Origin of the sequence: Paraburkholderia sp. A1RI_3L (genome assembly GCF_048957895.1) — a bacterium.
Lineage (GTDB): Bacteria > Pseudomonadota > Gammaproteobacteria > Burkholderiales > Burkholderiaceae > Paraburkholderia > Paraburkholderia kururiensis.
Genome location: NZ_JARCHA010000004.1, coordinates 229,484 through 287,154, shown reverse-complemented (window position 1 = coordinate 287,154; position 57,671 = coordinate 229,484). Strand labels below are relative to the sequence as shown.

Here is a 57,671-nt window from a genome sequence, read left to right as displayed (position 1 = left end):
CCGTACATGTTCACGAGCGACGGCAGCACGCCCTTTGCCTTCGCATCTTCGGCCCAGCGCGCAATCGACGCGGGCTCCAGACGTTCTCCACCGAAGATCACCGTGCGCAATGTCGTCAGCGTGTTGTCGCGGTCGGCCTGCGTCAGTTGCACGAACGCAGACGGTGTCTGGTTCAGCACCGTCACGCCTTCGCGCCTGAGCAGAGCGTGGAACGCCGATGGCTCGCGCGCTGTCCAGTGCGGCACGATCACGAGCCGGCCGCCGTGCACGAGTGCGCCGAAGATTTCCCACACGGAGAAGTCGAACGCGTACGAGTGGAACAGCGCCCATACGTCCTGCGCGTTGAAGCCGAAGCGGGACTGCGTGGCATCGAAAAGACGCGCCATGTCCGCGTGCGTGATGCCCACGCCCTTGGGGCGACCGGTCGAGCCCGACGTATAGATCACGTATGCAAGCTGCTGCGCATGCGGCCGAACGAACCGCGCCTCTTCAATACCGGAAACAACGTTGCGCAACGCCCCGGCGTCGATCACCGGGCGCCACGCGAACAGGTCGTGATGCTGCGCGAGGCTTTCGGCATCGGCCACGATGGGACCCAGCCGGGCATCCTCGACGATGTGCGCAAGGCGCTCACGCGGATACGACGGGTCGAGCGGCACATAGGTCGCGCCTGAACGCAGCACGCCCAGCAGCGCAGCAACCAGCGCAGCGGAGCGCTGCATCGCGACCCCGACGCGCGTTTCGGCCTTCACGCCGCGCCGTTTCAGTTCAGCCGCAATCGCGCGAGACCAGGCATCGAGCTGCGCGTACGTCACGCGGTGTTCGCCATCGATCAACGCAATCGCGTCACCGCGCTGCGCCGCGTGCATCGCGACGCGCGAAGCAACGTCGAGCGGTTCGGGCCAGCACGCCTTGGCACGCGGCGTCGGCTCATCACGCAGTTCGGGCAGTTCGAACGAGGCAAGCGGCCGCTCCGGGTCCGTGGCCCATGCGTCGAGCAGTCCCGCGAAATTGTGTGCGAGGCGCTCGATCGTGGATGCATCGAACACATCGGTGGCGTAGGTGAACGCGAGGTCGAGCCCGGCATCCGGCCTCTGCGCGATGTTGAGCATCAAGTCGAATTGCGCCTCGCCGTTGTCCGCCGGTTGCACCGTCACGTTCAACGCATCGCCGAACGACGAGCCGAGATCATGGTGTTGCTGTTGATTGACGAGCACCTGGAAGAGCGGCGTTCGCGCGAGGTCGCGCTCGGGCTGCAATGCCTTGACGACGCGCGCAAACGGCACGTCCTGGTTCCCGTAAGCGCCCAGCAGCCGCTCACGCACTTCGTCGATCAATTGCCCAACATGCATTGCACCGTGCGGTGCCGTGCGCAGCACGACGGTGTTGACGAAAAAGCCGGCGACGTTCGCCGCGCCAGGCAGATCGCGGCCCGCGAGCGGCACACCGATGCGGATGTCGCGCTGACCGGTGTAGCGATAGAGCAGCGCGTCGAACGCTGCGAGCAGGGCCATGAAGAGCGTGGCCTGGCGCTTGTCGGCCAGCGCACGCAGCGCCTCGGTGGTCGCGGCCGGCACGTGTATGCGGAGCCGTGCGCCCGGCGCGCGCCGCGCGTCGGTGCGGATGCGGTCGAATGGCAGCGCGAGCAGGTGCGCCGCTTCGTCGTCGGTGGCAAGTTCGGTCCGCCACCAGTTCAACTGGGTTTTCTCGCGCTCGGGTGTGAGGTGCGCGGCGCGCGCCTGCATTACGTCGCAGTAGGTGACCCATGCGGCAGCGGCAACCGCCGTTGCATCGCCGCGCTCGCCGGCACGATCTGCGGCGAATGCGCGATAGAGCCGCGAAAAGTCGTCGAACAACAGGCCCACCGACCAGTCGTCGCCAACGATGTGATGAAGCACGAGATGCAGCACATGCTGGTTGTCGGCGAGACGAACAAGCGTTGCACGCACGGGCGGCTCGGCCATGAGGTCGAACGGCTCACGCGCGAGTTCGCTCAGACGCGCAGTCAACGTTGCCTCTTCCGCGCTTGCGTCAGGCCGTTGCAGATCGAGCAAACGAATTTGTGCGGCCGACCCGGCATCCACACGTTGATGCGCAACGCCATCTGTTTCGCCGAAGCGCATACGCAGCGCCGGATGACGAACGCTCAACGCGGCGAATGCGGCACGCAGCGCGTCCACATCGAGGCGACCATCGAAACGCAACGCACCGCTCACGTGATAGGCGCTGCTGCGCGGATCCAGCTTCCAGATGAACCACAGGCTTTCCTGCGATGCAGAGAGCGGTATCGGTGCGCCGAGGGCGTAATCCACGGTGAGTTGACGCGCGCCGTCGCTATCGCTTTCGTCGCTATTACCGTCTTTATCGCTGAGTGTCGACGCCCCTGCCTGCGCAGACGATGTGCCGCGCACGATCGCGGCGAAGTCTTCGAGCACGGGGTGTTCGAATAGCGCGCGCAGCGTGGGGGCATCGCCGAACACGGCACGCATGGCCGAGATGACCCGAACGGCGAGCAGCGAATGGCCGCCAAGCCGGAAGAAATCATCGCGCGCGCCAACACGGTCGACGCCCAGCACGTCCTGCCAGATCGCTGCGAGCTTCGCTTCGGTTTCGTCGCGAGGCGCCACGAACGAAAGCGGCGACGTGGACGCGAATTCCGGTACAGGCAACGCCCGGCGATCCAGCTTGCCGTTTGGCGTGAGCGGCAAACGTTCGAGTTCCACGTACGAGCTCGGAACCATATGCGACGGCAGACGCGCACTGAGCCATGTCTGCCAGCGTGCAACGTCGGTTCCGCTCTCGCTGTTTTCGGGCACCACGTACGCCACCAGCCGCTTTTCCGTCCCCTCGCCGCCTGCGACCACCACCGCCGCCTCGCGCACCGCTTCGTGTGCCAGCAGCGCCGCCTCGATCTCCCCCGGCTCGATGCGGAAGCCGCGCAGCTTCACCTGGGCGTCGTTGCGTCCCAGGTACTCCAGGTCGCCATCGGGCAGCCGACGTGCAACGTCGCCCGAGCGGTACAGGCGTGCACCCGGCTCGCCGTACGGATCAGGCACGAAGCGTTCCGCCGTGAGCCCTGGTCTTCCCAGATAGCCGCGCGCGAGACCCGCGCCGCCCACATACAGTTCGCCCACTGCGCCTACCGGCACGCGGTTCAGGTCCGCGTCCAGAACCTGCAGCGTGAGGTCATCCAGCGGCGCGCCGATCACACTGCGCCCCGCCTTCAGTGCCGCGTCATCGAGCAGGCGGTAAGTGACGTGAACCGTGGTCTCGGTGATGCCGTACATGTTCACGAGCGACGGCAGCACGCCTTTCGCTTTTGCGCCTTCGGCCCAGCGCGCAATCGATGCGGGCTCCAGACGTTCCCCGCCGAAGATCACCGTGCGCAGCGCCGTCAGCGTGTTGTCGCGATCGGCCTGCGTCAGTTGCACGAACGCAGACGGTGTCTGGTTCAGCACCGTCACGCCTTCGCGCCTGAGCAGCGCGTGGAAGGCCGATGGCTCGCGCGCTGTCCAGTGCGGCACGATCACGAGCCGGCCGCCATGCACGAGTGCGCCGAAGATCTCCCACACGGAGAAGTCGAACGCGTACGAGTGGAACAGCGTCCATACGTCCTGCGCGTTGAAGCCGAAGCGGGACTGCGTGGCATCGAAGAGACGCGCCACGTCCGCGTGCGTGATGCCCACGCCCTTGGGGCGACCGGTCGAGCCCGACGTATAGATCACGTATGCAAGCTGCTGCGCATGCGGTTGCGCAAACGTGGCGTCTACCTGCGAAGCATCGCCCTGAACACGCAACACGCTTTCATCAAGCAACGCGACGCCCGGCAGCAGCGATGCAAACCTCGGCATGTGTGCGGGCTCGGTGAGCACCGCGTCGAGCCCCGCATCGAGCGCGATCTCGCGCAAGCGGTCGTCGGGATAGGCGGGATCGAGCGGCACATAGGCCGCGCTCGAACGCAGCACGCCGAGTATCGCTGCAACCAGAGCGGGCGAGCGCGTCATTGCTACGCCGATGCGACGCTCGCCGGCTCCTGCGCAAACACGCAGGCCCCCCTGCGCAATGCGCGCCGACCATGCATCGAGTTCGCGATACGTTACCGACGCGTGTACACCATCGTCGCCGGTAAAGCGGATTGCGACAGCATCGGGTCGCACCCTGGCCTGTGTTTCGATGCGCGTGGTCACGGCCTCGAAAGGGAACGTGGACGATGTGCGCACGGCATCCACGGTTACATCGTCGAGCGCGATGTCGCGCAGCCGAGCGTCGTCCGATGCTTCGAGCCGTTGAGCCATTCGATCGAGCACGCGTTCGAAATGCGTTGCAAGCCGCAACACCGCATTCTCCGAAACATGCGCGGCGTGCCAATGCCATTCGATCCGGAGCCCCTCACCCCGTATTTGCGGCGCCGTCCCACGCGGTGCAGCCACGAGCGTAAGGGGCAAATGCGTGCGGCTGTACGCATCCACGCCGCGCAGACCCACGGCCTCGCGCTTCGCATCGATAGCTTCGTCGAGCGGATAGTTCTCGAATACGACGAGGCTGTCGAAGAGCGAACTGCCACGCACCCCCGCCCACTGCTGCAACGAGGCGAGCGGCGTGTGCTCGACCTCGCGCAATTCGGCGTTGCTGCGCTGAAGCGCGGCAAGCCAGGCGGCGATGGGTGCAGCAGGTTCGACATCGACGGCCAGCGGCAGGCTGTTGATGAAGAGCCCGACGATGGATTGCGCCGCGGGCAATTCCGCAGGCCGCCCCGACATGGTGGTGCCGAACACCACCTGGCCGCGCCCCGAAAAATGCGCGAGCACAAGGGCCCACGCCGCTTGTACAAGCGTGTTGAGCGTGACCTGCGCCCGCCGCGCCGCACGTTGGGCACGTGCGTAGTCCATTGCGCCGATTTCGCGCACGATCCGCCGGGTCTCGTTCGCGTCGTTCCCAGCGGCGCCTCGCGGCACGCGGTTTGAATCAAAGAACGCATTGCCGCCGAGCGCATCCGCAAGACCGGCGGACGTCTGGAACGCGGCGAGTCGCGTGCGCCAGAAGGCGCTCACGTCGGGCTGCCGACGCAGCCAGCGCACATAGTCCACGTAGCGTGAACCAGGCGCGTTATCGAACGTGGCATCGGACGTCATGCCGGGCTCGTGTCCATCGACCAGCGCGGCATAGGCGCGCACGACCTCGGACGCCACCTGCGCCGTGCTCCAGCCATCCGTCAACGCATGGTGGTGCGTCCAGAGCACGTCATGCGCACCGTCCGGCCGCACGAAGGCATCGACGCGCATGAGCGGCGCGGCCTGCAGATCGAAACCACGAGCCTCAATCGAAGCGCGTGCGCTCTGGAACACTGCTTCATAGTCATCGGCCGTTTCGGCTTGAAGAGGATGCAGATCGAACGGCAACGCGGCGTGCCGCTCGACGACCTGAAGCGGTTCGCCGCCAGGCGGGCAAACAAAGCGCGTACGCAGCACGGGATGGCGCGCCACGACCATTGCCCACGCGCGGCGCATTGCATCCACGCGCAGGTTCGCAAGGGTCAGGCGCAGTTGCGAAACGTAGAGGCCCGGGTCGCCCGCGAACATGCCGTGAAAGAGCAACCCCTGTTGCATCGGCGTGGCTGGATAGACCGCTTCCACGGCATCGCGCGCAACGCCGGCCTGCGCGAACCACTCGTCTTCCTCTGCTGCGTTGTGCTCACTGGCGACCACCCGTTCATCGATCCCAGCCACTGGAGGCTGCGCGGCACCCGGCGTCGGCACATCGGCGGGCAATGCAATCGCGACGCGCGCCGCCGCTTCTATGGTCGCGTAGTCGAACATCTGTTTCGGCGTGAGCTTGAGCCCTGCGCGGCGCGCCTTCGCGATGATCTGCAGGCTCAGTATCGAATCGCCGCCAATCTCGAAGAAGTTGTCCGAGACGCCAATGTCCTCGCGTTTGAGCACCTGCTTCCATATTGCGGCGAGCGCGCGCTCGGCTTCGTTGCGCGGCTCGATACGTGCGGTGCGTTGCGCCGTTGCGTCGTCGCAGGACGCAGGCAGTGCCGCGCGATCCACCTTGCCGTTGGCCGTCAGCGGCAACGCCGCAAGCACCTGCAGCGACGACGGCACCATGTAGTCGGGCAATTGCGCGGCGAGCCGCGCGCGAATGGCGTCGATGTCGAGCGGTGCGGAGGACGTGAGATACGCCGCGAGCTTCAACGGTCCGTCGCCTTCGTCTGCACGCGCAATGACGATTGCATCGCGCACGCCTTCCTCGCCGCGCAGCCGCGCCGCAATTTCTTCGGGTTCCACACGAAAGCCGCGAATCTTCACCTGATCGTCAAGTCGACCGAGAAACGCGAACTCGCCGCCAGGCAAGCGCCGGCTCTTGTCGCCGGTGCGATAGAGTCGCGCGCCGTGTCCCGCGGAATCGGGCACGAAGCGCTCCGCCGTGAGCGATGGCCGGCCCAGGTAGCCGTAGGCCACGCTCGCCCCACCGATACAAAGCTCCCCCGTCACGCCCTTCGGCACCGCGTTGCCGTCCGCATCGATGATGCGCGCTTCAACGTGCGCGAGCGGCGTGCCGAGCGGCAGCGTCGTCGCGCGCCCGGCGTCGCCCGTGTGCGTGAGCACGCCGACCGCCGTTTCAGTAGGCCCGTAGTGATTGATCAGCACGCAGCCCGAGCGCAGCAAGGCCACCTGCGCAGCAAGCCTGGCCGGCGCCGCTTCGCCGCCCACCACGAGGCAGCGCCGCGGCAACACCGACGCAGGCGCATGGCCCTGCATCAACGCATCGAGATGGCTGGGCACGATCTTCAGCAAATCCACCGCATGCGTGTCCATGTAGGTGCCGAAGGCATCGGGGTCGCCGGCCACGTCGGCGTCGATGGCGTGCAGCGTCCAGCCGTGCCACAGCGCGCCGAAGAGCGCCGTGTGACCGAGGTCCGCAGCAGGCGTCGAAATCCATGCAGCGCTGGCGATGCCATCGGGCAAGCGCTCGGCGAGGCTGCGCAGATACGCCGCAAGCGCCGCATGGCTCAACATGACGCCCTTCGGCTGCCCGGTCGAGCCCGAGGTGTAAATGACGTAGGCGGGCCAGACGAAGACGCTGTCGTCGGCGGGCGGCATCGGCGCGACCTGCGTGTCGGCGTCATGTGGAACACGCAGCGACTGCGCATCGACCAACGGCACACCTTCAGGCCACCACTCGCCCAGCGTCGTGCCGCTGCCCACGATCACGCGCGCGGCGCAGTCCTGCGCCTGCCACCGCAGGCGCGCCGCAGGCAACGCAGGATCGAGCGGCACGTAGCAGCCGCGCAGCCGCCAGACGGCAAGCACGCTCGCGACAAATGCGGCACCACGCGGACACGCAATGGCCACGCGATCGCCCGGCTGAACGTGCGCATGGGCGAGCTTCGACGCGAGACGGCCGGACCACGCCCACAGGTCCTGCCAGTTGAGCGGCCCATCGCGATCCACAACGGCTGTCGCGTGAGGCCGCTCGTTGGCGAATTGCGCAACGCGGGCGGGCAAGAAGTGAAGATCGAATTGATTGGCTTGCATGGGGCCCAGTCCTTAGTGCAGGTACGTGCCGGCAGCGAGCTGCGCCGCGCCGGCCGGTTCGTTGTTCAGTGCCGCGTCGTTCGGCTCGCCTTCGGTCTTGCCTTCGCCAAGCATGAATTGCGCAATCGCGCACGCAGGCGCCGCGGCCACTTCGTCGAGCAGCGCCACGTAGTGCTGCGCGAACTGTGCGACGAACGCCTCGTCGTACAGCGCAGCCGCGTAGGCGAATACGCAGTCGAGCCCTTCGTCGCCGCGGCGCAGTACGTCGAGCGCGAGTTCGAAACGCGCTTCGACGGTGCTTGCGTCGGTCTGCATGAGCGAGCCGCGCACGCCGTCCAGGTCGAGCGACGTAGCGAATTCGTCGTGGAGCACGAACTTGATCTGTGCGAGCGGATGCGCGGCGAGCCCGCTTGCGTGCTCGCGCCGTTCGCCGTGCGCGGCCACGACGCGATCGAACGGCACGCCTGCGTTGGCCTGGGCCTGAGTGCTGTCATCGCGTACGGCACGCAGCAACGTGACGAACGAATCGGAGCCCTTCACCGATGCGCGCATGGCCAGCGTGTTCACGAAGAAGCCGATCAGGCCATCTGTTTCCACGCGGTCGCGGCCTGCAACGGGCACCGCCACGACGATGTCGCGCGCGTGGCTGTAGCGATAGAGCAGCGCATAGAAGGCCGCGAGCAGCACCATGAAGAGGGTGGCGCGCTCGGCGCGTGCAAGCGATTCGAGACGCGCGGTGAGCGCAGGCGGAATGCACACGCGTGTACTTGCAGCGCGCGGGTCGTATGGCGCGCAGCGCTCATGGTCGGTGGGCAAATCGATGGGCTGGTCGTAGCCGCTGAGGCGAGTGCGCCAGTAGTCGAGCTGCGCGTCGAACACCGCTCGCCCCTCGCCCGCGAAGTGTTCGCGCTGCCATGAAGCGTAGTCGGCGTACTGCACGGGCAGCGCCGGCAGCGCGGCGAGCACGTTTGTTTCGCCGCGTCGCGCCGCACGATACGCCGCGGCGAACTCGCGCAGCAGAATGTCGACCGACCAGCCATCGACCACGATGTGATGCATGACGATGTGCAGCACATGTTGCGACGCGCACCGCAGGAACGTGGCACGAACAAGCGGACCGCGCTGGAGATCGAATGGAGTACGCGTGCGTTCGTACAACGCGGCATCGAGCGTGCCCCGCTGCTTCGAATACGCTTCGTCCAGATCGACCACGTCCCACGTCCATGCCGACGCCGACTGCTCTGCCGGCACGATCTGCTGACGCGGCACGTCGCTCACTTCGACGAAGCGCGTACGCAACGCTTCGTGCCGGCGCACGAGTGCGTCGATCGCGGCACGCGTGGCATCGATGTCGGGCGGGCCGTCGAACGAGAGCGTGATGGGCACGTTGTACGCGGCGCTCTGAGGATCGAGACGCCAGAGCACCCATAAACGCTCCTGCGGCAGCGAGAGCGGCGCATCGCCGGCACTGCGTCGTGCCAGAGCCGCGGGCGCCGGCACATCGCCTGTGGGTGAGGACCATCGCGTGTCGAGTGCGAAGCCGAGCGCGGCGGGCGTGGTGTGGGCGAACAGCAAACCGGGCGGCACGTCACGTGCAAATCGTTCGCGCAGCCGCGCGGCCACTTTCAGCGCGAGCAACGACCGGCCACCGAGCAGGAAGAAATCGTCCGATGCACCGGGCAATGGTATGTCGAGCACGTCGCGCCATACCTCGGCAATGACACGCGCGGTTGCCGTTAGTGGCTCGTCTTGCGGCTTCTTTGCCGCTATCGCGTCGCGGCTGCGGTGGCGCGCGTCGTGCACCGCAAACGGCACGATCGCCGCGCTGCGCCAGGCGTCGAAACAGGCGCTACGCTGCAGCTTGCCACTCGACGTGCGCGGCAGGTCGCCGGGTTCGAGCAGCAGGATCAATCCGACCTCATAGCCGAACGCCTCGCCCAGTGCGCTCGAAATCGCCCCGAAAATGCGCTCCGAAGCGATTCGTCTGCCCCGGCCGCGCGGCACTTCCGCGGCCACGCCGATCGCTTCGGTTTCCTCTGCACCCTCAGCGCCTTCGATCGGGAACGCCGCAATGCGCCCACGCCGCAGCGATTCGACACGATCGGCCAACACGGCTTCGAGATCCTGCGGGTACACGTTCTCACCGCGCAACACGATCATGTCTTTGCGGCGACCGCAAACGAAGAGTTCGCCCGCGTCGATGAAGCCCAGGTCGCCAGTGCGCAACCATCGGCCGGGAAAACCTGGTGTGTCGTCGAGAAACGTGTCTGCCGTGGCCTGCGCGTTGTGCCAGTAGCCCTGCGTCACGCTAGGCCCGCTGCACCATATTTCGCCGACGCGCCCCTGCGGCACGCGTGCGCGCGTGTCGGGGTCGACGATCGCGAATGTATGGGCCCATGCCGGCCCACCGCAGCCGACCACGGCCTTGGCGTCAGCATCGCTTGCAGACGGCAATGCGAGCGGCGTGGGCCTGGCGAGCGCGGACGCTGAAAAACGGCGCTCCGCAGCGCCTGTCCCGGCCTTCACGCCCGAAACGAACAGCGTCGCTTCCGCGAGGCCATAGCACGCGTACATGACACGCGGGTCGAGGCCGTGCGATGCGAAGCGGGCCACGAAGCTTTCGAACGTGGCCTGGCGAATCGGCTCAGAGCCGCAGAATGCGACGCGCAGCGAAGACAGATCGAGACCGTCGAGCTGCGCGTCGCGCACACGCTCTGCACAAAGCCTGAACGCGAAGTCGGGGCCGCCTGTGTGCGTGGCCCGCTCGGTCGCCACGCCCGTGAGCCAGCGCGCCGGACGTTCGAGAAAATGCAGCGGCGAGACGAGCGTGACCGGAAAGCCACAGAGCAGCGGCATCAGCACGCCCGCGATCAGCCCCATGTCGTGATAGAGCGGCAGCCACGAGAACATGCGATCGCCGGGACGGCAATCCATGGCGTGCGCCATCACTGCCACGTTGATGCACAGATTCGCATGACCCACCATGACGCCCTTCGGCGACGCCGTGGACCCCGACGTGTACTGCAAAAACGCAATCGCCTGCGGGTCGACGTGCTCGACGCAAAACCCGGCGCTTGGATCGACGTCGCGCGCCGAGGCATCCACGAGCACCGCATCCCCCAGCCCGTTGCCTGCAACAGCCGCCGCAAGACCCGCGCGAGACGATGCGTCGAGCACCGCGATGCGCGCTGCGCAATCCGACGTCATACGGCGCAACCGCTCCACATGCGCGCTGTGCTGCGCTTCAGGCGGATAGGCGGGCACCGCGATCATGCCCGCGTACTGGCACGCGAAGAACGAGACAACATAGTCGAGGCCGCTCGGCAACATGAGCAGCACGCGATCGCCCGCTGCGCCGTGCCTACGCAATACCGCCGCGAGACGACGCGCGCCGGCGTCGAGCGCTGCGTAGTTCAACTCGCGCGCATCCGACTCGCCATCGGCAAGAAACCGCACTGCCACCTGATCGGGACGCTGCCGCACGTGGGCCTGCAACGCCGAGACCAGATCGTCTGCCGGCAGCGTGCTCATCACACCTTCAGCATGGCGCGTACCGTCGCGACTCGCGGCAGGCTTCGCGGGGCGCCGCGTTTCGATCACAGTCATCCTTTCCTCCTGAGTTTCGCCGTGCTTCGCGTCGGGCATGGCAAAAGAGCATGCGAATTGGAACCGCTGCTCGTACCTGCTGGGCACGGGCGGCAGCACAACGTCGTCATTGCGGGGGATTGGCGCGGCGTTTCTGCGGTACGCCTGCGTAGGGACTGCTTGATGCTTGCCGGGGTTGCCCGATACCTGCTTCAGTACGCGAAGCTAATGGGCGCTCCGCCGCGTGGATGCGGCACGATGCCCATCGGTACACCGTAGATCTCGGCAAGCGTCGCTTCTTCGATGAGCGTTTGCGCGGCACCGCTTGCCAGCAGCGTGCCGCGCTTGAGCGCGATGAGCTCGTCGCAGAAACGCGCCGCCATGTTGACGTCGTGCAGCACCACTACGACGCCCAGCCCACGCCGCTGGCTGAGCGTGCGCACGAGATCGAGCACTTCGATCTGATGCGCGATATCGAGCGCCGAGATGGGCTCGTCCAGCAGCAGACATTGGCTGTCCTGCGCAACCAGCATGGCGATCCACGCGCGTTGCCGCTCGCCGCCCGAGAGGTTGTCCACGAGGCGGTCCGCGAAGTGAGCGATGTCCGTCAATTCCATGGCTTCGTCCACCCGGTCACGGTCGGTGCCCGTGAAGCGGCCGAGCGCGCCGTGCCACGGGTAGCGACCGAGCGAGACCAGTTCGCGCACGGTCATGCCGTTGGCGCCGGGCTGCTGTTGCGGCAAATACGCCACGCGTCGCGCAAACGCGCGGTTGTCCCACTCGGGCAGCGCTCGCCCTTCGAACGAGAGCGAGCCGGACGTAGGCGTCTGCTGACGCGCAAGCAGCTTGAGCAGCGTCGATTTACCCGAGCCGTTGTGACCGATGAGGCCGCATACGCGACCGGCCGGCAACGTCAGCGTGAGGGGCTGCAAGAGCACGCGTGGACCCACGGCGAACGACACGTTGTCGAGCACGTACATCGCTTCGCGCTGCGGTTGTCGGGGTTGCCGGGGTTGCCCGATGGAGAGAATCGAAGCGTTGACGTTCATGATGCGGACATTCCAGATTGAGGAGCCACCGCCAGATCGGCGCAATGCACTGCTTCGAGCGGCATGCGCACAAGTGCAGCGCCCGGCCCTTCTTCGACGATGCGGCCGAAATCGAGCTTGATGAAGCGGTCGGCAAGCGAGAAATAGCGGTCGTCATGCGTGATGACGAGCACGGTCTTGCCCTTCGCCTTCAACCCCGGCAGCAGGCGCCGGTAGAAGACGTCTTTGAACAGCGGGTCTTGGTCGGCGGCCCATTCGTCGAACACATAGAACGGCCGGTCCTCCAGGTAAGCGACGAGCAGCGCGAGCCGCTTGCGCTGCCCTTGCGACAACTGGAGCGTGGAGAAAACGCCGTCTTCCACACGCACCTTGTGGGCAAGCTGAAGCTCCTCCAGCAATTGCTGCGCGAGCGCATCCAGACCTTGCTGCGGCAGGCCCAGCAGGTTCTCGAAAAGGAAGAAGTCGCTGAACACCACCGAGAACTGCTGGCGGTAGAGATCGCGTTGCGCTTCCTCCACGGGACTGCCGTCTAGCAGCACGTGGCCACTCTCCGGCACATAAAGGCCGACGAGCATCTTCGCGAGCGTGGTCTTGCCGCTGCCGTTGCCACCAATCAGAAAGACCACTTCGCCGGGACGAAACGCGAGATCGATGGGACCGAGCGTAAAGACCTCGTTCTCCTTCTCGCGGAAATAGCGGTGGGTCGCACCTTGCAGCGCAATCGTGGCGAACGGTTTGACGGCGGCCGGCGCGAGCGATTTTTCGGGCGGCAGTTCCGCGCTGACCTGTTCGATGCGTTCCAGTGCCACGCGTGCCGAACTGAGGTTCGGTATAGCGGACAGCACCGCCTCGATAGGCATGATCATGTAGACGAACACGATCGCGTAGCCCGACATGACGTGCGCGTCCACGTGCATGTGACGCGCAAACACGAAGAGCGTGAGGCCGATGAAGGCGAACAGAATGCAGTTGCCCCAGCTCGATGCCGCCGCGTAGAGCATATAGCCGCGCGTGCGCTGCACGCGCACCGCTTCGACGTTGGTTTCGAGCGTGTCGTCGATAAAGGCGCGCTTGCGCTCGCGGTGCAGCTTCAGTTCCTTCGCGCCGTCGAAGAGCGCGCGAAAGTGTTTGACGAGATCGTCCTCGCGCTTGCGCGAGCTGCGCAGATGAAACATCGCGCGCGTATGTGCATAACGAAAACCCGCCATGCCGAGCACGATGGAAACAACCGCCACGGCCAGAATGAGCCACGACAGATAACCGAGATAGACGAGGCAGCCCACGATCACGGCACTTTGCATCGCGAGCGAAGGCAGACTCACGAAGAACACGACGATCGTATCCAGGTCTTGGGTCAACACGGCGAGCGAGCGCGCCGCGCCCTGCTTTTCCAGATGCGGATACGACGCCTCGCCAATGCGCCGGATGGTACGCATGCGCAGCGTCGCCTTCGCCTTTTGCCCCAGCCACATGAAGAGCGACTGCGCGAGCGTGCGCGTGGCCACGACCACGACGCCGACCGCCAGAAACTGCCAGCCAAGGCGCGTGAGCTGCTCGGGCGCCGCACTGAGCGCCTGATTGACGAGCGCAAGCAGCGCAGCATTGCCGAGGCCGCCCGCGACACTCGCCGCGAGCGCAACGGCCAGCGCCCATCGCGATTTGCTTACCAGATGCAGAAGTAAGGACATGTATTTCCTTTGATGACGAGAGGTGCGCGGACATGCCGTGCCAACGGCTTCTTGCAGGCGCGGGTGTTCATTGCCGGCCCGCGCCCGCGCGGCATGCCCTTACGCGTCCTCTTCGCTACGGCCGCTCGCGGTTGCAGAAGCATGTTCGTGTTTGTGTTCGTGCGCCTGCTGCATGCGTTTGAGAAAGGGGCAACGATCGCCCGCAGGCACGTTCGCGTCTTCGAGAAAATATTGCTTCCACTCGAGATTGCCGGGATCGCCGAAAAAACCCAGATCGGGATGCGCGGGAATCTCGTCCCACGCATCCAGCCGCTTGCGCACTTCGTTGCGCGCCTCGCGGCCAATAACCTTGTTGGTGATCGTGTCGACGAAGACCGAGCGTGGCTGAAACAGCAGGACCATGCCCGGCCCCAGGTTGCGGCTGCGGCGTGCGCGAAACGAAGGGCACGCGCAGACCACGAACATCTGCACACCGGCATATGAAAACTCCCATGCTTCTTCCATCGGGTCCGGCTGTTCGTCGGCCTGCGCGTCGGGGTCGACGTCGTGCAGCTGCTGCAGGATGCGCCAGAACAACTCGCGATAAGCGCTGTGCGAAAGCGGCTGCACGTCGGGCTCGAAGAACACGGCCAGATTGTTCCTGCGGTACTGCGGTTGAGCCGAGAGCGTCGCGAACGTTTGCATCGTCGCGGGCAGTTCGCGCGTGTCTTTGCCGTTGACGAACGAATAGAACATCTCGCCGCGCCGCTCCGCTATCGTGCCGAAAAAGCACGGATACGCCGGGTCCAGCACCTGTGCGCGCAGCGTCGAATACGATGCGGCGAGCCACTCGGGAATCGACGCCGTAGCGCCCGTTGTGCGCCCTGCGATGACACGGCTGCGCCAGTCGCCTGCATCGAACGCCAGGGGACCCGGGCGGCCGCCCGGCATCTGGCCGAACGCGCCTCCATTGCCTGCTTCCATCATTCGCTTCCTGCTCCACGTTTGAGCGCGACATGCGCGCGGGCTTTCCCGGGCCTTGGGGCCGGGAACGTCGTTGCTGCAATCGTGGGGAAGCGACGCCTTTCGTCTCGGTATCTTTCATGCGGCGCCACGGGTGAGGAATATGCCCTGCGAGGGCGTCAAACCGTTGCCGGCTGATCGAGTTCGGCAACGAGTGCATTGACCCACTCGTCGGGAATGATCGGCTGGTGGTACGTGCACTCGTGCGAAGTCACGGTGGAACCATGCAGGCGACCATCAGGAATCAGCACCTTGTCGCCGATGTGCATTTCAAGCTGCATGCCGACGTTGCCCCAGAACAGCATGTCGCCTTCTTCGATCGTCACGAGCCGATGATCGTTGTGCACGTGGGTGGTCGAACACATCTCTATCGGCTCGATGAACGTTTCGCGATCGATGTCGGGATACTCGGCATCGATGCGCGCGCTGATGCGATGCGCGAACGCAACGTAATGGCGAATCGAGGAGAGCCAGCGCAACTGCTCGCCGAGATCCCAGCGCGCGCGCTCGGCCAGCCGCTCGGCCGCGACGATGCCTTGCACGCACTGGCCGTGCGCCTGCTCGCCCATCTCCACGGCCAGACGCCGCAGCGCTTTCGCGCAGCGCTGGACAAGTTCGTTCTTGAGGGTCGTTGCCTCTGCCGGTGCCCTGCCTGCGGGCTGCAAATGGGCACAGGCGCGCTCCAGTGCGAGACCGAACGCGAGCCACTCGGCCTCGGCACCAAAGGCAGCGCCGACGAGCCCGAACGCGCGGTCCGGACGGCGCGCCAGCGCGTAGAGCAGATTGCATTTCGCGGTGCTCGTCGGCAGATAGAACTGCCAGTAGGCGTGCTGACGGCCCGTTACGCCCATTGCAGCCGCTACGCGTTCCAGCAATGCGTCGTCGGGCGTTGCGGCATGCAAGGTGGGACGCTCGGCTCGCGCGAGCAGATCGAAGAAGCCGCTCGCCTGCGCACGTGCCAGCGCGCGGCGCTTCGATACCGCAAGCGCCCAGCGCTGAACCATGATGAAACGCAGCCCTTCTTCCAGATAGTCGTTCGCGACGAGACGCGCGAACGTGTCGCTCCAGAAGGCAAGTTCAGCGTCGACGATGGCCGCGAGCCGTGCGCTTGCCCTCTCCACGGACTCACCCGCGTCGACGTCTTTGCTCAGGTACTCGAACGCGTAGGCCTCCAGAAAAGGCGCGATCTGTGCGCCGAGTACACGCGTGTTCTCATCGTGGAATTCGGTGAAACGCCGCCATGAGTCGGGACCGCTTCCTGCCGGAGCGCGGGCAATGTCGAGCTCGTAGATCGACATCAACGTGCGGCCGGAGGCCAGTGCCGCCAGACGGCTCACGTTGTGCGGCCGCACGGGCTTCATGAACTTGAGGAACGCAAAGTCCTCGGGACGCAGCGGCCGACGATGAAAGTCGTCGTCCAGCACGAGTTCATCCACGGTTGCGCTGCGAAAGGGCGCAGCCGCCGCGAATGCCTTGATGAGCGAGACGTAGTGCTCGCTCTTGCCCTCGAACGGCGAAAAGTCGAAGAGCGGAAGCGGATTGGAATGCGTGGTCATCGGGTCATTCTCCAGTTCTCCAGGTTGCCATCCTCGATTTCGAGCGATACGAGCAGCGCGATTGCGTTCGCGTCTGCGTTTGCATTTGCCGTCCCTGCCCTTATGGCGTGGCTGCGCCCGACTCGCCCGTCATGGCAACGAGCACACGGCGCCTGCCCTCGTATGGCGCGCGGCCATGCGACATGAGCACGTTATCGAGCACCATGAGATCGCCGTCATGCCAGTCGAACGAGAGCATCGTTTCGCGATAGACGGCGCGAATCTCGTCGAGCATGGCGGCTTCGACGGGCGTGCCGTCGCCGAAACAGGTGTTGCGCGGCAAACGGTCTTCGTCGACAACGTCCAGCAGCGCTTCGCGCAGCGCCTGCGGCAGATTCGTGAAATGAAAGAGATGCGCCTGGTTGAACCAGACGCGCTCGCCGGTAACGGGGTGACACAGCTCCGACTGACAGACCTCGCGCGTACGCAGCCCCTCGCCATCGTCCAGCCATTCGTATTCGATGCCACGCTCGCGGCAATAACGATCCACGCCAGATCGTTCAGTAGTGCCAAACACCTGCTGCCATGGCACGTCCAGACCATTGCCATAGTTGCGCACGTACATGACGCCGCGCTCGGCGAAACGCCGGCGCAGCGACGGCGACAGCCGCTCGTACACGCGCCGGCTGTCGGCCACCGGCGTGGCGCCGCCCCGTGCCGACGCCACGTCGCAGTAGAACCAGATGCGCGCGGGCCAATGGCGCGTATAGGACTGCTCGTTGTGCTGATCGATCCACTGATCGGCCGGATATTCCGTGGAGGAGTAGACGCCATTTTCGATGCGGCTTCGCGGCGTGGAACCGAATTCGTAGTCGAGCGCGCGACCGAAATGCGAGACGAAGCGGTCGAAGCCGCCAACTCCCGCCGGATGAAAGCCGCGCAACAACACCCCGCCGTGACTCGACAACGCCGCCTCGATACGCGCGCGCAAGACCGCCAGACTCTCGTCGAGCGGACGACCGTCTTGTGCCTCGATCACCGCGAGACGCGTGCCGTTGCTTTCGAACACCTGCTCCCTGAGCGCAACCGTATGGGTCAATAGCGTCATGAAGGCTCTCCCGCGAAAGATGGCGCAGCGTCCGCGCACTTCGCTCCGCCGGGCGCCAGCGCGGCCTCGAGTGCGGCGGCTATGGCGGCAAGTACCGCGTCTGCGTCTTCGGTGATGAAGAAATGCCCGCCGGGGAAGCGATGAACCGTGCAACGGCCCCGTGTTTCGTGGGACCACGCTTCGACGTCTGCCGCATCGTGCGTTGCCGGATCGTCACGTCCGATGAAGACGTCGATCGCGCAGTCGAGCGGCTGACGGCCCGAGGCCACACGCATGGCGAGATGAGCGGGATGTACCCCGCACAAATGGAAATCGGCACGCAGGGCGGGCAGCATGAAATCGATGAACTCGCGGTCATCGAGTAGCGCCGCGGGCGTCCCACCACGCACGCGCAGGCGCTCGACAAGCACTTCGGATCGAGCCGCGAGCCAGTGCGTTTCGATGCCCCGACGCGCGGGCGAAACGGTTCCCGACGCACCGAACCAGACGGGGCCGGGAAGCCCGCGCTGCCGCAGCGCATGGGTCAGTTCGAGACCCACGAGGGCGCCCATGCTGTGGCCGAAAATCGCGAACGGGGTCTGCGTATCTAAAGCGCCCGCGACCTCGTCAGCCACCGAGCTAATGAGAGACGGCCAGTCGGCCAGAAGCGGGCGGTCGCGCTTCACGCCATGGCCGGGCAGATCGATCGCCATGACGTCGATGAACGAGGGCAACTGGCGAGGCCATGTCCGATAGAGCGCCGCGTTGCCGCCCGCGTGCGCAAGGCAAACGAGCGTGATGGGCGGCATAACCCCAACCTCTTGCGTCGCGGCGCGCATCGCTCAGACAGCCGCCGTCCCGGTGCCGCGCGGTGCCTCTCCTGCTTGTGCCTCGGCTTGCGCCATGGCCTTGCGCAGGCTCAACGGACGCATGTCGGTCCACACCTCGTCTACCCACCGGAGGCATTCGTCCTTCAATCCCGACTTGCCCGCGGCACGCCAACCGGCGGGAATCGCCTTGTATTCCGGCCAGATCGAGTACTGCTCTTCGTGGTTCACCACCACGACAAACTGCGTGTTTTCGTCGCCCCAGCTCATGATTTTTCCGTCCTCCGCACGTTTCAAATGAATGCGAATGCAAGTCATTATCATTTACGTGATGATGGATAGAGCAAGGCACGCTGTCAAGTTACTTTTTGTGGAGCGCTAGCGCTTACGGGCGCGAGCCTGTACCCGCACTCCTCGTGAGGCGGCTTCGGCTCGGAAAGGTCATCGTGATGACGAGTCCGCCATCGGACGCGTTGGAGACCTGAAGCGTGCCGCCGTGATGGCGGACGAGGCGGCGCACGATCGCGAGCCCCAGGCCGCTGTGCGCGGTGCCGCCGCGCGCAGGATCGAGCCTGACGAACGGGCGCAGCACGCGGTCGAGGTCAAGCTCGGGCACGCCGGGACCATGGTCGCGCACCACGAGTTCGTAATGGCCCTCGTGCGCTCGCGTCGAAATCTCGACGGGCGGCTCGCCATAGGTCAGCGCATTTTCGACGAGGTTCGAGAGGATGCGGTCGATATCGACCGTGGGCAGCATGAAGTCCGGCCCCGCGTGCAGATCGAGCGTGACGAGCGCATCCGCGTCGGGTTCGCCGCTGGGACCCAGTGCATCGGTGTAATCGCGGCGGCAATGCGCGTCCACGCTGATCTGCGGCGAACCTTCGGGGCTCTCGCGGGCGAAGTCGAGAAACTGCGTGATGACGCGCGACATGGATTCGGTATCGCGCAGAAAGCCGTCGCGATCGGCGCGGTCGGTCAGCAGGTCCGCACGCACCTGCATGCGCGTGATCGGTGTGCGCAGGTCGTGCGCGATGCTCGCGAGCATCACGGCGCGCTCGCGCTCGGCCTCGGCCAGTTCGCGCGTCATGTCGTTGAAGTCGTCGATCAACTCACGCACCTCACGCGGTCCGCGCTTGCGCACGAGGCTCGCATGAACGCCCATGCGATGCTCGCGCGCCGCGGCGGCGAGGTCGCGTACCGTCCCGTTGAACCGCCACGCGAGCACCACCGCGACCACCACGGCAAACGCCAACGTCAACGCCAGCGCGCCGGTGAAGCGGTAGAGCGGCACGTCTGCCTGCGGCAGCACGATGCCGCGCGTACTGCCTGCCGGGAGCACGCGCAGCGTGCCGTCGTTGTCCATTGCCACGTGGGTGCCCGGCGGCAGCACGTGCCGCAGTTGCCGTTCGATGGGCCCGATCGTGTCGACGCGAAAGCGCTGCGCCTCGGCGGCCGGCAGTTTCTTCAGGTCCACGAACGAAATGCCGAGGATGTTCGCCACCGACCGCTCGCCGCTCTCCTGCCCGCCCATGCTCGCGGCCGCCTCTACGACGCGCGAAATATGGAAGGCGGCGAGGCTCGCGCGGCTTCGCTCGATCAGCAGCAGCGACGTGAGGTGAACCAGCACGAGCAGGCCCACCGTGGAGATGACGAGCCGACCGAACATCGAATCAAACGGATTCTTCATCGGCCGGGCTGTCGGGAATGAACATGTAGCCCACGCCGCGCATGGTCTGAAGCCGGCGCGGATTGGACGGATCGTCTTCGATCAGGCGGCGCAGGCGCCACACCGGCACGTCGATGCCGCGTTCCGTTACTTCGGCGTCCGGACCGTAGAGCAGTTCGATGAGCCGCGTGCGCGAGAGTGTTTCCATGGGATGCGAGGCGAGCACTTCGAGCAGCGCGTACTCGCCGCCGGTGAGCTTCACGGGCGTGCCTTCGCACAACAGCGTGCGCGACGAGAAATCCAGTTCGAAACGGCCGAACCTGCACGGCACGCGCTTCTCCTGCGCCGCCGTGGTTTGCGGCCGCCCCTGGCGGCGCAGCACCGCATGAATGCGCGCGAGCAGTTCCTGCGGCATGAACGGCTTGGCGAGATAGTCGTCCGCGCCGAGTTCAAGACCCAGCACGCGGTCCACGCCTTCCGCACGCGCGGTCAGCATGATGACCGGAATCGTGTCGCCGCTGACGCGCAACTGTTTGAGCGCGGTGAGGCCATCCACGCCCGGCATCATGAGATCCAGCACGATGATGGACGGACGCTCGCGCTCGAGCCGCCGTGCCAGATTCGTGGCGTCGTGCAAGACAGAGAAAGCGATGCCGCGCTGCTGGAAGAACTTGCGCAGCAGGTCGCGCAGCTCGGCGTCGTCGTCGACGAGCAGGACTTGCAGGGCGGAGTCAGAGAGGGCTGGAGCGTGCACTTCGGTCGTTCGGGGCGAGGTGGGGACGGGGTAATCGTAGCCCGGAGAAGGCCCGATTGGCTTTCGGAATATTACTGAGATTTGCGCCCACGCGAGGTAAATGCCGCGCGGCCCGGTGTTTCGCACGCCGAAGCCACCCCCTCGTCAATTTCATCTGTCTTGGCGCGTCACTGAACAGTAAGTTTCCGTAAGCACGAAAAAATGCGCCATCGGTAGCGTTACGCCTTGCCCAGCACCGGTCCCGCTGGGGTGCCGCTGAAGTGCCACTAAAGCGTCCGGTGCCGTCCCGCTCTCGTATTGCGAGGCATCGCGATGTCCAAACAGGTCAAAGATGAAAACGCCAATCCTTCCGAACCACGACGCGCCCCGCCGCACGGCGCCCAGGCCGCGCCGGCTGTTTGCCGCACTCTCGATACTCGCGATACTCGGCACCGCCGGCTGTAGCAAGCAGGCTGGCGGGCCGCCCGCCGGCTTCGCCGCCCAAACCGCCCAGGTGGGGGTGCTCACGCTCGCGCCGCAGCACATCGTCGAAACCACCGAACTCTCCGGCCGCCTTTCCTCGCAGAAAGTCTCCGACGTGCGCCCGCAGGTGAGCGGCATCATCCTCAAGCGCCTGTTCGTGGAAGGCGGCGACGTGAAGGCGGGTCAGGTGCTCTATCAGATCGACCCGGCCACGTACCAGGCCGCCTACGACCAGGCGCGCGGCACGCTCGAAAACGCGCGCGCCACGTTGGCCGATGCGAAGACGAAAGCGGACCGCTACACGGAACTCGTGAAGATCAACGCCGTGAGCAAGCAGGACTACGACGACGCCGTCGCCGCCGTCCACCAGGACGCCGCCACCGTGACAGCCGACGAGGCAGCGCTCGAATCCGCGCGTGTGAACCTCGAATACACGCGGGTGCGGGCGCCTATTTCAGGGCGCATCGGCGCATCGACCGTGACGGAAGGCGCGCTCGTCACCTCCGACCAGACTACGGCGCTCGCCACCATCCAGGCGTTCGACCAGATGTACCTCGACGTCACGCGCCCCAGCACCGAATGGCTGAAGCTGCGCAGGGCGTTCGCCTCCGGTCGACTGAAGAAGACGGGCACCGACAGCGCCGCCGTCACGCTCGTGATGGAAGACGGCACCGAATACGCGCACCCCGGCGCGCTGCAGTTCTCCGGCGTCACGGTGGATGCCACCACCGGTTCCGTCACGCTGCGCAGCACGTTCCCGAACCCCGAGCGCGAATTGCTGCCCGGCATGTTCGTGCGCGCCCGTCTGGAAGAGGGCGAGAACGACAACGCGCTACTCGTGCCGCAGATGGCCGTGACACGCGCCTCGGACGGCAAGGCGAGCGTCTACGTGGTGGACGCGGCCGGCAAGGCGCAGCAGGTGCAGGTGGTGGCCGACAACGCGTTCGGCGACCAGTGGATCGTGACGTCGGGCCTGCACGCAGGCGACCGCGTGATCGTGAGCGGTCTGCAAAGCGTGCATGCGGGCGCGCCGGTCAAGGTCGCCGCCGATACGTCGCAGACGCAGGAGAAAGCGGCATCCGCCGCATCCGATGCGGCCGACGCATCCGCAGCCGACACGGCCTCGGCCGTGTCGGCACAACGCTAGGCGGAGAACGGCATGGCAGAGTTCTTCATCAAGCGTCCCATTCTCGCGTGGGTCATGGCCATCGTCATCATGCTGGTGGGTGCGGCGGCGGTCACGACTCTTCCTGTCGCGCAGTACCCCACCATCGCGCCGCCCTCGGTGCAGATAACGGCCACCTACCCCGGCGCCTCCGCCGACACCGTCGCGGCCACCGTGACCCAGGTGATCGAGCAGAAGCTGAGCGGCATCGACAACGTGCTCTACATGTCGTCCACGAGCAGTTCTGCGGGGCAGGCCACCATCACGCTGACGTTCAATCCCGGCACGAATCCCGACATCGCGCAGGTGCAGGTGCAGAACAAGGTGACGCAGGCCACGCCTACCCTGCCGGAGACCGTGCAGGAGCAAGGCGTGCAGGTGGCGAAGGCATCGACGAACTTCCTCCTGATCGTCGCGCTCTCGTCGCCGGGCGGCACCTGGAATTCGGTGGATCTGGGCAACATCATCGCCACGCAGATCGAAGACCCGCTTTCGCAGTTGAACGGCGTGGGCGACGTGACGCTATTCGGCGCGCAGCACGCCATGCGCATCTGGCTCAACCCCGTGAAGCTGCACAGCTTCGGACTCACGACCTCGGACGTGACCACGGCTATCACGAACCAGAACGTCGAACTTTCCTCGGGGCAGGTAGGCGGGTCGCCGGCAACGGATTCGCAGGCCATCAACGCGACCATCCGCTCGTCGAGCCTTCTGACCACGGCCGATCAGTTCGCCAACATCCTGTTGCGCGTGAACACCGACGGCTCACGCGTGCTGCTGAAGGACGTGGCGCGCGTCGAAGTGGGCGGCGACAGCTACGAGACGTCGTCGCGCCTGAACGGCAAGCCCGCCGCGGCGCTCGCCATCAAGCTCGCCACGGGCGCCAACGCGCTGGATGCAGCCAACGCCGTGCGCGCGAAGCTCGCCGAAATCCAGCCGCAATTGCCGAAAGACGTCGCGATCAGTTACCCGTACGACACCACGCCGTTCGTGCGCATCTCGATCGAAGAAGTCGTGAAGACGCTGTTCGAAGCCGTCGTGCTCGTCTTCCTCGTGATGTACCTGTTCCTGCAGAACGTGCGTGCCACGCTGATTCCGACCATCGTGGTGCCCGTTGCGCTGCTCGGCACGTTCGGCGTGATGTCGATGATCGGTTTTTCGATCAACGTGCTCTCGATGTTCGCGATGGTGCTCGCCATCGGCCTGCTCGTGGACGACGCCATCGTGGTGGTGGAAAACGTCGAGCGCATCATGAGCGAGGAAAAGCTGGGCCCGAAGGAAGCCACGCAGAAAGCGATGGGGCAGATTACCGGCGCGCTGATCGGCGTGACCACGGTGCTCACCGCCGTGTTCATTCCCATGGCGTTCTTCGCGGGCTCCACGGGCGCGATCTACCGGCAGTTCTCCATCACCATCGTCTCGGCGATGCTGCTGTCCGTCATGCTCGCGCTCACGCTTACGCCGGCGCTGTGCGCCACGCTGCTCAAGCGCATCGACGTGGAGCACCACGAAAAGCGCGGCTTTTTCGGCTGGTTCAACCGGTGGTTCGCAAAGAGCAACGCGGGCTATAGTTCCACGCTCGCTCGCGTGGTCGCGCGGCCCGCGCGTTACATGCTGCTCTACGGCGTGATCGCAGGCATCGTGGCGCTGCTCTATGTCACGCTGCCCTCCTCGTTCCTGCCCGACGAAGACCAGGGCTACTTCATCGTGTCGATCAGCGCGCCGGCGGGCACGCCGGCCTCCCGTACGCTGAAGACGGTGGAGGCCGTGGAGCAGTACGTGCTGAAAGACGAGCCGGGCGTCAAGCAGATCATCGCCATCAACGGCTTCAGCTTCAACGGGGAAGGACAAAACAACGCCATTGCGTTCGTGGACCTCAAGGACTGGAGCCAGCGCGGCGCCCATGACAGCGCACAGGCCATCATCGCGCGCGCCAATCAGCATTTCGCCGGCAATCGCGATGCGCGCATCTTCGTGTTGAATCCGCCCGCCATTCAGGAACTGGGTACGCAAAGCGGCCTCGACTTCGAGATAGAAGACCGTGGCGACGCAGGCCACGACAAGCTGCTCGCGGCACGCAACCAGTTCCTCGGCATGGCGTCGCAAGAGCCGACGCTCGCAATGGTGCGCCCGTCCGGCCTTGAAGACACGCCGCAGCTGAAGGTGGACATCGACCGCGAAAAAGCCAACGCGCTGGGGCTTTCCATCTCCGACGTCAACGACACGTTGCAGACTGCGTTCGGTTCGTCCTACGTGAACAACTACATCGACACGGGGCGCGTGCAGAAGGTCTATGTGCAGTCCGACGCGCCGTATCGCATGATGCCCACGGACCTCGGCGACTGGTATGTGAAGGCAAGCAGCAGTTCGTCGAGTTCGTCGTCCTCGTCCTCTTCAGGCAGCACGACGAGCACGAGCACCACAGGCTACGACTCCACGATGGTGCCGTTCTCGTCGTTCGCAAAGAGCCACTGGACGTTCGGGCCGCCGCAGATCGAGCGTTACAACCGGCAGCTCGCCATGGGCATTTCGGCCGCCACGCGGCCTGGCGTGAGCACCGGCGAGGCCATGAACGCGGTCGAGCAGCTCGCGCACAAACTGCCGCCCGGCTTCGCTCTGGAATGGACGGGACAGTCTTACCAGGAGAAGCAGGCCGGCTCGCAGGCTACGACGCTCTACGCGATCTCGCTCGTCGTCGTGTTCCTGTGCCTCGCAGGTCTCTACGAAAGCTGGTCGATTCCGCTCGCCGTGCTGCTCGTCGTGCCGCTCGGCGTGCTGGGCGCGTTGCTTGCCGCTCACGGGCGCGGACTCGCGAACGACATCTACTTCAAGGTGGGGCTGCTGGCCACGATCGGGCTTTCCACGAAGAACGCCATTCTGATCGTCGAGTTCGCGAAGGACCTGCAGGCGCAAGGGCACGGCCTTGTGGATGCCGTGCTCGAAGCGGCCCACATGCGTCTGCGACCTATCCTGATGACCTCGCTCGCGTTCGTGTTCGGCGTGCTGCCGCTCGTCATCAGCACGGGCGCCGGCGCCAGCGCGCGCCACGCCATCGGCACGGGCGTGACGGGCGGCATGATCGCGGCCACGGTGCTCGCCATCTTCTTCGTACCGGTCTTCTTCGTCGTGGTGCGCAGACTGTTCAAGGAACACGGTCACACCACGGACTCCGCTGACATCAACGAGGGCAACGCATGAAACGCACCCTGATCGCCCTTCTCTGTGCGGCCGCACTGGCAGGCTGTACGCTCGACCCGACGTACCAGCGCCCGGCCGCGCCGGTCGACAGCACCTGGTCCACCGTGCCCGCGCCGGCGCAGCAGAAGCCCGCGCAGGGTACGGCTGCGGCACCGCTGGGTGCCGACCTCGGCTGGCGCGACTTCTTCAAAGACCCGCGCCTGCAAAAGCTGATCGAACTCGCGCTCGCCAACAACCGCGACATGCGCGTCGCCGCGCTCAACGTGGCGCAGTACGAAGCGCAGTACCGCATTGCGCGCGCGAACATCGGCCCGACCATCAGCGCATCCGGCTCGGTCACGCGCGAACGCGTGGAAGGCTCCACGAGCGCCTACAGTTCGAGCAGCGCGAGCGTGGGCCTCACGTCGTGGGAAATCGACTTCTTCGGCCGCCTGCGCAGCCTGAAGCGCCAGGCGCTGGAGCAATATCTCTCGACGGACGCCGCGCGCACGAGCACGCAGATCAGTCTGATCGCGACAGTCGCCACGGACTATCTGCAACTGCTTTCCGACGAAGCTTCATTGCAGATCACGCAGAACACCGTGGACGCCGACCAGCACACCTACGACCTCACGGTCAGCATGATGAAGATGGGCAGCGCGTCGCTGCAGGACGTGCGCCAGGCCGAAAACTCGCTTGCCAGCGCGCGGTCGAGCCTCGCCTCGTACACGCGTGCAGTGGCGCAGGATCGCAACAACCTCGTCGCCGAAATCGGCGCGCCGCTGCCCGACGATCTGCCGCAGGGCCCGTCTCTGATGGAAAGCGAGAACACGCTGGCGGACATTGGCGAAGGCGTGCCGTCGGATCTGCTCACGCGCCGCCCCGACATTGTCGAAGCGGAGCACACGCTGAAGGCCGCCAACGCGAACATCGGCGCGGCGCGCGCCGCGTTCTTTCCGAAGATCGAGCTGACGGCTTCCGCGGGCACCACGAGCGGCAGCCTCTCGAACCTCTTCAAGGCCGGCACGGGCGCGTGGACGTTTGCACCGTCCATCTCGGTGCCCATCTTCGACTTCGGCTACAACCGCGCCTCGCTGGACGTGGCGAAAGTCGAAAAGGACATCGACATCGCCAACTACGAAAAGGCCATCCAGACGGCGTTCAAGGAAGTGTCCAACGCGCTCGCGGGACGCACGACCTACGTCACGCAGGTGGCCGCGGACCGCGACTACGTGGGCTCAGCGCAGCAGTATTACGACCTCGCGCAGGCACGCTACCGCAGCGGCACCGACAGCTTCCTGACGCTGCTCGATGCGCAGCGCACGCTTTACACCGCGCAACAGCAACTCGTCACGGACATACTCGCCAAGCAGTCGAACCTCATCACGCTGTACAAGGTGCTGGGCGGCGGCTGGTCGGAGACGAGCGCGGTGGCGGCGCAAGATCCATGACGCGCGAGCGTCGGTTACGCGCCGCCGAACATAAAGCGCCGTAACACGACGCTCTTGATTCGGTCGAGAAGCAGAGCGAACACGGCAACGGCACAGATCAGGGCGCCGACGAGTTCCAGTGGGACTGCTGCCATCAGCGTTCCGGTTACGGCCAGCACACTCACCAGGACGACGTCGATGGCGCTGGCCCACGTCATGAGCGTACCGGGAGCGAACGCCCACATGGGCCCGTCGTTGCGGAGTACGTAGATGTTGGCCTGCGTGGTGAATACCAGCAGCAGGAACACCATGGTTTGCATCTGCCCGGCACTCAGCCCGAACTCTGTGCGCGCCGCGCCATACAGCGATAGCGTGAACGCAAGCGAAACTGCTGCGAGCACGCCCGCGGCGCCGACCAGTTGCCCGACTCGCCAGCGTTGTGGCTGGCTTGCCGGTAGAACGCGGTCGGTTGCGATGCTCATCGTAACGAAGTCATTGGCGAACAGCAGTAACACGATCAGCCGCGGTGAAATCACAAAGCCTTTGGTGAGCCAGAGACCCAGTGTGAGGAAAACGACGATCTCAAGTGTCTTGACTATCTTGTTGAGAATGTACGTGAGCATGCGTCGGTGCACTTCTCGCCCCACACCGACCACCGTCAGGACACCGCTCAGGCCTGGATCGGTCAGCACGACGCCCGCTGCGGCCTTGGCCACATCGGTGGCACTGGCCACGGCGATACCGAGTTCCGCCTGTCGCAGCGCAGGTGCGTCATTGACGCCGTCGCCCGTCATCCCCGTGACGTGTCCTGCCTGTTGCAGCGCGCTGACAATGGCGTGCTTCTCTTCAGGCAGCACGCGAGCGAAGATGTCGCATTTTTCGGGTTGTCGTAAGTCGTCTTCGCGTGCAACGCAGATACGTGTGCCCAGCCCAAGTCGTTGTCCGATTGCCCGTGCTGTTTCCAGTGCGTCGCCGGTGGCCATGCACACTCTCACGCCAAGCTGGCCGAGTTTTGCGATGAGTTCGGCAGCGTCGTCCCGAGGCGGGTCCGAGAGGCCCACCAGGCCGATCGGGCGAATCGCGCCCGCGGGACCCGCCGCAACCGCGAGCACGCGCGCGCCCCCAGCGGCCAACGCCCGCCCCGTGTCTTGCGCGGCTTGACGCTGCGCCACGTCGGCACCGCAATGTTCGAATACTGCGCTGGTCGCGCCTTTCAGCGCATGCCACGCCTGTCCATCGACGACATAGATGCCTTCGCTGAATCGGGTTGCCGGATCGAAGGGCCGAAAATCCGTGCGCGCGGGCAGAAGGGCAGATTGCGCGCCCGTACGATAGGCAGAAAGGATCGCAAGGTCGAGGGGATCCTGAGAGGCATCGTCGCTGGCCATTGCTGCCGCGCGCAAGACGGTGGCCTCGTCGACGTCTGCCAATGCCTTGACCCCGGCGACGGACAGCCTGTTCTGCGTCAATGTACCGGTCTTGTCGGACAGAAGGGTATCCATTGCCGCAGCTTCCTCTACCGCAGGCAGCCTCGTAACGAGAACCCCCTGTTTCGAAAGACGTGTGCTCGCGAGAGCCGTAGCCAAAGTGTAGGTCGCCGGCAAGGCGACCGGAACCGACGCGACGAGCAGCAATAACGCGAACACCGCGGTATCGCCCCACGGCAAACCATGCGTCGCGGCGTAAAAGATAACCAGTACTACAAGCACGAGGTCGAAGGCGACAAGGCGCTTGACGATCGAGAAGATCGTGCGTTGCATATGGCTGGGGGCATTGGACGTGCGCACGAGTTCCGCCGTCCGGCCGAAGTAGGTTCGCGAGCCGGTGGCAGTGACTTCGCCGCTGGCTTCGCCCTGATGCACGATCGACCCGGTGTACGCGGGCTGTCCGGCGCTTGCATCGACAGCGAGAGACTCGCCGGTCAGGGCCGACTGATCCAGCGTCACTGCGCCATCGAACAAAACGAGGTCCGCAGGAACGATGTCGCCTGCTCGCACGTGCACCACATCCCCGGGAACCAGTTGCGCCGCGGGAAGACGGCCCCAGTGCGCGTCGCGCAGCACGCGCGCGTTGACCTGCAATTGCCGTCGCAGCAACGTCAGCGCGTCTTGCGCGCGCCCTTCCTGTATGGAGGCAACAAGGGCATTGAAAGCAAGCAGAAACAGGATGACCAGCGCCTCCTCGCCACGATGAAGCATGACCTGTAGCACGATCACCGCTTCGAGCATCCAGGGCACGGGTCCCCAGAGTTTGCCGAGAAGCTGGCGCCATCGCGGTGTGCGAACCTCTTCGATGGCATTGACGCCGAATGCTTGCAGGCGATGCTGAGCCTCTGCCGACGTAAGTCCTGTTGCGCGGTCGGTGGTCGGCAGCGCTTTTGCGGTGTCGGCGGGAGGTTTAGCGGCGATTGTCATTGTGAGGAGCGGTTCGCGGTTGGGGCGCGCCGGCCACCGTGCTGACGATCGTCGCGTCATTTCTACGAAGAGCGACGTAGCGGCCGGCGTAGTTGCTCTGCTGCTCGCATGCCAATGGTCGGTTCACCGCTTCAACGAATCATGGCTTGCGGGCGGAACCACTACCGGCGTTCACAGAAGTTCGAGTGCCAGCGCGATGCCCTGTCCTCCGCCAATGCACAGCGTCACGATCCCGCGCCGAGCGCCGCCACGCTGCATCTGATGCAACAGCCGCGTAGTCAGCACCGCGCCGCTAGCACCGATCGGATGTCCATGAGCAATCGCGCCACCCTCTGTATTTACAACGTCTTCCGCAAAGCCGAGCTCGCGCAGACACGCCAGCGCGATTGCCGCAAACGCCTCGTTGATTTCCACGCGATCCACGTCCGATATAGACCACCCGGCGCGTGCAATTGCCTGTCGCACCGCGGGAATCGGGCCCAGGCCGAAGAAACCGGGCTCCACGGCTGCCACGCCATAACTGACCAGCCGGGCCATGGGCGTCAGGCCATTGCGTTCGGCCCAGCCTCGCTCGGCAACGACCATTGCAGCCGCGCCGCTGTTCAGGCCAGGCGCGTTGCCTGCGGTAATCGTCCCGTCCTTGCGAAAGGCCGGTTTGAGCCTGGCAAGCGACTCGGCGCTGGTATCCGGCCGATTGTGCTCGTCGCGGACAAACACCGTTGGCCCTTTGCGACCCGGCACCTCCAGCGGCACGATTTCTGCGTCGAAGAGCCCGGCAGCCTGCGCCTGCGCGAAGCGTTGCTGCGAACGCAACGCCCAACGATCCTGGTCCTCGCGAGAGATGCCGCACTTCGCCACAAGGTCTTCTGTGTGCCAGCCTGAATGCTGACCGCTAAAGGCGTCGTTGAGCCCATCGAGCAGCATGCTGTCGAACAACGTCACGTCGCCCATCCTGGCCCCCCAGCGCCCTTGCGGCAGCAGGTAGGGACTGCGATCCATGTTTTCCATACCACCGGCGAGCGCGCATTCGATCATGCCGGCCCAGATTTCGGTGGCCGCGCTGGCGATGGCCTGCGCGCCCGACCCACAGACACGGTTGACCGTCAGCGCCGGAACGCCGACCGGCAATCCCCCGGCGATGCCCGCCTGTCGCCCCGGATTCATTTTCACGCCGGCCTGAATCACATTGCCCATGACGAGCGAATGGACCTTGTCGGCAGCCAATCCAGCGCGCCGGAGACTTTCGCGGATAACGGCAGCGCCAAGCGTTGGCGCCGCCACGTCCTTGAGTGCCCCGCCGTAGGTGCCGATCGCCGTGCGTACAGGGCTGCACAGGACCACTTCAACGTTGCTCATGACCTTGCTCCTCAAAGGAATGCCGCGGAATCAGGTAATACGGAAGATCGTGCCGGCCAATGCAGTTCCGGTGCGAGGGTGTCGAGGACCGTCCCGCATCGCTTCAGGTTCAGGTTCAGACGAAGCCACAGGTTTGTGCGGGGCACGGGTCGCTCGTGCGGTCCCGTTTGTACATTAGACGGTTTTCCATGATGGCGAGGGCCGTCCGATCCTTCTTGACGTGTGTCAAGACGAGTATCGTCGCCGCCCTACAAGCTGAGGCACAACAATGGTTGAGCCACATGGTCTGTGACAAAACGGAGCGACGTAGCCCGCCGACCATCGCCATGAAGCGAACCGGGCTGCGTCGCCGCCAGAATCCGGATCGGGAGATGGGGAAGAAAGCGCATGCCTGCAGACATTGATGTCGTAGTAATCGGAGGTGGCCAGGCCGGGCTTGCCACCGCCTACTTCCTGCGCCGTGCGGGACTCGACTATATCGTGCTGGACGACCAGAGCGCCCCCGGAGGCGCCTGGCGACATACCTGGGACTCACTACACCTGTTCTCGCCGGCGCAATGGAGTTCGCTGCCAGGCTGGCAGATGCCCGTATCAAACGGCACGTACCCGTCGCGCGACGAGGTCATCGCCTATCTGGCGCGATATGAGGATCGTTATCACATCCCTGTGCGGCGCCCGGTTCATGTCAAATCCGTTTCACGCGTCCAGGGCAGCTTGCTGGTCAGCACCGATCGAGGGGAATGGCTCGCGAGAGCAGTCGTGAGCGCGACCGGCACCTGGAGCGCGCCGTATGTCCCCGACTATCCCGGACGCGAGATCTTTCGGGGTCGCCAGATGCATTCGGCGCAGTATCGCAACGCGGACGATCTGCGCGGACAAAACGTGCTGGTGGTGGGCGGCGGCAATTCGGGCGCGCAAATCCTGGCGGAGGTATCGACAGTCTGCAACGCTATGTGGGTGACGTTGCATGACCCCGTTTTTCTTCCCGATGATGTGGATGGCCGGGTCTTGTTCGAACGCGCGACAGCCAAATGGCAGGCTCTTCGCGATGGGCACACGATGACGGCGCCGGTAGGTGGTTTGGGCGATATCGTCATGGTGCCGCCTGTACGGGACGCGCGCGCGCGAGGCGTTCTGCACCCAATGCGTCCGTTCAGCCACTTCGATGCGGACGGCGTCGTGTGGAGCGACGGCACGCATTCCCGCGTCGATGTCGTGATCTGGTGCACGGGGTTCCGCCCCGCGCTCAAACATCTTGACCCGCTACAGATCTGCGATGCCAACGGATTGCCGAGGACAGACGGGACGCGCGCCAGAGGCGATGAGCGCCTGTGGCTGGTTGGCTACGGCGAATGGTGCGGCGCTGCCTCGGCTACGCTCGTCGGTGTCATGCGTAGCGCAAGGGAAGCGGCGCAGAGCATAGCGCAATATCTCATTGCCATAGGGCCGCGAAGCGCATCATCACCGTAGCCGGCAGGGTCCTCCGAAACCAGCGTCGAACCGGGCGAGCTCCTTCGATCTTGTCGATCGATCTTCCAAGTCGCGTTCAAGACCCTACCGTTAGCGGCCGATAATGCACTTACGCGTTATGGGACGATCACGATGAGCCACGAAGACAAAGATCCGGCCGGCGGTTCCCTTCAGGCCGCATTCCTGCGCCACGAGGCGAGCCTTGCACCGCCCGGGCGCCAGCCCGGCGAGGACAACCCCGCCGTTTACCGCACACTGCTCGAATCCACCCGGGCAATTCCCTGGAAGATCGATTGGGCGACGATGCAGTTCGCCTATATCGGCCCGCAGATCGAAGCGCTGCTCGGCTATGCGCCCTCCACCTGGAAAACGGTCGAGGACTGGGCCGCGCGCATGCATCCGGACGACCGCGAGTCCGTGGTGAATTTTTGCGTCGCGCAGTCGCAGGCAGGCGCCGACCACGAAGCAGACTATCGCGCACTGACCGCCGACGGCGGCTACGTGTGGATCCGCGACGTTGTCCACGTTGTGCGCAAAGAGAACGGCGACGTCGACGCGCTGATCGGCTTCATGTTCGACATCAGCGAGCGCAAGCGCACCGAGGAACGGCTCGCGCAGCTCCAGCGCGAACTGGAACGCCTGTCGCTCGCCGACAGCCTGACGGGCGTGGGCAACCGTCGCATGTTCGACACGGTCATCGCGCGCGAATGGGCGAGCGCGGCGGCATCGGGCAAGCCGCTTTCGCTCGTGATGGTCGACATCGATTTCTTCAAGTCGTACAACGATTATTACGGTCACCTGCAGGGCGACGAATGTCTGAAGCGCATTGCGCGCGTGCTCGGCGAGGCTGCCGGGCCGAACGCGTTCGTGGGCCGCTTCGGCGGCGAGGAGTTCGTGCTCGTGCTCGCGGAAACCGACGCAGATGAGGCCGTACGCGTCGCAGAGCGTTGCCGCGCGCTGATCGCGGATGAAGCCATCGCGCATCTGCGCTCGCCGCATAGTCAGCGGGTCACGGCGAGCTTCGGAGTAGGCACCGTTGTGCCGAACGAAGGCATCGACGTCACGGCTTTCATCAATCTGACGGATGCGCAGCTCTATCAGGCCAAGGATCAGGGCCGCAACCGCATTTCGGCGGTGGACCGGGCAGGTATCGGCGGCGAAGGATTCAAGCTGCAGTCGCGCTGACACTTTGATAGTGCGAGGATCGTTCCGGCATAGGGGCGCTTCATGGGAGTCAGCTTCCCGAATTGTCGCGCGGCTCTTTCGTTGTCGAGTTTATGTTCTTACCGTTACCCCTGGCGCCCCAACCCCGCGCGCACCGCTGCCGCCAACCCGAGTTCCGGATAAGCGGCATCGACTGCCTCGATGTCCGCGCGCGTCTCGGCAATGAGCCAGTCACGCACCTCGGCGACGATCGGGCGCGGGGGCCGGCCCGGCGCCCATGAAAGACAACAGATCCGATCGGTCACCACCAGTTCGCTCTCGGCCGGCACGAGCGCCCGCTGTGCGAGCCAGTGCATCACCACGTTGACCCAGCCGAGCGCGATTCCCTGGCCGAGCAGTGCCGCCTGCACGACGATCGCATAGTCGTTGAAGCTCAACACGCCGGCCGCGTGGCGCGTCTTGTTCTTGAATGCCGCGAAACGCGCGTGCCAGCCGCGCTCCTCGTCGTCCATCACGATCACCGTGTCGCCGTGCGCGCGCCATTCGTCGGTACACGCAAGTTCCTGATAGCGCGGATTGCAAACGGGCAACAGGACTTCCGGCATCACCGGCACGCTGTTCTCGAGCATTTCGCCCTCCTGCACGAAACGCATTCCGAGATCGACGTCGCCGAGCGGCCCGCCGATCCGGCCGGAAATCAGCTGGAAGCGCAGGTCGACCGACGGAAACGCCTGATTGAGCCGGCTCATCCGCGGCATCAGCCAGTGTGTCGTGAATGCGGTCGACACCGACAGCGTGACGGGCTCGACGCCCGTCGCGCGCGCCTCGATTTCGCGGATCGCGTCTTCGATGCCGTTCAATCCCTCGGAAATCTTGCGATACAGAATCCGGCCGTTCTCGGTGAGTTCGATGCCGCCGTGCACGCGCTCGAAGAGACGCACGCCGAGATGATCTTCCATGCGCGAGAGCATCCGGCTGACGGCCGGCTGGCTGACGTACAACTCCTGCGCCGCGCGCGTGAAGTTGCCGCAGCGCGCGGCCGCCTCGAACACGAAAAGCGCGTTAGCGCTGGGAAGTTTTCTGCGTAGGCTGGGCATGACCTGATGTTATGCCTAATCCAACAATTCGGGAATTGCAGCCAAAAAGATCGGCGCCTATATTTTTGATCACTGAGGCAGCCGAGCGGGAACCCAACAATGGATGCACGAGCCAGGGCGGGCGTATCGATTCGATCCGCAGCAAAGCGTTATGGGCCTGTCGTGGCGCTCGACGACGTGTCGCTCGACGTATCGCAGGGCGAATTCGTCTCACTCCTCGGCCCGTCCGGTTCAGGCAAGACGACGCTGCTCGGCATTCTCGGCGGCTTTGTGCAACCGAGTGCCGGCAGCGTCTGGGTTGGCGAGCGAGACATTACATTCGCGCCGCCGCACAAGCGCAACATCGGCATGGTGTTCCAGAGCTACGCGCTCTTTCCTCATATGACGGTTGGCGAAAACGTCGCTTTTCCGCTGCGCGCACGCCGCGAGCCCAGGTCGGGCTGGGCCCGCAAAGTGGCCGACGCGCTCGCGATGGTCGAACTTCGCGGCTATGAACACCGGCGGATCAGCGAATTGTCGGGCGGGCAGCGGCAGCGCGTGGCGCTCGCCCGCGCGATGGTGTTTGAGCCGCAACTGATCTTGATGGACGAGCCGCTCTCCGCGCTCGACAAGCAATTGCGCGAGACGATGCAAATCGAGCTGCGGCGCCTGCATCGCCGGCTCGGCGCGACGATCATCTATGTGACGCACGACCAGCGGGAAGCGCTGACGATGAGCGATCGGGTCGCGGTATTGAAAGACGGCCAGCTCGTCCAGGTCGATACGCCCGAGCACCTCTATGACCGCCCCTGCAACGCCTTCGTCGCGAGCTTCATCGGCGAGGCCACGCTGCTGGCCGTCGTGCGCGTGGGCGACGATGCGGTGAGTCTCGGCGACACCGTGCTGCGTACGGCCTACCCGCTTCCGCGCGCCGAGCGGCTGCTGCTCGCGGTGCAGACCGAAAAGCTCGTGATCGACGCGGGCGATGCGCCGCCCGACGCGAACCGGCTCACCGCACGCGTGACGGAGGTGCTGTACCAGGGCGAGAGCCTGCGCGTATTTGCGTCGCTCGCCGACGGCACGATAGTGAGCCTGCGCCAGCCCGGCAATCACGAGGCGCGGCAGCGCGTGCCGCCAGCCGGCGCTTCCATACGTGTCGCGATTTCGCCGTCCGACACGATCGTCGTACCGGCATGACGGGCGCGCGACGCCCGGCCCTGCCCTTCTCTTCCCGGCCAATTCTTCCCGGCCAATCGCAACGCAATCAAGGATGAACTCATGAAGCTCACCGATTTCAAGGTGCTGACATTCGACGTCGTCGGCACACTCATCGACTTCGAGCGAGGCGTGCTCGCATCGGTGCGCCGCATCGGCGGCAGCGCCACGAAAGATCTGACCGACGAGCAGATCTTCGAGCCGTACATGCGCGGCCGTGCCGCATTCCCCGGCCGGTCGAGCCACGAAATGGCGAGCGTGTACCTGTCGCTCGCGAAGGAGCTGGGTTTGCCGGACGATGCGCAGTCGGCCGCCGCGTTCCAGCGTGACGTGCTCGAGTGGCCCGCGTTCGTCGATTCGGTCGAAGCGCTCAGGCGGCTGCGCAAGCATTTTCGCCTCGTCGCGATGACGAATGCAGACCGCGTGGCGCTGTCCTCGTACGCGCATACGCTGGGCGATCCGTTCGACGATTCGGTCTGCTGCGACGAGACCGGTGTCGCCAAACCGGACCCGCAGTTCTTCGCCTACAACCGCGGGCGTCAGGCGGCGTTCGGCTACAAGTTCCGCGAGATTCTCCATACGGCGCAGAGCCAATACCATGACATCGGCATTGCGACGCAACTGGGCTACGCGACTTGCTGGATCGAGCGCCGTCGTGGACAGAACGGCTTCGGCGCGACACCGGTGCCCGAGCAGGTGACGACGCCGACGTTCTGCTTTCCGACGCTCGCCGCGCTGGCGGATGCCGTCGAAGCCGAGCTCGCCGTGGCCTGATGATGCTCGCGCCGCTCGCCTGCACTTCGCCGCCGCCCGATTCGCTCTGGCGCCACCTCGCCGCGCGCGCCGGTACGCTCGACGCCCCGGTCGGCAGCGGGCCGCTCGCGCGCGATCTGCACACCGACGTTGCCGTGATCGGCGCGGGCTATTCGGGCCTCGCCGCAGCCCATGCGTTGGAAAAGCGCGGTGTGCCGTGCGTGGTGCTCGACGCCAACCCGGTGGGGTGGGGCGCGAGCGGGCGCAACGGCGGCGTGGTGTCGTCCAAGTTCCGGCTGTCGTTTCCTGCGATTGCAGCAAGGCACGGTCTCGACGTCGCGAAGCGGATGCACCGGCTCGCGCACGACAGCGTGCGCGTGGTCGAATCGCTCGTCGACGAGTTTGCCATGACGCGCGCCGCATTCGAACACAGCGGCAGCCTGCGCTGCGCGCATACCGAGCGCGCGCTCGCCGCTTGTATTGCCGAGGCGGACTGGGTGCGCACGGAGCTCGGCGACCGCTCGATGTCGGCGTTGACCCGCGGTGAGGTCGAAGCGGAATCGGGATCTGCGGGATTCGTCGGCGGGGTGTTGAGCGCGGACGCCGGGACCATCCTGCCGCTCGAATACGTCCTCGGCATCGCGCGCGGCCTTGCAGCGCGCGGTGTGCCGATCCACGAATCGACGCCCGTGGTGGCAATCGAGCGTGTGTCAGGCGCCCCAGGCGTCATCGTGCGCACGCCGGCTGCGACGGTACGTGCAAAGCAGTTGATCGTCGCGACGAACGCCTACTCCGGCCTTACGTCGGCAACGGCCGCCTACCAGCGCGAGCTGGTGCCGTTTCGCAGCGCGATGATCGCGACCGAGCGGCTGCCGGCCGGGCTCGACGCGAAACTCATGACCGCGCGCCGCAGCTACACGGAAACGCGCCGGATGATGAAATGGTTTCGCCGCGCCGATGGGCGCATGCTGTTCGGCGGACGCGATGCGTTCGGCAAGGAAGGACAGCAAACGGGCTTCGAGGCGCTGCGCCGCGCGATGGTCGCCCTGTTTCCCGACCTGGCCGGCCTGCGCATCGAGTTCCAGTGGTCGGGCTATGTCGGCATGACCTTCAACGCGCTGCCGCACGTCGGCCGCAGCGACGACGCCACGGTGTTCTGTCTCGGCTACAACGGCGCAGGCGTCGCGATGGCGAGCCTTGTCGGCCAGCAGGCGGCCGCGCTCGCGCTGGGCGAGACGCCCGATCTCGCGCTGCTGGCGCAAGAGGGGCTGCGGCCCGTCCCGTTCCATTCGCTGCGCGCGCCGGGCGTCAGGCTCGTCGCTGCGTGGTATCAGTTTCTCGATGCCATGGGGGCATGATGACGGCTGCCAGAGGAATCGTTTCCGGGTGCGACACGATGAGGCCGAGCGAGACAGATGCGGCGATGCGCCACCAGCGGCGCGAAGACCGCACGATGTTGCTGCTGATGGCGCCTGCATTGGCGATCGTCGTCATTTTGCTGGTCGTGCCGCTCGCGTGGCTGTCGTGGCAATCGATCCGTCACGATGGCGGTTTCACGCTCGCGAATTACCGGCGCGTTTTCAGCGGTACTTACCTCGATACCTTCCTGCTCACCTTCAAGCTGAGCGCGATCGTCACCGGGGTAACGCTGCTGCTCGGCTATCCGGTTGCCTATCTCGCGGCATCGGTGCGCCCAAGGCTCGCCACACTGATCCTCGGCATGGTGATTCTGCCGTTCTGGACGAGCGTGCTCGTGCGCACGTATGCATGGCTCGTGCTGCTGCAGCGCACGGGCATCGTCAACAAGGGGCTCATTGCAGCGGGCCTCATCGATCAACCGCTGCAGCTTGCCTACAACCAGTTCGGCACCATCATCGCGATGGTCCACATCCTCCTGCCGTTCATGGTGTTGCCGCTCTACTCGGCAATGCAGAAGATTCCCTGGAGCTTGTCGCAAGCAGCCGCCAGCCTCGGCGCGTCGCCGACCCATGCGTTCCTGCGCGTGTTTCTGCCTCTGTCGATGGGCGGCGTCGTTGCGGGCGTCACGCTCGTGTTCGTGCTCTGCCTCGGCTTTTACATCACGCCCGAGTTGATGGGCGGCGGCAAGTCGATCATGGTCTCCATGGTCGTGAGCCGTAACGTCGAGATCTACAACAGCTGGGGCGCGGCGAGTTCCGTAAGCGTGGTGCTGCTGGTCTGCGTGTTTGCGATCTTCTATGCCGCGAGCCGTGTGATTCCGCTCGACAAGACCCTGGGGGCGAAATGAAGCCGAATCCGCTCGCGCGCGGCCTGCTCGTCGCATCGGTCGCGCTGATCCTTGCGTTTCTGATGATTCCGGTGCTGATCGTCGTACCGCTGTCGTTTTCCGATACGCGCTTCATGACGTTCCCGCCGCCTGCGTTGTCGCTGCGATGGTATGAGGCGTTCTTCGGCAATCCCGACTGGCTCGCCGCGGCACGCACCACGCTCATCGCATCGTCGTGCGCGACTGCGATCGCAACACCCGTCGGCGTGGCCGCGGCGTATGCGATCGAGCATGGCGCACATCCCCTGATTCGCCGGCTCCGAACGGTATTGATGCTGCCGCTGATGGTGCCGATCATCATCGTCGCCGTGGGCGTGTTCTTCGTCTATGCGCAGCTGGACTACGTGAATACGCTCGGCGGATTGATTCTCGCCGACACGATGCTCGGGTTGCCGTATGTCGTGATTTCTGTCGGTGCGGACCTGCGCTCCTTCGACCATGCTCAGGAGATGGCCGCGCGCAGCCTCGGAATGAACCGGCTGCGCAGCTTTCTGGCCGTGACGCTGCCGCAGATTCGTTCGAGCGTGATCTCCGGAGCCGTATTCGTGTTCATTCAGGCGCTCGACGAAACGGTCGTTGCGCTCTTCATCTCCGGTGGTCCGAACCAGACGCTGACGCGCCGGATGTTCGTCACGCTGCGCGACGAGATCGATCCGACGATTGCGGCGATCAGCACCCTGCTCACGGCGCTCACGTTGGCCCTGGTGCTCATGATGGTGATCAGCCGCCGCGGCGGCATGGCGGAGGCAGCACGCGTATGAAGAACGCCTTGAAGTTTTATATCGACGGCGCCTGGCGCACGCCTGCCGGCAATACCCGGCTGCCCGTGATCGACCCGTGCACCGAAACACCGTTCGCGGAAGTCGCCCTCGGCGACCCACGCGACGTCGATCGCGCCGTGGCCGCCGCGAAGCGCGCATTCGCAACATTCTCGCTGACCGATCCCGCGGAGCGCATTGCGCTCGCACGCCGGATTCTCGACGTCTATCTCACGCGCAGCGACGAGATTGCCGACACGATCTCGCGTGAGATCGGCGCACCTCGCCAGCTCGCACGCAACTGGCAAGCCGCGCTCGGCCGCCGGCACCTGGAGGAACTGCTGCACACCTGCGAAACGTTCGCGTGGCAGCGCAGCAAGGGCACGACGCTCGTGCGTTACGAGCCGGTGGGGGTTGTCGCGCTGATCACGCCATGGAACTGGCCCATCAACCAGATCGTCTGCAAGGTCGCGCCCGCGCTCGTGGCGGGCTGCACGATGGTGCTCAAACCGAGCGAGATATCGCCGCTGAACGCGGTGCTCTTCGCCGAAGTGCTCGACGAGGCAGGTGTGCCGGCCGGGGTCTTCAATCTCGTGCATGGCGATGGCCCGACGGTCGGCGCGGCGTTGTGCGCCCATCCGGACGTCGACATGGTGTCGTTCACCGGTTCGACGCGCGCGGGGGTACAAATTGCGACGCTCTCGGCACCGACCGTCAAGCGCGTGCATCAAGAGCTTGGCGGCAAGTCCGCGAACCTGCTGCTCGACGATGCCGATTTCGAAACGGCGGTGACGAAGGGGGTCAACAGCTGCTTCAACAACAGCGGGCAATCGTGTAACGCGCCCACACGCATGCTGGTGCCGGCCTCGCGCCACGACGAGGCGGTGGAGATCGCGCGGCGCGCCGCGGCCGCGCATCGTGTCGGCCCCGCCGACGCGCCGGAAACGACGATGGGCCCCGTCGTCAGCGACGTGCAGTTCGAGCGCGTGCAACGGCTGATTGCGGTGGGTATCGAGGAAGGCGCGACGCTCGTCGCGGGCGGGCTCGGCCGGCCCGCGGGGCTCGAGCGCGGCTACTACGTGCAGCCGACCGTGTTCGCGCACGTGCGGCCCGATATGACGATCGCGCGCGAAGAGATCTTCGGCCCCGTTCTGTCGATCCTGCCTTACCGCGACGAGGAAGACGCCATCTCCATCGCGAACGACAGCCCGTATGGGCTCGCCGCGTACGTGCAGTCGCGCGACCTCGACCGTGCGCGCCGCGTCGCGTTCAGGCTGCGTGCGGGAAGCGTTCACCTGAACTACCCCGCGTGGGATCCGGGTGCGCCGTTCGGCGGCTACCGGCAGTCCGGAAACGGACGCGAATATGGCGAGTGGGGGCTCGAAGCGTTTCTCGAAGTGAAGGGCGTGGTCGGATACGGCGCCTGATACGCCCGCGCGCCGTCGACCGCAGCGCGCCCCCCCGCTATTCGCCCTGGCGCCCTCGCAGCATATCGGCGATCCGCTCCGCGATCATGATTGTCGGCACGTTCGTATTCGCGCAGGGGATCGAAGGCATCAGCGATGCATCGCACACCGTCAGTCCCTCGACATCGAAAACCGAGCCGTCCGGTGCCGTCACCGCGAGCGGGTCGTGAGCGGTGCCCATTCGGCAGGTGCCCGACGGATGCCATGTTCCACCGACCGATTGCATGACGAACGCAGTCAGCGCCGCGTCGTCGGCAAGCAGCGTATCGAGCGAGACGCCTTGCGTGATGATGTGCTCGATCAGCGTGCCACGTAGCGGCCCGGCGCTGTCGAGCAGCGCGCTCAGCAGGCCGCGCTGCATCGCGTTCCACTTGCCGGGCCGCGCGATCGACGCAACGCGGGGCGAGTAGCTCGACGGAAAGATGGGCCCGAGCGCGCTCGCGAACATCGGGTCGGCAAGCGTATGTGCGCCGAAGCGTACAGCGCCTTTGAGCCGTTCGAGGTCACGCGGGTCCGACAGCATCGAGAACTCGACAAGCGGTTCTTCCTCGGCATGCGCGGAGGCGAGCCGCACGCGGCCGCGCGAGTACGACTTGTTGACCCAGAAGAACATCGTGCCGAGCCGATATCCGATCGAATGCCAGCCCGAGCGTGACAGAATCGCGCCATGCATGTCGCCTGCAGGTGTGCCTGGCAGCCCTGACGAGTAGCGGATGATGGCCTGCTCATGGTGCTCGTCGGGAAACGGCGTGCGCATTTCCCGCGGCAGGAACGCCGATACCGCAATGGACGGGTGCTCCATCAGATTTCGGCCAACGCCATCACGGGCGACGACGACGCCGATGCCGGATGCGGCGAGCTCGTCGGCAGGGCCGATCCCGCTGCGCATGAGAAGTGCCGGACTGTGGATCGCGCCCATGCAGACGATGATCCGTCGCGCACGCAACGTATTGAACGCACCATCGGCGAAGCGCACGTCAGCGCCGATTGCACGGCGGCCTTCGAATCTCACACGCTCGACGAGCGTATCGGTACACACCGTCAGATTGGGACGCGCCCGGACGGTCGCGTCGAGATAGCAGATCGACGTGGGAATACGTTCCCCTGCCGCACTGACCGCAAAGGCGCCCACGTAGGCGCCATCTTCCCACGGGCCGTTCTGATCGATACGCAGCGGATGACCGTGCCGCGCAAGCGCGCCGAGCACGCCGCGCACGAATGGCGACAGGCGATCGGCGCTCGCGCGGCGGATGCGCAGCGGGCCATTGGTGCCGTGAAGCGGTCCATCCAGGTCGCAGTCGGTTTCGAGCTTGCGGAAATAAGGCAGACACTGTGCCCAGGTCCAACCCGTTGCGCCGAGCGCGTCCCATTCGTCATAGTCGGCGGGCGCGCCGCGGTTGGCCATCAGCGCATTGATCGCCGAGCCGCCGCCGAGCACACGCGCCTGCTCGTAGCGCCGCCGCGCGGCCGGCGCGCTCATGCGCGCCTGCAAACGCTGCCAGATATTGCGTGTGTCCAGATAGGCTCGCCCCGGATATCGGCTGCGGATATCGGCCGGCATCGACGCCTGGGTGAGATCACGGCCGGCTTCGACGAGGCAGACAGTCTTGCCGGCCTCTTCGGTAAGCCGTGCGGCAAGCACGCAGCCGGCCGAGCCGCCCCCGAGAATGAGGTAGTCGTACACAGTGGGCGAGTGATCGATGCGCAGCGAAGGGCTTGTACGGGCCGCTCGTGCCGGCGGCGCGCGATGAGCCGCTGCGTTACTGCTGCATGAACTTGAGCCAGCGTGCCTTCGCCTGAATGCCGGCTTCGGACGCCCACCATTCCTCGGACATCAGCGCCTGCCTGCTCGCATTCTCGGGCGAACTCGGCAACTCGCTCGCGCGCTTCGCCGAGATCTTGCCGGTCTTGTACGCAGCCGGGTTGCCGGGACCATAGTCGATGTAGGTCGGCAGGTTGGCCTGAAGATCGGGCGATACGGCTGTGTCGACAAAGCGCACGGCGTTTGCGAGATTCGGCGCGTTCTTGAGAATGCACAGCTGCGTGTTCTGAAGAATGCCGTCGTTATAGGTGAAGGTGATGTCCGGATTGTCTTTCGCGACCGCGCTCGCGCGACCGTTCCAGATCATTTCCATATCCACTTCCCCGTCGTGCAGCAACTGCGCAGACTGGCCGCCGGAAGTCCACCACACGGCAATATCGGGTTTGATTTGCGCGAGTTTTCTGAACGCACGATCGACGTCGAGCGGATAGAGCTTGTCGCGCGGTACGCCATCGGCGAGCAGTGCGGCCTCGAGCACCGTTTGAGGATCATTGCGCAGGGCGCGCGTGCCCGGGAAACCCTTCACGTTCCAGAAGTCCGCCCAGCTTTGCGGCACCTTCTTCACAGTCTTCTTGTTGTAGCCGATCACGGTCGAGTAGAACTCGTACGCGACCGAGTATGGCGTGCGGTACTTCTCCGGCACGGCGGCGGCGTTCGGCATCTTCGAGAAGTCGAGTTTCTCGAGCAACCCTTCGTGGCCCCCGCGCAGGCAGTTCGATGTCGGCGTATCGACGACGTCCCAGATCGGCTTGCCCGCCGAGCCCTGTGCCTTGATCTGCGGCCATGCGTCCGGAATGCTGTCTTGCTTGATCGTAATGCCGAGCTGTTTTGCCGCCGGATCGAGAATCGCCTTCGTCTGCGCTTCCTGGTAAGCACCGCCTTGCGACACGAATGTTATTTCGCCGGCGGCAAATGCGGGCGCGCAGACGAGCGCAAGTGTTATGGCGACCGGGTTCAGGCTCTTCGGTTTCATCACGGCTCTTCCTCGACTCGATTGAGAGAACAATGTTGCCCCGGGAGGGAACACCGCCGTATCGGCGCGACCGCGCGGGCGGTCACGCTCATAGGGTGCTTCGACTATAGTGAGCCAATTTCGCGGGTACAACGCCGAAATTGTTGGAGCCGGCATGACTTGATGTAATGCCGGCCTCGACGCTGTTGGCAGCGCCATCCCTCTTCGCCGACATTTGCGTTTTGTGCTTTCCGGCCTCGGCCGGATCCTGTCCAGCAGCGAATTTATTTCGTGCGTTCGCTACGCCGTTTGCGAGCGTCTTGAAGAGATACGTCGGGATAGGCGCGAGGAGCCAGCAACTTTTCCTTGCCCCCCGGAACGGAGGAAGCCAACGGATCGGTCAGGAAGTATCGGAACAGAGAATTGTCGGGAGACCGCCCGACAACGTTTCCGGCGATGCAGCCGGAACAGTGTGCCGTTACCCATAATCCGTCCGCAAAATAAAGCATAAGCTGTCCGCGGATGTGCGCCGTCTCATGGCTGTTTGCGTGCGAGTCAAGCGTTACTGACGGTGCTACGTTTTGCTTCACGTTCCCCCTTCGTTCAATATGCCCATGAACCAATCTGTGGATTCGCCCCAGCTGCGGGCGGTGAGGTCAGTAATTGAAGCTGACAGCATCGCCGAGGCCGTCGAAAGCCGATACGCGGTAGGGCAGATTGATAGTTGCCTGTTTTTGCGTCGCGGGTTCAACGACGTCTACGAACTCCAGCTTGCAGATGGCGAGCGAAGAATCGCGAGGCTTGCAGCACTAAGGGCTCGCGGTGAAGGTAATGCGGACTTCGAGCTATCGTTGCTCGAACATCTGAAGGCAGAGGGGGTTGCAGTTACCGCCGCGCACAGGACACGGGATGGTGCCCTGTCGACAGACGTGCCCGCGCCTGAAGGCGTTCGTACACTCGCAGTCTTTGACTATCTTGACGGCAAGCATCTTGGCGATGACCTGGATGATGTCCGGCTGACTGGTGCCGAACTGGCACGCATCCACGACGGGGCCAAGACGTATGCCGGTCCTGAAAGTCGCTATGTGCTTGACATCGCTCATCTACTGCTTCGACCGCTATCCCGCATAAAGGCACTCAGGCATCTGGACGACGAGGTAAAGGGAAAACTAACCGAGATAGCGACAGCGCTAGAGGACAGGTTCTCCACCACCGAAGCGTCGCTATCGCGCGTCATATGCCATGGGGACTGTCACGGCGGCAATACTATGATTCGCATTGGCGGCGATGGCAGCCGACGTGCGGCGTTCTTCGACTTCGATGACAGCGGGCCCGGTTATCTCGCCTATGACCTTTCGGTCTTCCTCTGGGGCAATCTGCTGGCCACGCATCGCGAAGAGCCCGACGAAAAATCACGTGCAAGGTGGCTCGCCTTCATTGACGGCTACAGGTCAATAGCACCTATACCGGAAGCAGACTACCGTGCAGTGGCGACTTTTATTCCGGTGCGAATGATGTGGTTGTTGGGCGAATACGCCGGCAACGCGGGCGCCGGCGCAGTGGGCGTCCAGAACCTCCCCAACGTGTGGTTTCGGGACATTGCCACCCTGATGGAGAAGTGGCAGGGGCTGACCACGCCGGAGTGATGCACCTCTCTGAACGCACACTCGCTAAAGTGAGGTGCTTAAACGCCTTTGGCGTCAACGAGCACCGCCATCAGGAGCGCTTCTTCGGTGCCGCGATTCACCCAGGCATGGTTAGTACCACGCTGAATCACAACATCGAATGGCTTGAGGTCGTGTTCGGTCTTGTCGAGGACCAGCGTAATCTGGCCGGACAACAGGATGATGTAATCGGTCGTCGAAGTCATATGCATCCCCGGGTCGCGACTCGTATCCGGTTGGCAATGGGACGCGCCAATGTTGCGGAACAGGTCGCTCCACGCTTTCAACCTTTCTTCTCGTGAGAGGTGTTCAGTCGAAGACTGCGGTGGAATCTGGAAGTAACGGAAAACGGTCCCGTTGGCCACCGGTTCCAGCGTCTTCGACTTTGCGCCAGCGTCGTCGATGGTCTTATGGTCGTGAGGTGCGGGACCGGTCGTCCAAAGCTCTGTCAACGTACCGATGATATTCGTTGCTATCTCATCCTTCAGCGCGTACGAGCATCCTTCTGCGTCGTTGTGGGTGACGATGCGGCGAACGGGAACTAACATGGGATGTCTCCTTTGAAATATGTCGCGGCCATCAGGGTCAGGACGGGCGCTTTTCGCGCATGGCGACAACGGCTGCGAGCACAACGGCGCCGTACACGATACTTCTTGCCGCTGAGGGCAACGTGGAACTCGAAAGCAATGTTGAGAGCGATGTCAGCATCAAGGCGCCGCCAAACATACCGGCGTAGTTTCCGCGCCCCCCAGTCATGAGCGTCCCACCAACGACCACAACAGCTATCGAGGTCAAGAGATATGGGTCTCCCATATCGTTGAATGCCTGTCCGGTGAATCCACTCAACATCACTCCAACGAGTGCACTGCAAAGCCCACTCAGGGCATACGTCGACACGAGGACACCCTTTACGGGAACCCCGGAGAATTCGGAAGCGACGGGATTGCTTCCCACTGCGAACAGGCGTCGACCATACACGGTCGAATGCAGCAGGATATACGCCGCAAACACGAATGCGATGAGCGCAAATATGACCGGTGTAACGCCGAGGAGCCGTCCTGTCATGAGCCATTGGACAGCAGGTGGCGCGAAGCCCGTAGGCGAGCCATTCGTATAAACGAGTGCGGCGCCTTGCAGGATGCCGTTCATGGCCAACGTCATGATGAGGGGCGAAATACGCAGGAACGCCACACCTATACCGTTCGCCACTCCAATCAACGCACCCAGGCATAGGACCAGCGGAATAGCCCAGATACCGGCAGCATTGGCCCCATTCGCGAGTCCGGTCAAGACGACACCAGCCAGGGTAATCGTAAAGGGAACAGACAGGTCGAGGCCACCGCCAAGTACGACTGCGCCTTGGCCCAACGCGAGTACAGCGAGGAACGAAGACAGCACGAGCATCGACTGAAGGTACGCGCCGACACCAATGCCAGCATTTAGCGACAGGGTCAGCACGACGAGGAGCACCAGACCCGCGAAGGACGGGAGGCAGGTACGCAAGGTCTCCGCGCTGTAACGCAGGCGGTCTCGTAGGGACACGTCCGGCAGGGCTTCGCCCTTCGATTCGACGCGCGCCGATTTGATTTTTGATGATGTTTTCTGTTTCGCGGTTGAACGCATAAGCCCGCGCAAGCTCAGTGAACGAAGAACGTTGCCTGCATCAGTCGAGCCGAGGACAGCGAGTATGAGGATGAAGCCTTCGACGATTGTGCTGTAGTAGGTCGATACGTTGAGAACAAGCAGCATGTTCGCAATCAGCGTGACCGAGAACGCACCAACGACCGTGCCAAGGCAGCCTCCGCGGCCACCGCCGAGCGGTGTCCCGCCCAGCACAACAGCGACGAAAACTGGCAACAGCATCCCTGCTCCAGCGAGCGGGTCACCACCTCCGGTTTGTGCCGAGAAGAAGACACCGGATGCACCATAGAAGCAGCCTGCAATGACATACACCCAGAACTTTACAGAACGTGTTGAAACCGCTTTGAGATAGGCAGCCGACTCATCGCTACCGACGGCATAGATTGCGGTCCCAAGTCGCATGTTCTTGAGTACCAGCCATGCAAGAAGCCCCATGGCAATAACAACAAGAGGCATAGGCACGCGGCCACCGAAAGCGTCACCTGCGAGCGCGGCGGAGAAATCCTGCGGAACCGTTCCTCCCGGCTGTTTCATCACAAGCAGTGTGATGCCCTGGGCCATGAACATGGTCGCCAGCGTGACGACCACAGGCTGCAGTCTGATGTAGGCGATAAAGAAACCATTAACGGCACCCACCAGACCACACGCTGCGATAGCGATGCACGACCAGAGGACGTAAGACTCCACGGACACACCCACGTGTGTCACAAAAAGGCAGTTGCCAAGCGATATGGCTGCGCCTGCGGAAAGGTCGAGGCCACCGCTGATGATGACGATGGTTTCGCCGATTGCGGCAAGCGCGAGACTCGCCGTACTCGACGCTGTTGAACTCAGGTCGCTATAGCCAAAAGGCTGCGCAAGGCTGAGTGCGAGTACAGCAAAAACAATCGCGAGAACAGCGACTGCAACCAGAAGACCGCGGTGCCGTCCCAGACGAACCGGCCACAACCGGCGCCTGTGGCTTTGCCTTGCGAGGGTAGACATCATGTTTGCCCCTTCACGACTCGCTGGCCCACGGCCAGTTTGCTTCCGAGCATTGCTGTCGTAATCTCATGCTCCGAGGCAACCCGCCCGTCCATTTCGGCTACAACGCGCCCGGCGTACATGACCAGAATGCGGTCGCAAAGATTGACGGCCTCCGGAATCTCCGTGGAATGCAGCAGGATGGCTCCGCCGGATTCCAAGTAGCTACGCATCACTTGATAGATTTCGAATTTCGCGCCGACGTCGACGCCGCGCGTTGGGTCGAAGAGAAGCAATACCCGACTTTCAGCGAGTAACCACTTGGCAATGACGAACTTCTGCTGATTGCCACCACTAAAAGATGCCGCGGGTTCAAAGAGGCCGCGCATATCCCCGTTCACGCGCTTGAGGGCGCGCGAAACCGCCAGTGTCTCGGCAGCCCGTTCTACCTTTCCCCAACGCGAGAATTGCGAAATTGTGGGCAGCGAGATGTTTGTGCGGCCCGACAGGTTGAGAGCCAGTCCTTCGGTCTTACGTTCTTCCGGGACGAGGCTTAGGCCTATGTGCGCGTTAATCGCATCGCGAGGCGATTTCACGCTAACGGTCTTGCCGTCAATTTCTATTGTTCCAGTCGTGGCACGCGCGAGACCAAAGAGCGCCTTGAAGAGCTCAAGCTGCCCCATGCCTTGCAGGGCGACGATGCCCACGCATTCGCCTGGCCGGATTTCAAACGACACGTCGTGAAGCCGGTTGCCAGAACCCAGATTTTTGACCCCCAGGCGAGGTTGCATCGACGCGTCTGGAAGCGGGAGGCGCTCCGGGAACGCCGAGCCGAGTGTTCGCCCCATGATGAGGCGGAAGACTTCGTCATCGGCAATTTCATCGGACTTGAATGTCCCAATACACGTTCCGTTGCGTAGTATCGAAAGCTCTGCGCAGAACTCCCGGACCTCGGGCATGCGGTGGGTGATGAGCACAACGGTGATTCCCTTCAAACGGCAGTCCGCAATCCGTTTGCCGAGCCACACGACGTCCTGACTGGTGAGAGCGGACGTCGGCTCGTCAAGCAGAAGGACTTTCGGCTTACGCGATATGGCATACGCAATCTCCAACTTTTGACGTACGCTCAGGTCCAGTTCCTTGACCAGTGAGTGAGGGTCGATGTCGCCGAGACCGAATTCCTCGAGAATCTCTAGCGCCAACCTGATGCACGCTCCTGTTCGTCTCAATCCGAAGCGGGTTGGCTCCGTCGGCATCAGCATGTTCTGCGCTACGCTGAGATGAGGAATCTGGGAGAGTTCCTGAAATGCGGTGGCAATTCCCGCAGATTGGGCGTCATCAGGCCGCAAGAAGGAAACCTGCTTTCCCATGACGTGAATCGTGCCTTCGTTTGGCCGCACGATACCGCTCAGCACCTTGATGAGCGTTGACTTTCCCGCGCCGTTTTCGCCGAGGATTGCATGCACGGCGCCCTGCTGTATCTGCAGGGATGCTCGATTGAGTGCGACGGTCGCCCCGAACCTCTTCGTGACACCGTCGATGGCGATTGCATACGTGCTGCTCATCTGAAGCTCCGTCCGGCTATCGGACCGCAGCGCCCGGCGCAACGACCGGGCGCCCGGGCCATCACTTCGGTTCTGGCTCGCCCTTAAGTGCCGCAGCAAGACCAATCTCCGGGGTGTCCGGGCTATAGATATTCGCGAACCAGCCCGGCGGGACGAGCGACGGGTCAAAAGTGTTGCAGCCATCCCGCATCTCGGCCCACGAACCGGTCTTGCACAGCTTCACGGTATCGGGCGTCACAACGGCGAGCGGCATCATCGTTATCCGGGATACGGACTGTCCCGCGAGCACCTTCAAAGCGAGCTTGAGCGCGAGGGCGCCTGCGGCCGGATGGCTTTCGATGGAGATGCCAGGTGCGCCAGCCGGCGCGTAGTCGCCTTTTCCGCTCGTCTGCGTACCTGCCTTGAGCATGGCGACGCGCATACCATTCGTCCCTTCGGACCCGCACGGGACAAGCTTGTCCGCCGGGACGCCGGCCTCTCGCTCCATCGACCAGGAGACGTAACACGCGGCACCACCCCACACGCCGTTGACGTCGGGCCATTTGCGCGTCGACATCGTCTCCGTCAGCGCTTTGCGCGCAACTGCAGCAGACCACATGCCGTTGGGCTCGCCGACAATCTTGATGTCGGGATACTTCTTGAAGACAGCGTGCGCAGCCTCATTTCTTTCGGTATCGACGGTGGTGCCGGGCACCCCCGTAATGAAGATGAGATTGCCCTTATGGTTCATCTTGCTGGCGACCCATTCCGCGCTGTCAGTCGCGAGCTTCTTCTGGTCGGTGAACACGTTGTATGCGCACGGTTCCGTGACCTTTGAATCGTACGCGACGACCACCACGTGCTTCGCACAGGCATTGCGGATAGCGGGGTTGAGGGCGGTCGGAGAAATCGGATACACGATGATGGCGTTCGCTCCCGCTTGTACCATCGCATTGATTTGCTGAATCTGGCGCTGAACGTCGGTACCGGAAATCTGGGTTTTCAGGTCGACTTGGTCACTGTGCGCTTTGGCCATCGCGTTGACCATGTTCTGCGCTTCAGTCTGCCAGTCGTTCCCTGAATAACTCATGCTCAGGAAGACCTTGTACTTCCCGGCAGCGTGAGCGACCTGAGGGGCCGCCATTATGGCGGCCATCGCAAAAGCTGTAGCGGCGGCAACGACCGCCCGAGAGAATCGCATCTCTGTCTCCTGTCCTTTTTATCGAATCGCGCGCGCGAACCGGGAGCGTTTCCCATGCAAACGTCACGCACTTCCCTCAGCACCGGAAAGTGACCTGATAGTAAGGAGAGGTCTGCGCGCGGGCGAGGTCTTTACAGGACACGAAAACGTGCGAAAAGGACATGCCCGTATCCGAAACGCCGCCGGTCCTTATGCGGCGGGCATTTCGAGGGTAGTTAGTGCTTTCCCTATAGGGGAAACCGGCCCGGACGGTCGGAAGAGACCAGGTCAGCGATAGTCGCTGGGGACTTTGCCCGTCCAGCGCTTGAACGCGCGCCGGAAGTTGGACGTCTCGCCGAATCCGACGAGATTTGCGATGTCATCAGTGCTGAGCTTGGTCATTCGCAGGTACTCCGTAGCGAGCGAGCACCGAACATCGTCTGAAATCTGCGCGAACGTTGTGCCTTCGGCTTCCAGATGGCGACGCAACGTTCGCGGTGTCATGCTGAGCACGCTCGCCGCCTCTTCCATCGTTGGGAATTGGCCCGGCGTGCGCATCAGCAGTTGATAGATCTCGCCAGCGGTTCCGGTCGATGTCTTCGTTTGGCCAATAAGCCGGTCGCACGTCTCCTGAAGCAGCGTCGATGTCAGCCGATGGGCAAGCTGCGGGCGCTGGTCCAGAAGCGACGCAGGGTAATAGAGCTCGCACTCTGGCTGGTCGAAGTAGCACGGACACCCGAGATACTGTTCGTAGATGGCGGCGTGAGCCGGCGCCGGGAATGAAAAACAGGCTCTGGTGGCCACTGTTTCCCGGCCAGCGACATCTCGCAAGTGGGTAACGTGCTGCCCAAACTGCTGTTCGATGAGGAACTCCTTCAGTTCCCGCGAAGGGCCCGTGATGAAAGCGTCCGGAAACACCCAGACTGCCGCATCGGCATCCTCGCGCCACTGGATAGTCAGCGTCGGCGTCGCCAGCTTGTGGTACTTCACGCCGAGATTGAAGAAGTCCCGCATCGTCTCGCTGCACATCAAGGCGTAGCCGTACATCCCGTACGCGGAAAGATGCATCCGCAATCCGACCTTGAATGGCGTTGCAGGGTCCCTGGAGAGGTTGACCGCATTACGGCAGACACCAAGGTACTGGCGCACCGAGGTGAGGCGGTCTGGATTGTGGATTTCATCGACGCCGAGGCCGCTTCCGCGAAGACATTCTTCTGCCGGAATCCCCTGTTCGCCCAGGACCTCCACCAGCATTTCAATTTTATAGGGAGCGTAAATGCGCTCGTTCAGCAACGGCAGTCTCGCTGACACATCGGTCCTCCGTGTCCCATTTGGATACAATGTTGTCCGATAACGACCTTACTGCGCAAGCCCCCTCTGCATAGTATCGACTCCAGAACTGCAGTTCGAGCCATCGTGGCTGCAGACACATATTGGAGACAGTCGTGCAGAGGAAATCGAAAGTGGCGGTCGTCGGCGCCGGCCTGATGGGTCACGGCATCGCTCAGGTATTTGCTGCGGCAGGTCACGATACGACCATAACCGACACAAGCCACGATGTACTGCAGGCAGCGCGCCACCACATCAGGAACAATCTCGACCAGATGGGAATCGAGCCGGGTCCCGTGCTCGAGAGAATCCGTTTGTGTCGCGACCTCGCCGAATCGGTTTCAGACGCCGACTTCGTCATTGAAGCGGCCCCGGAACGCGTTGCACTGAAACAGAAGCTCTTTGCGGATATCGCCGAAGCTGCACCGGAGTCCGCGGTTCTGGCGAGCAATACGTCTGTTATCCCCATCACAGCAATTGGTGAGAACCTCGACGAGCAGGCACGCTGTCGTCTCGTGGGTACGCACTGGTGGAATCCCGCGCACCTCGTTCCGCTCGTTGAAGTCATCCGCACCCGCTTCACTTCCGGCGTCGTCTTTGAGGACACCTTCAATATTCTTGCCGCGGTCGGTAAGTGTCCGGTCAAGGTTCACAAGGACGTGCCAGGGTTCATCGGCAACCGGCTCCAACACGCCCTATGGCGTGAGGCCATCTCGCTTGTGCACCGCGGTGTGTGCGATGCAGAAACCATCGACACCGTCGTCAAGCTGAGCTTCGGCATGCGCCTGCCGGTGCTCGGGCCGATGGAGAACGCAGACCTCGTGGGGCTCGAACTTGCACGCAGCGTCCACGAAATCATTTTCCCGGACCTGGACTGCGCAAGCGAGCCGTCTCCCTTGCTGAATGAGCTTGTCAGCGCCGGGCATCTGGGAATGCGCACCGGAAAAGGATTGCGCAACTGGACTCCTGAGCAGGCCGACGAGGTCCGCAGAAGACTGGCGCTTCATCTCATTGCGGCCAACAACCGCTAGTTCGCCTCGAAGCGATACCCGGCCTGTTTCTGGACACTGCCTGCACAAAGACAAAGGCAACGGAGACAACATGTCCATCTCATCCAACGCTGACAAAGGCGCTTATACCCCGGCGCGTGGCGACGCTGTGGAGGAAGACCACGTCTATCGCAAGATTGCCCTGCGCGTGATGCCGCTCCTCTTCCTCGCGTATTTGCTCGCGTTTCTCGACCGAATCAACGTCGGCTACGCGCAATTGCAGATGAAGGCGGACCTTGGCTTCACTGATGCCGTGTACGGTCTCGGTGCGGGCATTTTCTTCCTGGCGTATCTCCTGTTTGAAATTCCGAGCAACATGCTTCTCGAACGGGTTGGTGCAAGACTCACGCTCTTACGCATCATGATGCTTTGGGGCATAACGTCGGCAGCAATGATGTTCGTGAAGACCCCGACTCACTTCTATGTCGTGCGCGCGCTTCTCGGGCTGTTCGAGGGAGGCTTCTTTCCGGGCATCATCCTGTACCTCACTTATTGGTTCCCGCGAAGCCGGCGTGCTGCGGTTACCGGGCAGTTCATGTTTGCAGTCCCCGTTGCTGGCATCATCGGCGGTCCTATATCTGGCCTGGTAATGACCTCCATGAACGGTACGCTCGGGCTTGCTGGTTGGCAGTGGATGTTCGTTATCGAAGGACTGCCAACCATCCTGCTTGGTTTCGTCTGCTATCTCATGCTGGCAGACCGACCATCGAAGGCGCGCTGGCTGGACGACGAGGAGAAAGCCATCGTCCAGCGCGTCCTCGATACAGATGCAGACACGGCCGACAGTGCCGAACGCAATGTGTTGCTGGAACTCAGGAAGGCTGTATCCGACCCGCGTGTCTGGCTACTTGCCTTCGTGTACTTCTCAATCGCCTGCGGCAACTACGCCTTCACGTTCTGGTTGCCCACCATGATTAAGGGTCTTGGCGTCGACAACCTCGCCAAGGTCGGTCTTTACAGCGCACTGCCCTATGCGTTCGCCGGTGCGGGAGTTTTGCTCATCTCGCGCAGCTCCGACTACTTCAAGGAACGACGAATCCACGTGGGCGGATTCCTCGTGCTGTCCGCAGTGGCGTTCGCCCTGATGCCGCAGCTCCATTCGTCGCTCTCGGGGGCCTTGGCGCTCCTCTGCTTTGTCGCATTTTTCGAATTCGGCGCGAGCATCTCCTTCTGGTCCATTCCGCCGACCTATCTGAGCAAGGAAACGGTTGCAGTGGGTTTGGCGCTTGTGAGCTGCATTGGTGTCATCGGCGGTTTCGTCAGTCCGACGGTGCTCGGATTCATCAAGTCGCGAACTGGGAGCCTGACAAACGGCGTCTACTTCGTCTCGGCCATCATGACCGCCGGCGGCCTCGCCGTGATACTCGGACTGCCGAAGCGCGCCACACGTGTGTGAACCCGGCAAGCGCAAATTGCTCCGACGAGCAAGTTCAAGAGATGAACAAGGCGCTGGACGCAAATTGCGAGTGCCGCAAGGGACGATGTACTCGAAGCCTTTCAGGGCAGCCCGCGCTCAGCCTGCCCTGATTATGGTGCGCGCAGCGCCTCCGCTACAGGGTGGGCGGGTTGAAAGACTCTCCCACCATCTCCTCGCTCTTTCGCCAAAGTGCCTCCGCGCGAACAGGGTCGAGAGCATACCGGCGAACACCTTCGCTCACGGGTGTAATCACGGCGTTGTCAGCCACAACGTCACTCACATGACAGTTTTCGCAATACCGCGCCCCAACTTCCTCCGGCGACGCTACTACGGCGGCCCAGACGGACGTGGCGGCACCTTGAGGCACGCTCTTGAATTCAAACGGAGGCTTGCCCTCGGATGCGAGCTGTCTGTTAATCGTCTCGACGAGCGCGGTGTGATGTTCTTCGCTCATGTGACGCCCGAGTTCAGTGCGGACTCCACCAGGATGCACGGCGGTAGCCCGGACGCCGCGGGCTCGATGCCTGCGGTCAAATTCGACTGCAAAGAGGATATTGGCTGTCTTGGACCGCCCATATGCTACGAACGGCTCATAGGGCGTACGCTCAAAGCCGGGGTCATCAAGGTCGACATCCGCGAACCGATGGCCTGAAGATGCGAGCATCACCACCCGGCCGCCATCCTGAAGCAGCGGCGCGAGCCGGTTAATGAAAACGAAGTGCCCAAGATGATTGGTGCCGAACTGCGTTTCGAAGCCGTCCGCGGTTTTTCCGGGCGGCGTGGCCATAACCCCTGCATTGGCGATGATGACGTCGAACGGCCGGCCATCAGCAAGCAGGGTGTTGGCACACGCTCGAACGCTACTGAGGTTTGCAAGGTCCAGTCCGGTAAGCTCCAGGCTGCCGCCAGCCGGTACTGCCTCCTGCCGTGCCTGTCTGGTTATTTCTTGTGCTTTCGCAAGGTCTCGCGCTGCGCCAACGATGTTCGCGCCATGCGCCGCGAGGGCGCGCGCAGTCTCCACACCAAGGCCGGCAGATACGCCCGTAACAAGAATCCGCTTTCCGCGAAGGTCAATCCCCGATAGCACGTCGTCGGTCGTTGATGCCGCTCCATAGCGTCTGGTCATTTCATATCTCCGTCACTGTAAGATTGCCACGACTACGGCCCTCCATCCGGAGGGCGGCTCCGTTTCTCATGATAATCGGAGGCCGCCTCCGATTGCAACCAGCCTTTCGCCCATGACTGATTCGACGCCAACAGAAAAGAAGCCGAGAGCCGACGCGCTGCGCAACCGCGAGCGCATTCTCGAAGAGGCAAAAAAGGCATTCACGGACAAGGGGGCCGACATCAGCCTGGAGGAGGTTGCCCGCCAGGCCGGTGTTGGCCCAGGCACGCTTTATCGCCACTTCGCCACGCGCGCAGCTCTGCTGGAGGGCGTCTACCGTGCAGAAGTCGAGCGGCTCGCGGGAGAGGAGCGCCGGCTCTCTCGTGAGCTACCCGCGCTGGAGGCACTGAGAACGTGGATGCTGCTATTTGTCGACTACATTGCGGCCAAGAAAATCATTGCGCCCGCACTGAACACGATTGTCGGCGTGACATCGCCCGGGTTGTTCGAAGAATCTGGGACGCAAATCAAGACGGCAATTCGCACACTGGTATCGCGCGCGGTAGAGAGCGGAGACCTCCGCGCAGACCTCGAACCACTCGACCTGCTGCGTGCGCTCGTGGGAGTGTCAAACGTCGCTTCTTCTCCAGACTGGCAGCAAAGCGCCAGGCGACTAGTCGACATCCTGCTGCTTGGGTCGAAGCCAATCGATAGGTGATTCTGTTGTGTCGAGTTGATTGCCCCAGCGGTAGTTATGCGCCTCCGAAAACCTGTTTCGCCGCCAGATTCTTCATCGTTGCGGCGGCGACCTTACCCCGGCCAAGTACGCGATTTGTAATTGGTTAGCTTGCCGGTTTTCGGTACTTCAGAGGGGTAAGGCCGGCTCCAAATAAGTTAGCTTCGGAGCACTCACTGAATCAACACCAGGCGGCACCAATTTCGGGCCTACTGAACTGGAAACCTTGATTTACCCCGGCAGCCAGGACAGCACGCTCCTCGTTTGCGGCCCGACCGGCGCCGGCCTAACCACGCTGGCAAGGTACATGGTCGAAGCGGCGGTTGAGCGAGCCGCCGTCGAAATGGAGGCCAACGCCGGAACGATTCCGGCAATCTCTGTCGAAGCACCTGCCTCGGGCGAGAACGATTTCTCGTGGAGACTCTTCTATCGGCAGACTCTCGCTCAGCTTGGCGACGACCTCGACTCGCCGAAATCGGCTTATGGCATCGACCCGCAGTCTGGACGCATGGACCGGCCGCGGGGTGCAAGCGGCAACAGTCTCGCGGCGCTGCGAACAGCCGTCGAACGTACGCTGCGCGAGCGGAAAGTCCAGTTCCTCGTCATTGACGAGGCTGCTCACAGCATTCACCAAACGCGCGGCAGCTCCAAGCTGGAGATTCAGCTTGATACCCTGAAGTCGCTCGTGAACCAGTGCGGCACGCAGATGGTGTTGGTCGGTTCATACGACCTCTACCGGCTCATGTCGCTGTGTGGTCAGCTCGCGAGGCGCTCTCACGTCCTGCACTTCGAACGCTACCGACAGGACCGGCCCGAGGACGTTCGGGCGTTCATTGCCTGCCTCCAGTCATTCGAAAAGATGCTGCCCGCGCTGTGGGGCGGCGAGTTGACGCGTTACGCGGAGGCGCCCCATGAAAACACGCTGGGTTGCATCAGCACGTTGAGCAGCGTGCTTGTTCGAGCAGCCAGACTGGCCGAAGCCGACGGCCGCTGGTCCGCAGAGGCGCTCCGGCGAGCGTTGCTCACCGAGGCGCGGCGGGACCGGATACTTACCGAAATCCTCGATGGCGAGGAAGCCATCAATGCCCAAGGCATCGGCTGGCAGAAGGAGCGCAGCATGAGCTACGCGATTTCGAATCCGCGCTCGACGCTGCACGCTCTCGCTCCCATCGGCGTCGGCACCCCCGAGGTCGAGAGCTTGCTCGGTTACTTCTGCCGGCTGGCCGTATCGCACAGCGTGTCGGTCGCGGCGCTGTGTCGGCAAGTGACCAAGGCAGTCGGCTGGGAACTCGCCGAGAAATATACTTGGCACGTCGGAAACATCGAC

Annotated in this window: 38 protein-coding genes and 1 pseudogene (2 of these 39 running past the window's edge); 17 read left to right on the top strand and 22 right to left on the bottom strand. The window is 63.8% G+C overall.

All coding sequences use genetic code 11. The features are described from left to right. From PXJ20_RS14010 to PXJ20_RS13960, 11 genes are all read right to left on the bottom strand, one after another. Nucleotides 1-7,538: the beginning of an amino acid adenylation domain-containing protein gene (locus PXJ20_RS14010; protein ID WP_421031387.1), read on the bottom strand. The gene continues 8,677 nt to the left of window position 1, outside the view; the window shows 7,538 of its 16,215 coding nt (coding positions 1-7,538); the start codon lies at nucleotides 7,536-7,538; the stop codon falls past the left edge of the window. A gap of 12 nt (nucleotides 7,539-7,550) precedes the next feature. Continuing rightward, complete coding sequence (locus PXJ20_RS14005; protein WP_421031388.1) at nucleotides 7,551-11,144, bottom strand: condensation domain-containing protein; 3,594 nt, start codon at nucleotides 11,142-11,144, stop codon at nucleotides 7,551-7,553. 191 nt (nucleotides 11,145-11,335) lie between these two features. After that, nucleotides 11,336-12,172 (bottom strand): ATP-binding cassette domain-containing protein, encoded by an 837-nt coding sequence (locus PXJ20_RS14000; protein WP_421031389.1) that lies wholly within the window; start codon nucleotides 12,170-12,172, stop codon nucleotides 11,336-11,338. After that, nucleotides 12,169-13,860: a cyclic peptide export ABC transporter gene (locus PXJ20_RS13995; RefSeq protein WP_421031390.1), complete on the bottom strand. Its 1,692-nt coding sequence runs from the start codon at nucleotides 13,858-13,860 to the stop codon at nucleotides 12,169-12,171. Before PXJ20_RS13995 ends, PXJ20_RS14000 begins: the two co-directional genes overlap by 4 nt. Before the next feature lie 99 nt (nucleotides 13,861-13,959). After that, nucleotides 13,960-14,823, bottom strand: coding sequence for a YqcI/YcgG family protein (locus PXJ20_RS13990; RefSeq protein WP_421032612.1), 864 nt, complete (start codon nucleotides 14,821-14,823; stop codon nucleotides 13,960-13,962). Between the two features lie 158 nt (nucleotides 14,824-14,981). Beyond that, complete coding sequence (locus PXJ20_RS13985; RefSeq protein ID WP_421031391.1) at nucleotides 14,982-16,418, bottom strand: peptide synthetase; 1,437 nt, start codon at nucleotides 16,416-16,418, stop codon at nucleotides 14,982-14,984. A 100-nt stretch (nucleotides 16,419-16,518) separates the two neighbouring features. After that, on the bottom strand, nucleotides 16,519-17,505 hold the full coding sequence (locus tag PXJ20_RS13980; protein WP_421031392.1) for a TauD/TfdA family dioxygenase: 987 nt from the start codon (nucleotides 17,503-17,505) through the stop codon (nucleotides 16,519-16,521). Then, a complete protein-coding gene (locus tag PXJ20_RS13975; RefSeq protein WP_421031393.1) occupies nucleotides 17,502-18,293 on the bottom strand; it encodes a thioesterase II family protein in 792 nt (263 codons plus the stop codon). Before PXJ20_RS13975 ends, PXJ20_RS13980 begins: the two co-directional genes overlap by 4 nt. Before the next feature lie 33 nt (nucleotides 18,294-18,326). Beyond that, the gene (locus tag PXJ20_RS13970; RefSeq protein ID WP_421031394.1) at nucleotides 18,327-18,581 is read right to left on the bottom strand and encodes an MbtH family protein; all 255 of its coding nucleotides are present in this window, start codon (nucleotides 18,579-18,581) and stop codon (nucleotides 18,327-18,329) included. A 115-nt stretch (nucleotides 18,582-18,696) separates the two neighbouring features. After that, nucleotides 18,697-19,998, bottom strand: a complete 1,302-nt coding sequence (locus PXJ20_RS13965; protein ID WP_421031395.1) for an ATP-binding protein — start codon at nucleotides 19,996-19,998, stop codon at nucleotides 18,697-18,699. Then, a complete protein-coding gene (locus tag PXJ20_RS13960) occupies nucleotides 19,982-20,731 on the bottom strand; it encodes a response regulator (protein ID WP_126876094.1) in 750 nt (249 codons plus the stop codon). The genes PXJ20_RS13965 and PXJ20_RS13960 overlap by 17 nt, the downstream gene beginning before the upstream one ends. A 331-nt stretch (nucleotides 20,732-21,062) precedes the next feature. On the opposite strand from PXJ20_RS13960, the gene PXJ20_RS13955 reads away from it, so the two are divergent. The 3 genes from PXJ20_RS13955 to PXJ20_RS13945 are packed head-to-tail and all read left to right on the top strand — an operon-like array spanning nucleotide 21,063 to nucleotide 26,986. Beyond that, the gene (locus PXJ20_RS13955; RefSeq protein WP_421031396.1) at nucleotides 21,063-22,340 is read left to right on the top strand and encodes an efflux RND transporter periplasmic adaptor subunit; all 1,278 of its coding nucleotides are present in this window, start codon (nucleotides 21,063-21,065) and stop codon (nucleotides 22,338-22,340) included. Between the two features lie 12 nt (nucleotides 22,341-22,352). Beyond that, a complete protein-coding gene (locus PXJ20_RS13950) occupies nucleotides 22,353-25,556 on the top strand; it encodes an efflux RND transporter permease subunit (protein WP_421031397.1) in 3,204 nt (1,067 codons plus the stop codon). Continuing rightward, nucleotides 25,553-26,986 carry an efflux transporter outer membrane subunit gene (locus tag PXJ20_RS13945; RefSeq protein WP_421031398.1) on the top strand — a complete coding sequence of 478 codons (1,434 nt, stop codon included), beginning with the start codon at nucleotides 25,553-25,555 and terminating at the stop codon, nucleotides 26,984-26,986. The genes PXJ20_RS13950 and PXJ20_RS13945 overlap by 4 nt, the downstream gene beginning before the upstream one ends. A 14-nt stretch (nucleotides 26,987-27,000) precedes the next feature. On the opposite strand, the gene PXJ20_RS13940 is transcribed toward PXJ20_RS13945, so the two are convergent. Both PXJ20_RS13940 and PXJ20_RS13935 read right to left on the bottom strand, forming a co-directional pair. Next, a complete protein-coding gene (locus PXJ20_RS13940) occupies nucleotides 27,001-29,379 on the bottom strand; it encodes a plasma-membrane proton-efflux P-type ATPase (RefSeq protein WP_421031399.1) in 2,379 nt (792 codons plus the stop codon). 171 nt (nucleotides 29,380-29,550) lie between these two features. Beyond that, nucleotides 29,551-30,735 carry a thiolase family protein gene (locus tag PXJ20_RS13935; RefSeq protein ID WP_421031400.1) on the bottom strand — a complete coding sequence of 395 codons (1,185 nt, stop codon included), beginning with the start codon at nucleotides 30,733-30,735 and terminating at the stop codon, nucleotides 29,551-29,553. 387 nt (nucleotides 30,736-31,122) lie between these two features. Between PXJ20_RS13935 and PXJ20_RS13930 the strand changes: the two genes are divergently transcribed. Together PXJ20_RS13930 and PXJ20_RS13925 are read left to right on the top strand one after the other, a co-directional pair. Beyond that, a complete protein-coding gene (locus PXJ20_RS13930; protein WP_421031401.1) occupies nucleotides 31,123-32,205 on the top strand; it encodes an ArsO family NAD(P)H-dependent flavin-containing monooxygenase in 1,083 nt (360 codons plus the stop codon). A 132-nt stretch (nucleotides 32,206-32,337) separates the two neighbouring features. Continuing rightward, nucleotides 32,338-33,390: a GGDEF domain-containing protein gene (locus PXJ20_RS13925; RefSeq protein ID WP_421031402.1), complete on the top strand. Its 1,053-nt coding sequence runs from the start codon at nucleotides 32,338-32,340 to the stop codon at nucleotides 33,388-33,390. Between the two features lie 104 nt (nucleotides 33,391-33,494). Here PXJ20_RS13925 and PXJ20_RS13920 read toward each other — a convergent pair whose 3' ends face one another. After that, a complete protein-coding gene (locus tag PXJ20_RS13920; protein WP_026121153.1) occupies nucleotides 33,495-34,466 on the bottom strand; it encodes a LysR family transcriptional regulator in 972 nt (323 codons plus the stop codon). Nucleotides 34,467-34,565: 99 nt separating this feature from the next. Between PXJ20_RS13920 and PXJ20_RS13915 the strand changes: the two genes are divergently transcribed. The 6 genes from PXJ20_RS13915 (at nucleotide 34,566) to PXJ20_RS13890 (ending at nucleotide 40,903) form a co-directional block, all read left to right on the top strand. Further along, nucleotides 34,566-35,642 carry an ABC transporter ATP-binding protein gene (locus tag PXJ20_RS13915; protein WP_413213988.1) on the top strand — a complete coding sequence of 359 codons (1,077 nt, stop codon included), beginning with the start codon at nucleotides 34,566-34,568 and terminating at the stop codon, nucleotides 35,640-35,642. A gap of 81 nt (nucleotides 35,643-35,723) precedes the next feature. Continuing rightward, on the top strand, nucleotides 35,724-36,434 hold the full coding sequence (locus PXJ20_RS13910; protein ID WP_421031403.1) for an HAD-IA family hydrolase: 711 nt from the start codon (nucleotides 35,724-35,726) through the stop codon (nucleotides 36,432-36,434). 2 nt (nucleotides 36,435-36,436) lie between these two features. Next, the gene (locus PXJ20_RS13905; RefSeq protein ID WP_421032613.1) at nucleotides 36,437-37,771 is read left to right on the top strand and encodes an NAD(P)/FAD-dependent oxidoreductase; all 1,335 of its coding nucleotides are present in this window, start codon (nucleotides 36,437-36,439) and stop codon (nucleotides 37,769-37,771) included. Nucleotides 37,772-37,809: 38 nt separating this feature from the next. Continuing rightward, a complete protein-coding gene (locus tag PXJ20_RS13900; RefSeq protein WP_421031404.1) occupies nucleotides 37,810-38,679 on the top strand; it encodes an ABC transporter permease in 870 nt (289 codons plus the stop codon). Further along, nucleotides 38,676-39,479, top strand: a complete 804-nt coding sequence (locus PXJ20_RS13895; protein ID WP_017773327.1) for an ABC transporter permease — start codon at nucleotides 38,676-38,678, stop codon at nucleotides 39,477-39,479. Before PXJ20_RS13900 ends, PXJ20_RS13895 begins: the two co-directional genes overlap by 4 nt. Further along, entirely contained in the window at nucleotides 39,476-40,903 is a 1,428-nt protein-coding gene (locus PXJ20_RS13890; protein WP_421031405.1) for an aldehyde dehydrogenase family protein, read from the top strand. The genes PXJ20_RS13895 and PXJ20_RS13890 overlap by 4 nt, the downstream gene beginning before the upstream one ends. 37 nt (nucleotides 40,904-40,940) lie before the next feature. Here PXJ20_RS13890 and PXJ20_RS13885 read toward each other — a convergent pair whose 3' ends face one another. Both PXJ20_RS13885 and PXJ20_RS13880 read right to left on the bottom strand, forming a co-directional pair. After that, entirely contained in the window at nucleotides 40,941-42,626 is a 1,686-nt protein-coding gene (locus tag PXJ20_RS13885; protein WP_421031406.1) for a GMC family oxidoreductase, read from the bottom strand. Between the two features lie 76 nt (nucleotides 42,627-42,702). Further along, entirely contained in the window at nucleotides 42,703-43,737 is a 1,035-nt protein-coding gene (locus PXJ20_RS13880) for an ABC transporter substrate-binding protein (RefSeq protein ID WP_421031407.1), read from the bottom strand. Nucleotides 43,738-44,330: 593 nt separating this feature from the next. Here PXJ20_RS13880 and PXJ20_RS13875 point away from each other — a divergent pair. After that, the gene (locus PXJ20_RS13875) at nucleotides 44,331-45,362 is read left to right on the top strand and encodes a phosphotransferase enzyme family protein (protein WP_421031408.1); all 1,032 of its coding nucleotides are present in this window, start codon (nucleotides 44,331-44,333) and stop codon (nucleotides 45,360-45,362) included. Between the two features lie 38 nt (nucleotides 45,363-45,400). On the opposite strand, the gene PXJ20_RS13870 is transcribed toward PXJ20_RS13875, so the two are convergent. The 5 genes from PXJ20_RS13870 to PXJ20_RS13850 form a co-directional block, all read right to left on the bottom strand. After that, nucleotides 45,401-45,928, bottom strand: a complete 528-nt coding sequence (locus PXJ20_RS13870) for a cupin domain-containing protein (protein WP_413213983.1) — start codon at nucleotides 45,926-45,928, stop codon at nucleotides 45,401-45,403. Between the two features lie 37 nt (nucleotides 45,929-45,965). Next, nucleotides 45,966-48,008 carry an ABC transporter permease subunit gene (locus PXJ20_RS13865; RefSeq protein ID WP_421031409.1) on the bottom strand — a complete coding sequence of 681 codons (2,043 nt, stop codon included), beginning with the start codon at nucleotides 48,006-48,008 and terminating at the stop codon, nucleotides 45,966-45,968. Next, nucleotides 48,005-49,549, bottom strand: coding sequence for a sugar ABC transporter ATP-binding protein (locus tag PXJ20_RS13860; protein WP_421031410.1), 1,545 nt, complete (start codon nucleotides 49,547-49,549; stop codon nucleotides 48,005-48,007). Before PXJ20_RS13860 ends, PXJ20_RS13865 begins: the two co-directional genes overlap by 4 nt. 61 nt (nucleotides 49,550-49,610) lie before the next feature. Continuing rightward, complete coding sequence (locus tag PXJ20_RS13855; protein WP_421031411.1) at nucleotides 49,611-50,729, bottom strand: sugar ABC transporter substrate-binding protein; 1,119 nt, start codon at nucleotides 50,727-50,729, stop codon at nucleotides 49,611-49,613. 267 nt (nucleotides 50,730-50,996) lie between these two features. Continuing rightward, a complete protein-coding gene (locus tag PXJ20_RS13850; protein WP_017773318.1) occupies nucleotides 50,997-51,962 on the bottom strand; it encodes an AraC family transcriptional regulator in 966 nt (321 codons plus the stop codon). Nucleotides 51,963-52,132: 170 nt separating this feature from the next. On the opposite strand from PXJ20_RS13850, the pseudogene PXJ20_RS13845 reads away from it, so the two are divergent. From PXJ20_RS13845 to PXJ20_RS13835, 3 genes and pseudogenes are all read left to right on the top strand, one after another. Continuing rightward, nucleotides 52,133-52,684: pseudogene (locus PXJ20_RS13845) on the top strand (3-hydroxyacyl-CoA dehydrogenase family protein); the annotation flags it as partial. A gap of 12 nt (nucleotides 52,685-52,696) precedes the next feature. Then, nucleotides 52,697-53,068, top strand: coding sequence for a 3-hydroxyacyl-CoA dehydrogenase family protein (locus PXJ20_RS13840; RefSeq protein ID WP_421057426.1), 372 nt, complete (start codon nucleotides 52,697-52,699; stop codon nucleotides 53,066-53,068). Nucleotides 53,069-53,138: 70 nt separating this feature from the next. Further along, complete coding sequence (locus PXJ20_RS13835; protein ID WP_421031412.1) at nucleotides 53,139-54,482, top strand: MFS transporter; 1,344 nt, start codon at nucleotides 53,139-53,141, stop codon at nucleotides 54,480-54,482. A 154-nt stretch (nucleotides 54,483-54,636) separates the two neighbouring features. Here PXJ20_RS13835 and PXJ20_RS13830 read toward each other — a convergent pair whose 3' ends face one another. Beyond that, nucleotides 54,637-55,629, bottom strand: coding sequence for an SDR family NAD(P)-dependent oxidoreductase (locus PXJ20_RS13830; protein WP_277599118.1), 993 nt, complete (start codon nucleotides 55,627-55,629; stop codon nucleotides 54,637-54,639). Nucleotides 55,630-55,741: 112 nt separating this feature from the next. Between PXJ20_RS13830 and PXJ20_RS13825 the strand changes: the two genes are divergently transcribed. Next, on the top strand, nucleotides 55,742-56,326 hold the full coding sequence (locus tag PXJ20_RS13825) for a TetR/AcrR family transcriptional regulator (protein ID WP_413213976.1): 585 nt from the start codon (nucleotides 55,742-55,744) through the stop codon (nucleotides 56,324-56,326). Nucleotides 56,327-56,570: 244 nt separating this feature from the next. Then, nucleotides 56,571-57,671 carry the 5' portion of an AAA family ATPase gene (locus PXJ20_RS13820; protein ID WP_421031413.1) on the top strand. It continues 291 nt past the right edge of the window, so 1,101 of the gene's 1,392 nt are visible here — the first part of the coding sequence; its start codon is at nucleotides 56,571-56,573; its stop codon lies off the right edge, out of view.

Excerpts from the sequence above, each read along its gene's own strand:
- PXJ20_RS13965 (WP_421031395.1), bottom strand. The coding sequence starts at position 19,998 with ATGAAGAATCCGTTTGATTCGATGTTCGGTCGGCTCGTCATCTCCACG.
- PXJ20_RS13930 (WP_421031401.1), top strand. The coding sequence starts at position 31,123 with ATGCCTGCAGACATTGATGTCGTAGTAATCGGAGGTGGCCAGGCCGGG.
- PXJ20_RS13920 (WP_026121153.1), bottom strand. The coding sequence starts at position 34,466 with ATGCCCAGCCTACGCAGAAAACTTCCCAGCGCTAACGCGCTTTTCGTG.
- PXJ20_RS13870 (WP_413213983.1), bottom strand. The coding sequence starts at position 45,928 with ATGTTAGTTCCCGTTCGCCGCATCGTCACCCACAACGACGCAGAAGGA.
- PXJ20_RS13910 (WP_421031403.1), top strand. The coding sequence starts at position 35,724 with ATGAAGCTCACCGATTTCAAGGTGCTGACATTCGACGTCGTCGGCACA.
- PXJ20_RS13855 (WP_421031411.1), bottom strand. The coding sequence starts at position 50,729 with ATGCGATTCTCTCGGGCGGTCGTTGCCGCCGCTACAGCTTTTGCGATG.
- PXJ20_RS13955 (WP_421031396.1), top strand. The coding sequence starts at position 21,063 with ATGAAAACGCCAATCCTTCCGAACCACGACGCGCCCCGCCGCACGGCG.
- PXJ20_RS13915 (WP_413213988.1), top strand. The coding sequence starts at position 34,566 with ATGGATGCACGAGCCAGGGCGGGCGTATCGATTCGATCCGCAGCAAAG.
- PXJ20_RS13980 (WP_421031392.1), bottom strand. The coding sequence starts at position 17,505 with ATGACGCTATTGACCCATACGGTTGCGCTCAGGGAGCAGGTGTTCGAA.
- PXJ20_RS13925 (WP_421031402.1), top strand. The coding sequence starts at position 32,338 with ATGAGCCACGAAGACAAAGATCCGGCCGGCGGTTCCCTTCAGGCCGCA.
- PXJ20_RS13850 (WP_017773318.1), bottom strand. The coding sequence starts at position 51,962 with ATGCTGGTGGAGGTCCTGGGCGAACAGGGGATTCCGGCAGAAGAATGT.
- PXJ20_RS13985 (WP_421031391.1), bottom strand. The coding sequence starts at position 16,418 with ATGACCACGCATTCCAATCCGCTTCCGCTCTTCGACTTTTCGCCGTTC.
- PXJ20_RS13905 (WP_421032613.1), top strand. The coding sequence starts at position 36,437 with ATGCTCGCGCCGCTCGCCTGCACTTCGCCGCCGCCCGATTCGCTCTGG.
- PXJ20_RS13890 (WP_421031405.1), top strand. The coding sequence starts at position 39,476 with ATGAAGAACGCCTTGAAGTTTTATATCGACGGCGCCTGGCGCACGCCT.
- PXJ20_RS13975 (WP_421031393.1), bottom strand. The coding sequence starts at position 18,293 with ATGCCGCCCATCACGCTCGTTTGCCTTGCGCACGCGGGCGGCAACGCG.
- PXJ20_RS13895 (WP_017773327.1), top strand. The coding sequence starts at position 38,676 with ATGAAGCCGAATCCGCTCGCGCGCGGCCTGCTCGTCGCATCGGTCGCG.
- PXJ20_RS13990 (WP_421032612.1), bottom strand. The coding sequence starts at position 14,823 with ATGGAAGCAGGCAATGGAGGCGCGTTCGGCCAGATGCCGGGCGGCCGC.
- PXJ20_RS13940 (WP_421031399.1), bottom strand. The coding sequence starts at position 29,379 with ATGACAATCGCCGCTAAACCTCCCGCCGACACCGCAAAAGCGCTGCCG.
- PXJ20_RS13970 (WP_421031394.1), bottom strand. The coding sequence starts at position 18,581 with ATGAGCTGGGGCGACGAAAACACGCAGTTTGTCGTGGTGGTGAACCAC.
- PXJ20_RS13860 (WP_421031410.1), bottom strand. The coding sequence starts at position 49,549 with ATGAGCAGCACGTATGCAATCGCCATCGACGGTGTCACGAAGAGGTTC.
- PXJ20_RS13875 (WP_421031408.1), top strand. The coding sequence starts at position 44,331 with ATGAACCAATCTGTGGATTCGCCCCAGCTGCGGGCGGTGAGGTCAGTA.
- PXJ20_RS13825 (WP_413213976.1), top strand. The coding sequence starts at position 55,742 with ATGACTGATTCGACGCCAACAGAAAAGAAGCCGAGAGCCGACGCGCTG.
- PXJ20_RS13880 (WP_421031407.1), bottom strand. The coding sequence starts at position 43,737 with ATGAAACCGAAGAGCCTGAACCCGGTCGCCATAACACTTGCGCTCGTC.
- PXJ20_RS14000 (WP_421031389.1), bottom strand. The coding sequence starts at position 12,172 with ATGAACGTCAACGCTTCGATTCTCTCCATCGGGCAACCCCGGCAACCC.
- PXJ20_RS13935 (WP_421031400.1), bottom strand. The coding sequence starts at position 30,735 with ATGAGCAACGTTGAAGTGGTCCTGTGCAGCCCTGTACGCACGGCGATC.
- PXJ20_RS13835 (WP_421031412.1), top strand. The coding sequence starts at position 53,139 with ATGTCCATCTCATCCAACGCTGACAAAGGCGCTTATACCCCGGCGCGT.
- PXJ20_RS13865 (WP_421031409.1), bottom strand. The coding sequence starts at position 48,008 with ATGATGTCTACCCTCGCAAGGCAAAGCCACAGGCGCCGGTTGTGGCCG.
- PXJ20_RS13995 (WP_421031390.1), bottom strand. The coding sequence starts at position 13,860 with ATGTCCTTACTTCTGCATCTGGTAAGCAAATCGCGATGGGCGCTGGCC.
- PXJ20_RS13950 (WP_421031397.1), top strand. The coding sequence starts at position 22,353 with ATGGCAGAGTTCTTCATCAAGCGTCCCATTCTCGCGTGGGTCATGGCC.
- PXJ20_RS13900 (WP_421031404.1), top strand. The coding sequence starts at position 37,810 with ATGAGGCCGAGCGAGACAGATGCGGCGATGCGCCACCAGCGGCGCGAA.
- PXJ20_RS14005 (WP_421031388.1), bottom strand. The coding sequence starts at position 11,144 with ATGACTGTGATCGAAACGCGGCGCCCCGCGAAGCCTGCCGCGAGTCGC.
- PXJ20_RS13830 (WP_277599118.1), bottom strand. The coding sequence starts at position 55,629 with ATGACCAGACGCTATGGAGCGGCATCAACGACCGACGACGTGCTATCG.
- PXJ20_RS13945 (WP_421031398.1), top strand. The coding sequence starts at position 25,553 with ATGAAACGCACCCTGATCGCCCTTCTCTGTGCGGCCGCACTGGCAGGC.